General features: G+C 42.7%; 58 protein-coding genes and 1 pseudogene (2 of these 59 cut by a window edge). 26 read left to right on the plus strand and 33 right to left on the minus strand.

Annotation, left to right across the window (positions count from 1 at the left end; all coding sequences use genetic code 11):
- Together FAM09_RS15095 and FAM09_RS15100 are read left to right on the plus strand one after the other, a co-directional pair.
- Window positions 1-683, plus strand: partial view of an Ntn hydrolase family protein gene (locus FAM09_RS15095; RefSeq protein WP_136577966.1) — the 3' portion only. 460 nt of this gene lie to the left of the window's left edge; only the last 683 of its 1,143 coding nucleotides appear in the window; the start codon falls outside the window, past its left edge; its stop codon occupies window positions 681-683.
- 73 nt (window positions 684-756) lie between these two features.
- A pseudogene (locus tag FAM09_RS15100) lies at window positions 757-828 on the plus strand (NAD(+)--rifampin ADP-ribosyltransferase); the annotation flags it as partial.
- Here FAM09_RS15100 and FAM09_RS15105 read toward each other — a convergent pair.
- A complete protein-coding gene (locus FAM09_RS15105) occupies window positions 817-1,008 on the minus strand; it encodes a hypothetical protein (protein ID WP_136577967.1) in 192 nt (63 codons plus the stop codon). The pseudogene FAM09_RS15100 and the gene FAM09_RS15105 overlap by 12 nt on opposite strands.
- Window positions 1,009-1,245: 237 nt before the next feature.
- Here FAM09_RS15105 and FAM09_RS15110 point away from each other — a divergent pair, with 237 nt between their 5' ends.
- On the plus strand, window positions 1,246-1,962 hold the full coding sequence (locus FAM09_RS15110; protein WP_136577968.1) for a YqjF family protein: 717 nt from the start codon (window positions 1,246-1,248) through the stop codon (window positions 1,960-1,962).
- Here the strand turns inward: FAM09_RS15110 and FAM09_RS15115 are convergent.
- Entirely contained in the window at window positions 1,955-2,467 is a 513-nt protein-coding gene (locus tag FAM09_RS15115; protein WP_136577969.1) for a hypothetical protein, read from the minus strand. The genes FAM09_RS15110 and FAM09_RS15115 overlap by 8 nt on opposite strands.
- 56 nt (window positions 2,468-2,523) lie before the next feature.
- Here FAM09_RS15115 and FAM09_RS15120 point away from each other — a divergent pair, with 56 nt between their 5' ends.
- Window positions 2,524-3,429: an SAM hydrolase/SAM-dependent halogenase family protein gene (locus FAM09_RS15120; protein WP_136577970.1), complete on the plus strand. Its 906-nt coding sequence runs from the start codon at window positions 2,524-2,526 to the stop codon at window positions 3,427-3,429.
- Between the two features lie 213 nt (window positions 3,430-3,642).
- Here FAM09_RS15120 and FAM09_RS15125 read toward each other — a convergent pair whose 3' ends face one another.
- The gene (locus tag FAM09_RS15125; protein WP_136577971.1) at window positions 3,643-4,890 is read right to left on the minus strand and encodes a serine hydrolase domain-containing protein; all 1,248 of its coding nucleotides are present in this window, start codon (window positions 4,888-4,890) and stop codon (window positions 3,643-3,645) included.
- Between the two features lie 151 nt (window positions 4,891-5,041).
- On the opposite strand from FAM09_RS15125, the gene glk reads away from it, so the two are divergent.
- Window positions 5,042-6,082, plus strand: a complete 1,041-nt coding sequence (glk, locus tag FAM09_RS15130; RefSeq protein WP_136577972.1) for a glucokinase — start codon at window positions 5,042-5,044, stop codon at window positions 6,080-6,082.
- Window positions 6,083-6,220: 138 nt separating this feature from the next.
- Here glk and FAM09_RS15135 read toward each other — a convergent pair whose 3' ends face one another.
- On the minus strand, window positions 6,221-6,427 hold the full coding sequence (locus tag FAM09_RS15135; RefSeq protein WP_136577973.1) for a hypothetical protein: 207 nt from the start codon (window positions 6,425-6,427) through the stop codon (window positions 6,221-6,223).
- 365 nt (window positions 6,428-6,792) lie between these two features.
- Here FAM09_RS15135 and FAM09_RS15140 point away from each other — a divergent pair, with 365 nt between their 5' ends.
- Both FAM09_RS15140 and FAM09_RS15145 read left to right on the plus strand, forming a co-directional pair.
- Entirely contained in the window at window positions 6,793-8,622 is a 1,830-nt protein-coding gene (locus tag FAM09_RS15140; protein ID WP_136577974.1) for an ABC transporter ATP-binding protein, read from the plus strand.
- A gap of 246 nt (window positions 8,623-8,868) precedes the next feature.
- On the plus strand, window positions 8,869-11,400 hold the full coding sequence (locus FAM09_RS15145) for an outer membrane beta-barrel protein (RefSeq protein WP_136577975.1): 2,532 nt from the start codon (window positions 8,869-8,871) through the stop codon (window positions 11,398-11,400).
- An 85-nt stretch (window positions 11,401-11,485) separates the two neighbouring features.
- Here the strand turns inward: FAM09_RS15145 and FAM09_RS15150 are convergent, their stop codons facing one another.
- Window positions 11,486-12,763 (minus strand): retropepsin-like aspartic protease, encoded by a 1,278-nt coding sequence (locus FAM09_RS15150; protein ID WP_166437166.1) that lies wholly within the window; start codon window positions 12,761-12,763, stop codon window positions 11,486-11,488.
- Window positions 12,764-12,887: 124 nt separating this feature from the next.
- On the opposite strand from FAM09_RS15150, the gene FAM09_RS15155 reads away from it, so the two are divergent.
- Window positions 12,888-13,469, plus strand: a complete 582-nt coding sequence (locus tag FAM09_RS15155) for a nitroreductase family protein (RefSeq protein ID WP_136577977.1) — start codon at window positions 12,888-12,890, stop codon at window positions 13,467-13,469.
- 305 nt (window positions 13,470-13,774) lie between these two features.
- Here FAM09_RS15155 and FAM09_RS15160 read toward each other — a convergent pair whose 3' ends face one another.
- The 9 genes from FAM09_RS15160 to gyrA form a co-directional block, all read right to left on the minus strand.
- Window positions 13,775-13,978 (minus strand): hypothetical protein, encoded by a 204-nt coding sequence (locus FAM09_RS15160; protein ID WP_136577978.1) that lies wholly within the window; start codon window positions 13,976-13,978, stop codon window positions 13,775-13,777.
- Between the two features lie 65 nt (window positions 13,979-14,043).
- Entirely contained in the window at window positions 14,044-14,625 is a 582-nt protein-coding gene (locus FAM09_RS15165) for a DUF2911 domain-containing protein (RefSeq protein ID WP_136577979.1), read from the minus strand.
- A gap of 41 nt (window positions 14,626-14,666) precedes the next feature.
- Window positions 14,667-15,452 carry a hypothetical protein gene (locus FAM09_RS15170; protein ID WP_136577980.1) on the minus strand — a complete coding sequence of 262 codons (786 nt, stop codon included), beginning with the start codon at window positions 15,450-15,452 and terminating at the stop codon, window positions 14,667-14,669.
- A 150-nt stretch (window positions 15,453-15,602) separates the two neighbouring features.
- Window positions 15,603-15,971 carry a heavy-metal-associated domain-containing protein gene (locus FAM09_RS15175; protein WP_136577981.1) on the minus strand — a complete coding sequence of 123 codons (369 nt, stop codon included), beginning with the start codon at window positions 15,969-15,971 and terminating at the stop codon, window positions 15,603-15,605.
- A 22-nt stretch (window positions 15,972-15,993) separates the two neighbouring features.
- A complete protein-coding gene (locus FAM09_RS15180; protein ID WP_208025575.1) occupies window positions 15,994-17,082 on the minus strand; it encodes a YncE family protein in 1,089 nt (362 codons plus the stop codon).
- 135 nt (window positions 17,083-17,217) lie between these two features.
- Window positions 17,218-17,610, minus strand: coding sequence for an HYC_CC_PP family protein (locus FAM09_RS15185; RefSeq protein WP_136577982.1), 393 nt, complete (start codon window positions 17,608-17,610; stop codon window positions 17,218-17,220).
- 893 nt (window positions 17,611-18,503) lie between these two features.
- Window positions 18,504-18,713, minus strand: coding sequence for a hypothetical protein (locus FAM09_RS15190; RefSeq protein WP_136577983.1), 210 nt, complete (start codon window positions 18,711-18,713; stop codon window positions 18,504-18,506).
- A 355-nt stretch (window positions 18,714-19,068) separates the two neighbouring features.
- On the minus strand, window positions 19,069-20,448 hold the full coding sequence (locus FAM09_RS15195; RefSeq protein ID WP_136577984.1) for a hypothetical protein: 1,380 nt from the start codon (window positions 20,446-20,448) through the stop codon (window positions 19,069-19,071).
- A 76-nt stretch (window positions 20,449-20,524) separates the two neighbouring features.
- On the minus strand, window positions 20,525-23,164 hold the full coding sequence (gyrA, locus tag FAM09_RS15200) for a DNA gyrase subunit A (protein WP_136577985.1): 2,640 nt from the start codon (window positions 23,162-23,164) through the stop codon (window positions 20,525-20,527).
- A 124-nt stretch (window positions 23,165-23,288) separates the two neighbouring features.
- Here gyrA and FAM09_RS15205 point away from each other — a divergent pair, with 124 nt between their 5' ends.
- From FAM09_RS15205 to FAM09_RS15220, 4 genes are all read left to right on the plus strand, one after another.
- Window positions 23,289-23,588: a hypothetical protein gene (locus tag FAM09_RS15205; protein WP_136577986.1), complete on the plus strand. Its 300-nt coding sequence runs from the start codon at window positions 23,289-23,291 to the stop codon at window positions 23,586-23,588.
- A gap of 346 nt (window positions 23,589-23,934) precedes the next feature.
- Entirely contained in the window at window positions 23,935-25,503 is a 1,569-nt protein-coding gene (locus FAM09_RS15210) for a DUF4339 domain-containing protein (RefSeq protein WP_136577987.1), read from the plus strand.
- Between the two features lie 160 nt (window positions 25,504-25,663).
- The gene (locus FAM09_RS15215) at window positions 25,664-25,972 is read left to right on the plus strand and encodes a carboxypeptidase regulatory-like domain-containing protein (protein WP_136577988.1); all 309 of its coding nucleotides are present in this window, start codon (window positions 25,664-25,666) and stop codon (window positions 25,970-25,972) included.
- 232 nt (window positions 25,973-26,204) lie between these two features.
- The gene (locus FAM09_RS15220; RefSeq protein WP_136577989.1) at window positions 26,205-27,713 is read left to right on the plus strand and encodes a saccharopine dehydrogenase C-terminal domain-containing protein; all 1,509 of its coding nucleotides are present in this window, start codon (window positions 26,205-26,207) and stop codon (window positions 27,711-27,713) included.
- A gap of 25 nt (window positions 27,714-27,738) precedes the next feature.
- Here FAM09_RS15220 and FAM09_RS15225 read toward each other — a convergent pair whose 3' ends face one another.
- From FAM09_RS15225 to FAM09_RS15235, 3 genes are all read right to left on the minus strand, one after another.
- Complete coding sequence (locus FAM09_RS15225; protein WP_136577990.1) at window positions 27,739-28,422, minus strand: SIR2 family NAD-dependent protein deacylase; 684 nt, start codon at window positions 28,420-28,422, stop codon at window positions 27,739-27,741.
- A gap of 149 nt (window positions 28,423-28,571) precedes the next feature.
- Window positions 28,572-30,236: a vWA domain-containing protein gene (locus FAM09_RS15230; RefSeq protein WP_136577991.1), complete on the minus strand. Its 1,665-nt coding sequence runs from the start codon at window positions 30,234-30,236 to the stop codon at window positions 28,572-28,574.
- Between the two features lie 426 nt (window positions 30,237-30,662).
- On the minus strand, window positions 30,663-31,073 hold the full coding sequence (locus FAM09_RS15235; protein WP_136577992.1) for an EVE domain-containing protein: 411 nt from the start codon (window positions 31,071-31,073) through the stop codon (window positions 30,663-30,665).
- A 272-nt stretch (window positions 31,074-31,345) separates the two neighbouring features.
- On the opposite strand from FAM09_RS15235, the gene FAM09_RS15240 reads away from it, so the two are divergent.
- The 5 genes from FAM09_RS15240 (at window position 31,346) to FAM09_RS15260 (ending at window position 37,027) form a co-directional block, all read left to right on the plus strand.
- Complete coding sequence (locus FAM09_RS15240) at window positions 31,346-31,903, plus strand: fasciclin domain-containing protein (RefSeq protein WP_136577993.1); 558 nt, start codon at window positions 31,346-31,348, stop codon at window positions 31,901-31,903.
- A gap of 191 nt (window positions 31,904-32,094) precedes the next feature.
- Entirely contained in the window at window positions 32,095-32,751 is a 657-nt protein-coding gene (locus tag FAM09_RS15245) for a DUF4331 family protein (protein ID WP_136577994.1), read from the plus strand.
- A 129-nt stretch (window positions 32,752-32,880) separates the two neighbouring features.
- The gene (locus FAM09_RS15250; RefSeq protein WP_136577995.1) at window positions 32,881-33,408 is read left to right on the plus strand and encodes a DUF4331 family protein; all 528 of its coding nucleotides are present in this window, start codon (window positions 32,881-32,883) and stop codon (window positions 33,406-33,408) included.
- A 67-nt stretch (window positions 33,409-33,475) separates the two neighbouring features.
- The gene (locus FAM09_RS15255; protein ID WP_136577996.1) at window positions 33,476-34,774 is read left to right on the plus strand and encodes a tetratricopeptide repeat protein; all 1,299 of its coding nucleotides are present in this window, start codon (window positions 33,476-33,478) and stop codon (window positions 34,772-34,774) included.
- 6 nt (window positions 34,775-34,780) lie between these two features.
- The gene (locus FAM09_RS15260) at window positions 34,781-37,027 is read left to right on the plus strand and encodes a TonB-dependent receptor (RefSeq protein ID WP_136577997.1); all 2,247 of its coding nucleotides are present in this window, start codon (window positions 34,781-34,783) and stop codon (window positions 37,025-37,027) included.
- A gap of 232 nt (window positions 37,028-37,259) precedes the next feature.
- Here the strand turns inward: FAM09_RS15260 and FAM09_RS15265 are convergent, their stop codons facing one another.
- The 5 genes from FAM09_RS15265 to FAM09_RS15285 are packed head-to-tail and all read right to left on the minus strand — an operon-like array spanning window position 37,260 to window position 40,269.
- The gene (locus FAM09_RS15265) at window positions 37,260-37,688 is read right to left on the minus strand and encodes a hypothetical protein (RefSeq protein ID WP_136577998.1); all 429 of its coding nucleotides are present in this window, start codon (window positions 37,686-37,688) and stop codon (window positions 37,260-37,262) included.
- Between the two features lie 30 nt (window positions 37,689-37,718).
- The gene (locus tag FAM09_RS15270; RefSeq protein ID WP_136577999.1) at window positions 37,719-38,156 is read right to left on the minus strand and encodes a hypothetical protein; all 438 of its coding nucleotides are present in this window, start codon (window positions 38,154-38,156) and stop codon (window positions 37,719-37,721) included.
- 39 nt (window positions 38,157-38,195) lie between these two features.
- Window positions 38,196-39,110 (minus strand): ATP-grasp domain-containing protein, encoded by a 915-nt coding sequence (locus FAM09_RS15275; RefSeq protein WP_136578460.1) that lies wholly within the window; start codon window positions 39,108-39,110, stop codon window positions 38,196-38,198.
- A gap of 5 nt (window positions 39,111-39,115) precedes the next feature.
- Entirely contained in the window at window positions 39,116-39,502 is a 387-nt protein-coding gene (locus FAM09_RS15280) for a hypothetical protein (RefSeq protein ID WP_136578000.1), read from the minus strand.
- A 20-nt stretch (window positions 39,503-39,522) separates the two neighbouring features.
- Entirely contained in the window at window positions 39,523-40,269 is a 747-nt protein-coding gene (locus tag FAM09_RS15285; protein WP_136578001.1) for a hypothetical protein, read from the minus strand.
- Window positions 40,270-40,380: 111 nt separating this feature from the next.
- Between FAM09_RS15285 and FAM09_RS15290 the strand changes: the two genes are divergently transcribed.
- Window positions 40,381-41,190, plus strand: coding sequence for a tetratricopeptide repeat protein (locus tag FAM09_RS15290; protein ID WP_136578002.1), 810 nt, complete (start codon window positions 40,381-40,383; stop codon window positions 41,188-41,190).
- Window positions 41,191-41,201: 11 nt separating this feature from the next.
- On the opposite strand, the gene FAM09_RS15295 is transcribed toward FAM09_RS15290, so the two are convergent.
- The 6 genes from FAM09_RS15295 to pdhA form a co-directional block, all read right to left on the minus strand.
- Entirely contained in the window at window positions 41,202-41,879 is a 678-nt protein-coding gene (locus FAM09_RS15295; protein ID WP_136578003.1) for a hypothetical protein, read from the minus strand.
- A gap of 137 nt (window positions 41,880-42,016) precedes the next feature.
- On the minus strand, window positions 42,017-42,451 hold the full coding sequence (locus tag FAM09_RS15300; RefSeq protein ID WP_136578004.1) for an FKBP-type peptidyl-prolyl cis-trans isomerase: 435 nt from the start codon (window positions 42,449-42,451) through the stop codon (window positions 42,017-42,019).
- A gap of 124 nt (window positions 42,452-42,575) precedes the next feature.
- Complete coding sequence (locus tag FAM09_RS15305) at window positions 42,576-43,295, minus strand: (Fe-S)-binding protein (protein WP_136578005.1); 720 nt, start codon at window positions 43,293-43,295, stop codon at window positions 42,576-42,578.
- A 66-nt stretch (window positions 43,296-43,361) separates the two neighbouring features.
- On the minus strand, window positions 43,362-43,868 hold the full coding sequence (ribH, locus tag FAM09_RS15310; RefSeq protein WP_136578006.1) for a 6,7-dimethyl-8-ribityllumazine synthase: 507 nt from the start codon (window positions 43,866-43,868) through the stop codon (window positions 43,362-43,364).
- A 95-nt stretch (window positions 43,869-43,963) separates the two neighbouring features.
- Window positions 43,964-44,659 (minus strand): tetratricopeptide repeat protein, encoded by a 696-nt coding sequence (locus tag FAM09_RS15315; RefSeq protein ID WP_136578007.1) that lies wholly within the window; start codon window positions 44,657-44,659, stop codon window positions 43,964-43,966.
- Between the two features lie 53 nt (window positions 44,660-44,712).
- Window positions 44,713-45,708, minus strand: coding sequence for a pyruvate dehydrogenase (acetyl-transferring) E1 component subunit alpha (gene pdhA / locus FAM09_RS15320; RefSeq protein WP_136578008.1), 996 nt, complete (start codon window positions 45,706-45,708; stop codon window positions 44,713-44,715).
- A gap of 921 nt (window positions 45,709-46,629) precedes the next feature.
- Here pdhA and recF point away from each other — a divergent pair.
- From recF to FAM09_RS15355, 7 genes are all read left to right on the plus strand, one after another.
- Complete coding sequence (gene recF, locus FAM09_RS15325; protein WP_136578009.1) at window positions 46,630-47,712, plus strand: DNA replication/repair protein RecF; 1,083 nt, start codon at window positions 46,630-46,632, stop codon at window positions 47,710-47,712.
- A 177-nt stretch (window positions 47,713-47,889) separates the two neighbouring features.
- Entirely contained in the window at window positions 47,890-48,171 is a 282-nt protein-coding gene (locus FAM09_RS15330) for a DUF721 domain-containing protein (RefSeq protein ID WP_136578010.1), read from the plus strand.
- Between the two features lie 182 nt (window positions 48,172-48,353).
- A complete protein-coding gene (locus FAM09_RS15335; protein ID WP_136578011.1) occupies window positions 48,354-48,584 on the plus strand; it encodes an HTH domain-containing protein in 231 nt (76 codons plus the stop codon).
- Window positions 48,585-48,676: 92 nt separating this feature from the next.
- Window positions 48,677-48,904 carry an HTH domain-containing protein gene (locus tag FAM09_RS15340; RefSeq protein ID WP_136578012.1) on the plus strand — a complete coding sequence of 76 codons (228 nt, stop codon included), beginning with the start codon at window positions 48,677-48,679 and terminating at the stop codon, window positions 48,902-48,904.
- A 91-nt stretch (window positions 48,905-48,995) separates the two neighbouring features.
- A complete protein-coding gene (locus FAM09_RS15345; protein WP_136578013.1) occupies window positions 48,996-49,565 on the plus strand; it encodes a hypothetical protein in 570 nt (189 codons plus the stop codon).
- A gap of 194 nt (window positions 49,566-49,759) precedes the next feature.
- Window positions 49,760-50,764: a bestrophin family protein gene (locus FAM09_RS15350; RefSeq protein WP_136578014.1), complete on the plus strand. Its 1,005-nt coding sequence runs from the start codon at window positions 49,760-49,762 to the stop codon at window positions 50,762-50,764.
- Window positions 50,765-50,776: 12 nt separating this feature from the next.
- A complete protein-coding gene (locus FAM09_RS15355) occupies window positions 50,777-51,418 on the plus strand; it encodes a carbonic anhydrase (RefSeq protein ID WP_136578015.1) in 642 nt (213 codons plus the stop codon).
- 94 nt (window positions 51,419-51,512) lie between these two features.
- Here the strand turns inward: FAM09_RS15355 and FAM09_RS15360 are convergent, their stop codons facing one another.
- From FAM09_RS15360 to FAM09_RS15370, 3 genes are all read right to left on the minus strand, one after another.
- Entirely contained in the window at window positions 51,513-52,409 is an 897-nt protein-coding gene (locus FAM09_RS15360; RefSeq protein ID WP_136578016.1) for an SMP-30/gluconolactonase/LRE family protein, read from the minus strand.
- A gap of 128 nt (window positions 52,410-52,537) precedes the next feature.
- Window positions 52,538-53,587, minus strand: a complete 1,050-nt coding sequence (locus tag FAM09_RS15365) for an ABC transporter permease (RefSeq protein ID WP_136578017.1) — start codon at window positions 53,585-53,587, stop codon at window positions 52,538-52,540.
- Window positions 53,588-53,712: 125 nt separating this feature from the next.
- Window positions 53,713-54,855 carry a BT_3928 family protein gene (locus FAM09_RS15370; protein ID WP_136578018.1) on the minus strand — a complete coding sequence of 381 codons (1,143 nt, stop codon included), beginning with the start codon at window positions 54,853-54,855 and terminating at the stop codon, window positions 53,713-53,715.
- A 206-nt stretch (window positions 54,856-55,061) separates the two neighbouring features.
- Here FAM09_RS15370 and folP point away from each other — a divergent pair, with 206 nt between their 5' ends.
- A complete protein-coding gene (gene folP / locus FAM09_RS15375; protein WP_136578019.1) occupies window positions 55,062-55,883 on the plus strand; it encodes a dihydropteroate synthase in 822 nt (273 codons plus the stop codon).
- A 230-nt stretch (window positions 55,884-56,113) separates the two neighbouring features.
- Here the strand turns inward: folP and FAM09_RS15380 are convergent, their stop codons facing one another.
- Window positions 56,114-57,079, minus strand: a complete 966-nt coding sequence (locus FAM09_RS15380) for an FKBP-type peptidyl-prolyl cis-trans isomerase (RefSeq protein ID WP_166437167.1) — start codon at window positions 57,077-57,079, stop codon at window positions 56,114-56,116.
- 119 nt (window positions 57,080-57,198) lie between these two features.
- Window positions 57,199-57,671: the 3' portion of a DHH family phosphoesterase gene (locus FAM09_RS15385; RefSeq protein WP_136578021.1), read on the minus strand. The gene runs 535 nt beyond the window's last position; the window shows 473 of its 1,008 coding nt (coding positions 536-1,008); its start codon lies beyond the right edge, outside the window; it ends in the stop codon at window positions 57,199-57,201.

Raw genomic sequence — 57,671 nt, forward strand, 5'->3', positions numbered from 1 at the left:
AAATGCACGTTGCCGACAGATTTGGAAGATTTGCCATAATTAGTGCATCGGGAATTAAATCGGTACGAAATGGTGCATTCCTCATCTCAACAAACTTTGACATATGCGGGAAGGAAGACAGCACATCATGTAGAAGATATCCTATAGTAACTTCTATTTTAAAAAACCAAGACGCGGGGTTTAATACCATGATGGAAATCTGTAAGAAGACAAGTGGAGAGAGTACGATGTATTCCAATATTCAAAATCTTACAACTGGAGAAGTTTGGTTTTTTTCCAAACACGATCCAGAAGTTATGGTTAAAACCAATATTTGTGATCTTCTTTCCAAAGGACCTAAATCGTATACATTTAGCGACTTAAAAGCACTCATCGAAAAGCGAACAGCATTTCAACCTCTTCACCCAACTAAGATAGAATTAGCTGACGTCTTGAAGTCTAGGTACATTGGAACATATATGAATGATTATACAGGTAAATTGGTCGTTGAAATTCATCAGGATGGAATCAAAATTACATCAGTAGATGGCAATTCAAATATTCTTTTGCCACAATCAGAGAACACATTTTATTTTCCAAATGAAGACGTGAGAGTAGAATTTACTAAAGACAAAAAGACCAACAAATTGACAATGAGTTTTTACGAAAATGGATTTTGGATTTTTGACGCTAGGAAGACTTAGTAAGGAAATTGGTTGGATAAGTGGCAGCAGCCAACAGGAAGTTTTCTGCTATACCGGCTAACGACCAGAAATTGAAGATGACCCTGACCTGACTGGCAAAAAATTCCCAGGTAATCCGACAAAATCATATCGTTCAACAAAGCCGTTCTCCCCCCGGCGGCAGCGTGATCTTATCGCCGGTAAAAGTTTTTACCGGTTTGCCGGCCGCATCAACAATGGTTACTTCGTATTGAATAGTTTGCGTTTTATCATCATCGTTTTTTACTTCCGATACTGCATGAATGGTTGCCGAACGTCCGGTAATGTCAAAACCAAAAGCAGTCACCCCATTTTCGAGTAAGCCAAGGTGTTTTCCATTTAAATAAAAGTCACCGGCCTGGCGGATGCCTTCAAATTCTAAAAATATCTTTTATGCTTTTGCTGACCGCCACGTGGAAACTGTACTGCAGAGTCCTGAATGGCTGACAATTGGAATGGCATACCTTTGCTATTAACAGCGTGCAGCGTGGGCCCTGAGGCTGTATTCCATTATCAAATTATCACATTAGATTTTCATCTGTCCATGAAACAAAAGAAATTCCTGACCGCTCAATGGCTGCGTCTCATCATGGCCAACTACCTGGTTGAGCCGGAAGTGCTGAAACCGTTCTTGCCCGCCAAAACGGAATTGGATTCCTGGAATAACAAGACGTATGTGAGCCTGGTTGGTTTCCTGTTTCATGATACCTGTGTTCGGAACGTTCGCTTTCCTTTTCACACCACCTTCCCGGAAGTGAACCTGCGTTTTTATGTGCGATATAAAGAAAATGATGAATACAAACGAGGGGTGGTGTTCATTAAGGAGATCGTGCCCCGGCCTGCCATCACCTTCATTGCCAACTACCTGTTTAATGAGCGGTATGTTACCCTGCCCATGAAAAGCTTTGTGAATATAACTCCGCAGCAACAGCATATCGGCTATCACTGGAAATTTAAAAATCACTGGAATAAGTTGGAGGTGCACACGGGGTTGAAAAAATATCCTATTCAGCCAGGCAGTGAAGAGGAGTTTATAACGGAGCATTTCTGGGGATATTCGGCCATCAGCAAAACGATGACGGGAGAATACCAGGTAGAGCATCCGGGTTGGGATGTGTTCCCGGTGGAGCAATACAAGGTGGATTGCGATTTTGAAAAATTGTATGGACCTGCTTTCTCGGCATTGAATGGCCAAACCCCGGTATCTGTATTTCTGGCAGAAGGCTCGGCGATCAGTGTATATAGTAAACGGGCTATTTGAACTTCTTCAATATCTTCCTCGCCCTGCTTTTAAAGGCGGCAGTTTCGTACGGCCACCGTTCTTCAATGATCAGTTTTAATTCAGGCTTTATATCGGGATATTCGTTCGCCAGGTTTTCCAAAATGGTCAGGGAAAATGCTTTTATGGCCGGGGCGGTATCATTATCGGCAACGAATTCAAAGCAGTCGTTCATTACCTGGCCGTGAAAGCGTTTGGGAATGGTTACAAATTGTAACAGTCGAACCACATTTCTTACCACCGCAATATGGGCGTCCTTTTTCTTTAACAGCGGCAAGATCTGTTTAAACCAGGGGTTGATCAGCTCCGGGTGGTGCTCCACACAAATGCTCAATGGCCAGCCTGCCCGCTGGGTTACCCGGTACTCGCCTTTCAAAAACAATTGCATAAGCTCGGCAAACCGTTCTTTATCGTTGCCAACATACCGCACTATTTTCCCGCACTGTGTTTTAGAATGCTCCTTTTGAATCGTTTTTAATAAATCCATATAAATTTGAAAATAAGCCAATTTAAAAACCTGACACATAGAATCCTGCTGAAAAAATGAAAAAGACCTACGTATTAAGCACGCTGATCATTTGTATGGTTACTGCCTGTAACCATAAAAAGGGCATTGTTGTTTTTCAAACCGATTTCGGGTTGAAGGATGGAGCGGTGAGCGCCATGAAAGGGGTGGCCACAGGGGTAGATGCCGATCTGAAGTTGTACGACCTCTCCCATGAAATACCGGCCTATAATATTTGGGAGGCAGCCTACCGGTTGCAGCAGACGGCTGAATACTGGCCGGCCGGGACTGTATTTGTTTCGGTGGTTGACCCCGGAGTAGGCACCAGCCGTAAATCGGTGGTGCTGAAGACCAAAACAGGCCATTATTTTGTTACCCCGGACAATGGAACGCTGACATTGGTTTCTCAATCGCTTGGAATTGAAGCAGTACGTGAAATAGATGAGGAATTAAATAGAAGGAAAAACTCACAAGCCTCCTATACTTTTCACGGAAGGGATGTATATGCCTACACCGGGGCAAGGCTGGCGGCAGGCGTGATCTCTTTTGAAAAGGTTGGTAAGGAATTGCCGGCTGCAGTAGTGATGATCCCGTACCAAAAAGCTGTGTATCAAGGTGATTCGATCAAGGGTAACATACCCATTCTTGACATTCAATATGGCAACGTATGGACTAACATTAATGATTCGATTTTCAAAGTGTTACACGTGGAACCTAAAGAAAAAGTGGAAGTTAAAATCAAAAAGAATGACAGCCTGGTGTTCTACCAGGATATTGAATTTGTGCATACGTTCGGCGATGTGCCGGAGGGGAGAACATTGGCTTATATGAATAGCCTGATGAACTTTTCCCTGGCCATAAACATGGGTAATATGGCCAATAGTTTTCATATTAACAGCGGACCAGAGTGGAATATTGTAGTTAGAAGGAAAAAACCAAATTAATTTTTACACAATCGGTTGGAAAAAGTGGAAAACCAAGGAGTTAGGAGTAGAAAGAAATTTGGAATTTAAAGAAAGGGCGGGTTGTTTTTGGTTGCTTTATTAATTTATTGATTTTTAGTGTTTTATTATTTTTACTTCGTTTTTAAATATAGATAGGCGTCATTGCAACTTTTGCCATTATGTAGGGTTTGCTAATTGCCAATTGCTCATTGCCTATTGGTTCTTCTTCGCTTTCAACACCCTTTCAATCAACCCATCCATTGCATTGCCCTCAATCCAGCGGGCAACGATGATGAGGTCATTTTCAGCATCGACATAAATTATGTTAGAACCGGCGCCTATATGAGCAAAAGCTGTCGCCGGTGCGCTGGGGTAGAATTTCTTATCGGTGTTTAAATAATAGTTCATGAAGCCATAAGTCGGCTGAACCGAAGTTGGCGTTTTGGCCATTTTCAGCCAAGCCTCAGAAAGAAGCTGTTTATCCTTCCATTTTCCATTGCGTAAAGTGAGGTAGCCAAACCGGGCCTGGTCGTAAGCGTTGATGAACAACCCGCCGCCCCAATGCGAACCACCGCTGACCGATTGCACCAACTGGCCATCCATGATCACCCACGAATTTTCGTAACCCGTCCAGCGCCAGGTGCGCGAGGCGCCGATGGGGTCCATGATCCTTTCCTTCAGCACCACGGGCAACGGCTGCCGCCAGATATTCAGCAATGCCAGGGCCAGCACATTCACCCGGGTATCGTTGTATTTGTATACGGTTCCGGGTACATTTCTTTTTCGTGTCAGCCATTCACTCGGGTTTTGCTGCGGGCGATCGGCCCAGTCGGGTTTGCCCCATAAAGTACCCTCCCAGTCGCTGGTTTGCCGCAGTAAATGGTCCCAGCCAATAGTGCGGTTGTGTTCGGTGCCAAACAGGTCAATAACATCTTTATGTTCCAGGGCGTCTGACCGGTTATCGGCCAGCCGGTTCGGTTCATACGGAAGAATGGGCGCCATATAAGGGTACACTTTATCGGCTACCTGGGCAATCAATCCGGCGTCATAGGCAAGTCCCGCTACAGACGACAGAAAACTTTTGGCCACACTGAAAGTCTGATCTACCCGACCTGGTTCACCCCATTCGGCTACGATGTATCCATTTTTAATGATCAGGCCGGTGGCTGGTCCGCGTTCTTTCAGCGGCCCAACGGGATAACCAAACGGTTCCCGCCCAAAGCCACTTTGGTAATGCGCTTTTTTCAGATCGCGCGGTTCTTTCGATTCATGCGCCTGTGCATACACAACGGCTTCCTGCAATAAAACAGAATCCAATGCCACCGAACTGGCGCTGCGGTGTTCCCAGTTGCCTGGTGGCGGATAATAAATTACAGGCTTTTTTTGTTGAGCGAACAGCCCTGATACAGTGATTGCAAGTATTGGCGTGAAGAGCAATCGCAAATAGAAAAAATATTTCATAGTATAATAGTTCTGGTGCTATATTAGGTATTAAGTTTTATGCCTGCCTGCGGTAGGCAGGTTCTAAATTAGTTTGTAAGTTCGCTAGTTTTGCAACTTACCCGTGAATAAAAGACCGGAAATAATTAAGCATAAATAAGAACCAATTACCATGACAATAAGAAATCTGCATATTCCACGGCGCTCAGGCATTAAAGATAAAGGTGTTACCGTATTAGCGGGCGATATTGGCGGTACGAAAACCAATTTGGCATTTTATGAGGCTACTGAAACCGGATTGAACATGTTGCATATTGGTAAATATCCTTCGGCTGAATATGCATCTTCCGAAGCTATTATGCAACAATTCTTATCAGACAATAAATGCCCGGCGCCCGACAGGATCTGCCTCGGGGTTGCCGGTCCCGTGTTGGATGGCAAAGTAAACCTCACCAACCTGAGCTGGGATATAGATATTACAGAAGTGAAAAGCGCCATGGGCGTAGATGCGGTATTTTTGTTAAACGACCTCGAATCCATGGCTTATGGGCTCGCAGGTTTAACAGAACAGGACCTCATAACATTGCATACCGGTGATGAAAAAAGTACCGGTAATATGGCCATCATTGCACCGGGTACAGGTTTGGGCGAAGCCGGTATATATTGGAACGGTACGAACCATTTTCCTTTTCCAACAGAAGGAGGGCACGCTGATTTTTCGCCAAGGACCGACCTGGATTATGCTTTGTTGAAATTTTTGCAAAATGAATATGGTGTTGTTAGCTGGGAAAAAGTAGTTGCCGGCCCTGCCATTGTAGATATTTACCGTTTTTTGCGCGATGTAAAGAAGATGGAAGAGCCGGCCTGGTTAAAAGACGCGTTGGAGGCTGCAAGCCAGGATTCAGCAGTTATCAGTGGCGCTGCCATAGAACAAAAGGCGGCTATATGTGTTGAAACAATGTTGCTTTTTGTGCGGTACCTGGCGCGTGAAGCATCGAACCTGGTATTGAAAATGAAAGCTACCGGCGGTTTGTTCCTGGGTGGGGGTATTCCACCTAAAATTGCACCCTTGTTATTGCAAAAGGAATTTATGGAGCATTACATGGATTGCGATCGCATGCAACATTTGTTGGAGAATGTACCGATAAGAATTATAAAGAATGATAAAACGGGGTTGATTGGCGCGGGTTATTATGGCGCGTACTTAATGTGATGGTGCTTGCTTTCAATTACAGGTGCACAATAATAAATGCACAAGCGCGAAGCGATGCAGAAGAATATCAAAAAATCAGGAAAATAAATGTAGAAAACGAAAGTGTCCCGGCAAAGCCGGGACACTTTCGTCTATTAATTACTGTTGTGTGGCAGAAGGTGAATTCAATTGCATGTTCACTGTATCTGGTTTCTTTTTGGTTGTATCTTTCTTTTTCTTAGGAGTTGTATCCTGCTCAATGTAATTGCCATTATACTCCTCTGCTCTAACCGGATGGTTTGAAATTACCATAGTTGCTGCGAAAATGCAAAGACCAATGCCTGCCGCTAAAAAGCTTCTTTTCATAACTTTGAGTTTTTAATATGTAAAAAATGTAAATAACTACGTCATGGGGGCGGGTAGGCTACAAACTCAGGTTTAGCAATCGTCTCGTAGTTTAGAATAGTTAGGTATTCATTAACTATTAAGAATCATGCCAAAAAAATATACTGAGTTCAGGAATAGAAAGAATAAGCTATCTGTTATACCTTAGTTAACTACAACATCTGCTTTAAGAAAGCTGTATTATTTATTGATAATCCTAAAGATATATTCCGGCAAAACAATATCTGACCCGTACATTCGTCTATCTGAAAAATACCTTAATACCGCTAAAGAAGCATTTTAGGTATAAGCAACATTGATTTTTAATAAAATGTTAATCGCTTTATATGGCGCGAGGCAACAGGCAGGATAACGGTGTTCGTAAACCGGATATGCCAAAAGCAAAACTTACGAAAGAAAATCTGAAAGAAGCGCTGCTCATTTTCAGTTATCTGAAACCGTATCGCTATACTTTTATAACCGGATTACTTTTCATCGCTCTTTCCAGCGGTACTACTATGGCATTTCCTTATTTTTTGAAAAGACTCATCGATAGTGCGCATTCGCTCAGCCTGGGTAAAGAGGCTGTTTCACCAGGTACCATTGCATTATGGATGTTGGGTATTTTAACCTTACAAATGATCTTTTCGTTTATGCGTGTATACCTGTTTACATATGTTGGGGAATATGCATTGGCGGATATGCGAAAAGAGGTTTACCGGAAGATGATCATGATGCCCATGGATTTTTTTGCGCAGCGCAGGGTAGGGGAATTATCGAGCAGGATCAGTGCCGATCTTTCTCAAATACAGGAAGCAGTAACAGGTATGCTGGCAGAAATTTTGCGTGGAATTCTAACGCTTATCATTGGCATGGGATTGATATTATATTTATCCCGATCGCTCACGGCCGTTATGTTATCGGTTGTACCCATTATAGTAGTGGCTGGTGTGGTGTTTGGAAAAAGAATTCGTAAGCTATCCCGCAATACGCAGGACCAGTTGGCTGATTCGAATACTATTGTGCAGGAAACCTTGCAAGGCGTGAGCAATGTAAAATCGTTTACCAATGAATGGTATGAGATCGGCAGATATACTCGCAGTTTACAACAGGTGGTGAAACTGGCGGTGAGCAATGGCCGCTTTCGCGGTCTGTTTGTTTCATTTATTCTGATGAGCATTTTCGGAACTATTATTCTCGTGGTGTGGTATGGCACTACCCTGGTGCAAGCGGGTACGTTGTCATTTGGCGATCTTACTGCCTTTGTTGTGTACACCGCATTTGTGGGCGGTAGCATGGCCGGCTTTGCCGACTTGTACAGCCAGTTGCAAAAAACATTGGGCGCTACCCAGCGCGTTCGGGAAATATTACGCGATACCACAGAACCAGTGACTGTTACAGATGAACCGGTGGAAGAAAAAAACAAATTACTAGGTGCGGTTACCTTCGACCGGGTTTCATTCAGTTATCCTTCGCGCAAAGAAGTGCATATTTTAAAAGAGATAACTCTTACCGCCGCTCCCGGTGAACAAATTGCCATAGTGGGCCCAAGCGGCGCCGGTAAATCAACCATTGCCGCATTGCTGTTGCAATTCTATCAGCCCGGGAATGGACAGATATTATTTGATGGCAAACCGGCCAATAGCATTCCCCTTTCTCAACTTCGCAAACAAATGGCCCTGGTGCCGCAGGATGTTTTCTTGTTTGGCGGAACCATTCGGGAAAATATTTCTTATGGTAAACCCGGCGCCACTCAACCCGACATTGAAGAAGCAGCCCGCAAGGCCAATGCTCATGATTTTATCATGAGCTTTCCCGAAGGTTATGATACGGTGGTAGGGGAGCGGGGGATTAAATTATCGGGTGGGCAACGTCAACGAATTGCTATTGCGCGGGCTATATTAAAAGACCCGGTTATCCTGGTACTGGACGAAGCAACCAGTTCGCTCGATTCTGCTTCTGAATCACTGGTGCAGGAAGCGTTGGATAACCTGATGAAAAACCGAACTTCTTTTGTAATTGCGCATCGATTGTCAACCATTCGCAATGCCGATAAGATCATTGTTCTCGACAAAGGCCATGTTATAGAAAGCGGCACGCACCAGGAATTACTGGCATTGAACGATGGATTGTATAAGAGTTTAAATAAACTGCAGTTGGAGTGGGCGTCTGAATAATTATTTGATTGCTTGATGGCTGGGGATTACCTTGCTGAAGCTCGCCCATTAAACTTTACTGCCCGATAATCGGAGTTCATAACCATCAAACAATAAAACCATCAATCCATCCTTATTAAATTGATATTAAAATTCATTCGCAGCAAACGCATAGACGTTATTTCCCGTCTAATAGCCCGGTCCGGTTATTGAATTAATTATAATTAATAAGATACCGGTGTATAAAAAACAATTACAAACTGCGTAATGAAACCTGTATTAGCACTGTTATTAGCAAAAATTATTACATTATCCGTATGTGCCCAAATAGAAAACTCACCCAGGAACAAGCCCGCTGCAGCAGGCACTGGCAAACTGATTGGAAGAATCGTGGATGCCAAAACCAATAAAGGCATTGAAGCTGCATCTGTACAATTATTTCAAAAAAACAGCGATATACTGGCCGGTGGTATGTTAACCAAACCCAACGGCGATTTCGACATCATCAATCTGTCTATTACCGATACTTTCAAGCTGGAAGCAACTGCTATAGGATATGCTAAACAAGAAGTGATCATCACATTCGATAAATCTGGCAAGGGGAGTGGGTTCACTGTTGAAAAAGACCTGGGAAATATCAAACTGAACGCCGAATCGCATTACCTGAATTCTGTGACGGTTGTAGGTCAAAAGCCTGCTTTGCAAATGGGCATCGACCGGAAGACTTTTGATGTAGAAAAGAATTTAGCTTCTGCCGGTGGTACCGGCATTGATGTAATGCGCAATATACCTTCCGTTACTGTTGATGTAGATGGCAATGTACTGTTGCGCAATAATGCGCCCCAGATCTTTGTTGATGGCCGTCCTACTATACTCACTTTAGATCAAATACCCGCAGATAACATTGAACGCGTAGAACTCATCACCAATCCTTCCGCCAAATTTGATGCAGCCAGCACCGGCGGCATCATTAATGTTGTGCTCAAGAAAAATAAAAAGATCGGATTGAACGGCCTTGTTTCTGCAGGCGCCGGTTCACCAAATATTTACAATGGCAACCTGGCGCTTAATTTACGTCAGGGTAAGTTTAATTTTTTTGTAAACGGAAATTATAATCAATCAGGCGGCCGACCCAAGACGGAAACTTATCGCCAGAATAAAGACAATGGTATTGTGACGGATTATTTCAACCAGTTTGCTTTTACCGATCGCAATCGTCGTTTTGCTGGTGTTCGGTTTGGAATGGATTTCTTTTTAGACAATCGCAACACATTTACCCTTACGCAAAACTTTGGTGGCGGACGGTTTACCAATAATGAAGAACAGCACCAGGAGTACCTGAACTTGCATCAACAACCTGATCATTATGGTTATCGTACCTCCGATAGCAGATCGACCAATGGACGTACCAGTACGCAGTTTGTGTTTAAACATAATTTTGTAGAAAGCGGTAAGTCGATAAGTGCAGATATTAATTACAATTATGGCCGTAACAGCGATAATACGAATATTCTAAACACGTATTCGTTCCCTGATGGCAGTATGTATGCTCCCGAAAGCCGGGTTCGAAACAATGGATCGGGCAAGAACAACCAGATCACCGTACAGGTAGACTATGTAGATCCGCAGGGAGAAGATAATAAACTGGAGACAGGTGTTCGATCGTACATAAATGACTTTACCAGTTTTTTCAATGCTTTTTTTGTAAACAATTCAAGCGAGATCAAATTACCATTAAGTAATAATTATCAGTATCGCGAAATGGTGAATGCGGCTTATGTTACTTACACTGGCAAATTGTTGGGGATAGGCTACCAGGCCGGGTTACGTGCTGAACATTCAAAGTTTGATGGCGAACTGGTAGATAGCGCCAAAAAATTTGGCTATCAGTTTCCGGGCAATATCGGAAGTTTGTTTGATGCGTTGTTTCCCAGTTTATACCTGAGCAAGAACATTGGGGAAGGACAGGAAATTCAACTGAATTACAGCCGTCGTATCAGACGGCCCGATTTCTGGCAAATGAACCCGTTTGTAGATATCAATGATCCATTGAACATCAGGCAGGGAAACCCGGCGCTGCGACCAGAATTCACCAATTCATTCGAGTTCAATTACAATAAAATCTATAACTCGGGAAGCTTTTTAGGCGTAATTTATTTCCGCAATACACAGGGAGATATCACCAGGTACAGCGACACTATTACAGCCGCTCAATACCAGCAATTGAATAACGCAGCCATTGATCCAAGCGCCATTTTAAATACGTTTGTGAATGCCAGATACCAAAACAGGCTGGGCGCCGAGTTGACCTTGCAGCAAAAGGTGGGACAGCACCTGGATATTACGCCCACAGTAGATATGCAATATAAAAAGGTAGAATCGAAGGTCAATAATACCGATCTGAGCAATGAAGGTTTTAACTGGGAAGCCAAGCTGATCATCAATTACCGGTTTGCATCAAAAGCAGCATTCTGGAATAAATGGAGTTTCCAGGTTACCGGCGGTTACGAATCACCGGAAGTAATACCACAGGGGGAGCGGAAAGAAATGTATGCAGTTGATTTTGGATTACGCAAAGAATTCTTCAAAAACAAAGCCACCTTTACATTTAACATAAACGACGTATTCAACTCCAGGAGACGGGGAATCATAAACGATACGGAAAATTTTTACCAGGATGCATACCGTCGTTGGGATGTGCGTAGCTTCCGGGCCACGTTGGCTTATAAATTTGGTAAGACCGACTTCCAGTTATTTAAACGGAGTAGCGGTCATGAGGACCATGAGGAAAGAGATTAGGGTCAATTTCTGATTTTGGGATTTTGAGATTTCTGGATTTTTCTAAATCTCAAAATCCAGAAATCTCAAAATCAGCAATCGATCTTTAGGGGGAAGTTGGTATAAAATCAACATACATATACTTAAAATTAATCACCATTTCTTTGAACTGGTTCATGATATCCTGTCCAAAATTGCCGTAGTACAATTTGTCTTTGGGGGTTGAACTGGAAGTTTTCACCGCTACGTCTTTCAGCAAGGCAGGCTGCCCGGCCACTGTAATAGCAATTTGCGACAACCGGAACGCTTTTGTTTTAGTTATGCCACCGGCGCCGCCGATCTGCATATCGAACGGTTTGCCGGCAGAATCAATCAGCTTTTTATAATCCTGATAAAAAGGCTCGTTTAAAAAAGTAAACTGGGCGCCCGTATCAAATGTAAATGCCAGGGTATCGGCATTGTAAGCGATGGAGATTACCGGCAACAATTCATCAACCCCAAAATTGCGGAGTTTGCGATCCGTAGGGAACTGGGGCACTGTTAAAGTTTTTTTATTGATGCGAATTTCCTGCAATTGTTCAATGATAGGAAAGCCGATGATGCCTTTAATGGTATACAAGCCGCGGGCAAAAGAAAGGGCGGTGTCTGGAAATACCATGAACACCGCATTCCTTACAATAATATTACCCATTTTGAATTCATTGGCAATGCCCAGGTTGGCATACACCTCCAAACCGGTAATAGCTCTTACTTTAAATCGTACATTCATCATGCGCAGGTTGCTTTTACGAGCGTATGATTCCGTTATAACAGATAAGTTGGCGCCGGTATCAAAAACAAAATCAAAAGTGCTGTCGGCAAAACTCACCGGAATATTGATAAGGCCGGCAAGGTCGCGGCGATAGGAGATGTTTGTTTCGCTGGTAACAGAGGTTGTTTGAGGCGGCACATTTTCTAATCCTTTCCAGATAATATCAGAATTGCGGGCATCATCCCGTTCCTCGGCGGATAGAACATGTCGGTACTTGCGTAATAAAAACTGGGTGGTGAGATGAGCTTCGCGATACTGGTACAGCTTTACATGATTATCTATTTTTTTCATCAGCAAATTACTGAGCTCATTATGGGAAAACTCTTTTTTGTAATTATCAAGCAGCAGGGCGATTTCCTGGTTAGACGTTGTGAGATCATGAAAAAAGTTATGTAAGAAAGCCTGGTAATATAATTTACGATGCGTAGGCAGATTGCTGTAGGTGTTGCTTTTCAATTCGCGCTGCAGCTCAAAAAAATGACGGTGAATTAACAAACTGTCAAGCTTTCGGGTGTCTGCTGCGAACAATGAAATGCCGGTAAAAAAACAAATAAAAATTAAAAATATCCGCATAATTTCAAAGTTAGGGTGAAGGATCCGAAACCCAAGCTGTTTACTTGGAACGAGGGCCGAAAATAGCAAAAAGGGCAGAACAACTTTTATCGGTATATTAGTCTTAACATATCTTTGCTCCGCTATGAATAAAAGCGAATTGATCAATGAACTGATACGTACACGCAGGAGTGTGTTTACCCAACAATTTGAGCCGGGAAAGACCATTCCAGATGCGATCATCTGGCAGGCCCTTGAAAACGCCAACTGGGCGCCCAGTCATAAATTAACTGAGCCCTGGCAGTTTACGGTATTTACAGGAAATGGATTACAAAAATTGGCTGAACAACAGGCTGAGATCTATAAAAAGTTTGCCGGCGCCAAATTCAAACAGAATAAATACGAACAGATGCTGGTAACGCCGCAGCAATGTTCGCATGTTATTGCCATCGGTTGTAAACGGCATAAAGATCAGTTGCCTGAAATGGAAGAAGTGGCGGCGGTAGCGTGCGCGGTGCAGAACATTTATCTTACAATTTCATCATACGACAATATTGGCGGTTACTGGAGCACAGGCGGTATTACTTTTATCGAGGAAGCCAAAGCGTTGTTTGGTTTAGGGCATGATGATATGCTGATGGGATTCTTTTACCTGGGTTATGTAAAGGTTCCATCTGTTTCGGGTAAACGAAATTCGATTCAGGAAAAAGTAACGTGGGTTAATTAGGATTGGGATACCTGGATAGGGGAGATGAACCGGGATCAATGCCCGTTGAATTTTCAACCTTTTTAATATAAAATTTTTGCGATCTGAAACCCGCAAAAAATTTAATTAAAATTCTTGAATCGTTTGCTGCTGCGATAGCTAAGCCAAATGAAAATTACCGGAATAAACAGGATCAAAATCAGGGCGATTATACCAAGCATACTTTTGAATTTTACAAGGACTCGGATCCATCATTGAACGATTAAAGTATTTAGTTTAGTATAAGTATTTTCTCCTAACCGGCTAAATGTTTCTTCAAATCCGGTTTAATTGATCTGGATCATGTAGTTGAGGTTTACCCTTGTAATAAGTGCCGCCCTGCTGTACACTTTAAACACATCGTCTTTTTCGTTGCCGTTTAGCGTAAATGTATTTGGAATAAATGCCTGATCGTCAAGTGTTTGACCTTTTACAAGTTGAGAAAAAAACGGTGGGCAATCCCATCTTGTACCAAGCGCCTGTACTGTCATTCCTACTATGACTGATCATGATTTTCCAGTTGTCATTTATTTTCTAATACAGAGGTTTTCCACCATTATTTTTTAATCGTCACAGGAAACTCAATTCTTATTTTTTCCCATGCCATTGCAATTTTTCCATCTTTATCGTTGCTTCCTTCGATAAAGTATTGAAGCCTTTCGGTGAGGGAGTGTTTTTGAGGTTTTACTTTTATTCTAACCACATCTTCTTTTTTATCATACTCCGATGCCAGGTGTTGTTGCCACTTTTCATTAATGATAACTGTCCATTCCTTTTTTCCCGGAATAGTGAACAGGGCATACTTCCCGGCAGGAATTTCTTTACCACCAATTATGAATGGCCTTGCAATTTCAACGGTGGTAGCATCATGTGCTCCGGTTACCCATACTTCATCATAGGGAACCAAACCTCCCCAAATAACACGTTTTCTTACCGCTGGTGAGTGATAACTGATCTTTACGGAATCCTTCCCAATGACACCTGCCGCCATAGATTTAATACTTTTTTTACTGGTATCTTTTACCAGGTTGGGGTTATAGCAAACTTCTCCGGATTGGGCTTCACCGCTTATTGAAAAAAACAGAAATGAAACAAATATCATGGCAAATTGAAATAAAGTCAGTCGGCTGTTATTCATTATTGATGTCGTTTATAATTACTCAATGGTTTTTTTATTTCTCAGCTAAATCTACTTTTTGAAAGGGGGTTCTTTTTGAAACCTTTGAAGCTAATGGCATATAACGCAAAGCCTGAAAACACGGTTATCAGGCCGAATATGGAAAATATGCGAAGCAAGAGGTTTCCTATATTATCTCTCGAATTATAATCCATGGTATGCAACATCCAAAGAAAATCAAATATTCTCCATTTATTGTTACGGAATTTTTGAACCGTACCCAGTTCACTGGCTACATATACTGTGCTGCCGGATGGATGTTCAAACGTAATGGCATAAGCTGGTAAAGGACTTTCCCTATATTCATGATGGCCATTTGTTGCAGTGAGGTACTCAACTGATTTTACTTTTGGTTCTCCATTGAAACGTTTGCTGGCTACTTCAATGGCCTGCTCTTTTGTAAGTGCCGGCTTTAATTGTCCGGTTACTGCATCGGCCAGCCAGGTGGCCATTTTCATGGAATGTTGATGCCCACCGCCTTGTTGTTTGGAAGTTATCCCACGCAGCTGGTAATAAGGTTTTCCGAGTATTTCGATAAGCTGAATTGAAACAAAGGAATCTACCGGGTGAGCTTTTTTTATACTGTCTATTACAGTTGATGGTGATGCCAGTAAAGACCCAACCGGCAGAAAGGGCGGTTTTCGTTTTTCAAAATCTCCATGTACTTCATCCATATTACTCCAACTGAAATACAATCCCCCGATAGTCCATAATAAAAACTGGATACCTAAAATAACACCCAGGTACCGGTGTGCTTTACGAATGTAAAAGTGTTTGCTCTTTGCCATTGGCTACATTTAATGATGACCGCTGTTCCAGCGATTGTTCCTTTCTTCTTTCCATATGAAAGCATTTATTACAATGTACCATTTTTTTCTTTTCACTCACAGGAGGACAGATGCAGCTTTCATGCTGCACCTGTCACTACTTTATAATTCTTATTTGTGATGTTGATGATGAGAAGACGACTCACCTCCGCTGCGGTCATACCTGCAACAGCCAGGTAACTTATTATATGTTTGATCTGCTGCCTTTTCTTTTTCTGTGTCATGTCCTGCCGCGGCAATTTTCTTTTGAATAGCATCAGTCGTTAATCTGGAAGAATCATAACTTACTGTCATGATCTTTGTTTCCACATTCCAGTTTGCTTTCACAACACCCTCCACAGCAGCAGCTTTTTCAATCCTTTTCTTACACATATTACAATTGCCATATACTTTGAAGCTATCTGTTTTAGTTTGTGCAAGCGCATTGGTTGTACCAAATATGGAAATCATAATGATAACAAGAAATAATACTTTTTTCATTTTAATAGTTTAAATATTGAGTTTATTGTTTTATTACAATGCCATTAGGTTTTTTGCCTACTGAAATATCTTTAATTTTAGAATGATCGGTCACATTGATGACAGATACGCTGGCTGCCAGTTGGTTGGTAACATATGCTGTATTACCATCGCCTGTAAATGCTACTGCATGAGCACCTGCGCCAGTGTTAAAGGATCCGCTATGTGACCACTGGTTACCCACGGTATTCCATGTCCAGTAGTGCACTTTACCGTTATCGGGGTCTGTAACCCATAATTCTTTTTTAACCTGGTTGTGAGCAGCGCTGCCAGGCATAAAACCAAGGGGAATGGTCTGCACTACTGTATTGGTTGCTACATCTACAACGCTGATGCTTTCACCTTCTTCATTATCCACATACATTTTTCCATCATATCCTACCCATGCACCCACCGGATCAGCGTCAACAGCAATAGTAGTAATCACCGTTTTGGTTGCAGGATCAATTACTGAAACGGTATTATCGCCACCATTAGCTACATATGCTTTGGAGCCATCTGCAGAAAATGTTACTTCTGCCGGTTCCATACCTACGGCAATAGTTTTTTTCAATGTGAACGTTTTCGCATCGTAAACCAGCACCTTACCATTCATTCCCATTTGGGAGGTCCAGATTTCATTGCCATCAGGCGAGTAAACGGCATTGTGGTTCATGGCAGGAACTTCTAATTCTTTAAGAACTGTGCCTTTAACGCCATCTACGACCAATACTTTTCCTTTCATACCTGCCATGCCACCCGAATGGCCTTCGCTCAAATCCATGCCGGGTACGCCAATAGCCAGGTGATGCATATCCCCAGCAGTATGATGGTATACATGGTGCGGCCACATAGGCATACCGGCACCAGACGACATTAATTCAATGGTATCGGTAACGGTATTGCTGTTAAGATTAATAACCGATAAAGTATTAGTCTCCCCATTAACTATGTAAGCGGCAGGATAGTTAATGTTTTTTTCTTCCATTTTCATACCGTCCATTTTGTGTTTCCTGCAGGCAGGAACAGTTAAAACAATTGCAATACCCATGGCGCAAATAGCACCAAGCGCCAGACGATGACTCAATTTCATATCTGCGAGAAGTTTTAATTATTGAAAAGATGTACCTGAATCAGTAGCAAAAAGGAGAGGGGGTGATATAACAGCGCTACTGTTTTAAAACAGCGTATTAAGAATAACGCCCTCCACCTGCGGGTGGGCAGGGTATCAGATGCGGAAAGTACAATGGAGAATATGTATCGGAATACTTCGGGGTGGCCCGTGACTTACAGGAAGTTCCTGCGCAACAGACGGAATATAAACCTGCGGAAATTCAAAATAAGAAACCGGGAGTGTAGCAACGAACTGAGTGAACTGGAAAATGTTTTCAATAGCTTTCTGGTGGGCTTTTTCCAGTTTTACTAATTTATGCTCATCCTTACAGCATTTTTTTTCACATGCTGTCTTTTTTTTCATCCCACAATTACCACATTTGTCTGCCTCAGAGTGCCAGAGCTTCATTTCAACCAGCTTACCCATGCAATAATGCAGGTGTATGGTAGCACCGGTTGAAGTGCCCAGGTAAAACAAAGCTAATATGGTAACAATGAGCCTTTTCATGTTCCTGACAAAAATAGTAGTATTTTTTTTGCCCTTGTTATATAATTTTCCCGGTTTGTTATATTTTATTTGTAAAATGTGACGGAAGAATGCCCGAATAAATGCTGGTGCTTTTTTCTACTTCAAAAGCCGCGATAACATTACCGGCGCCATTTTGAAACCATCAAACATCAATCAGTTTAAACGTGTTAAGCGTTTCTTTTTCTAAACTGATAAAAAGAGCATTTTGCCTGGAATGTGACATTGATTAAATGCGATAAGTAAACGCTAACAGGCTATCGATTTAGAACGCGACTGGAACGCTTATCCCGTCGCTTTTTGTTCCCGGAAAACTTTAAGCATTCTTTCTTTGGGATAATGTTTTGTCAGCTACACCATATTTTTTTCCTGCTAATTTCTTGGGACCATAGTATTAATAGCGAGTTTAAACTATAATTAATATTATGTTAAATAGATGTTTTGAGTAAATCAACCCACTTCCAACCAATACAATTCCCTGCAATTCAATTCCATTGGTTGGTTTAAACCGTTCCCAGGATTTCATCACCTCCTGGCGACGCCCAGCGAAACTGGATCTCGCCAGTAATTAAGCGATCGCTCGCTCAGGGATCCTTCAAAGCAAAGAGAATCGAAAATTGGCGAATCAAAATCCGGAAAAGCAATAGGATTCATTGAAACTGGTCAACAATTAGTGCAAGTTTCCCGTGCAGCTGTAAAACAAAAAGAATCGAATTATCGGCTATTTTGGGTGAAGCAAATGAATTAAAATCAAAAGGCCGCCGTTTATTGCAAACCACGGCCTCAGTTATTTAAACGGCTTGCCAGCCCATCAGGCCAGATAAATGCCTGCCGAAAATTGTCCTCCTCACACTCCCACTTCAAACCGCCGTCAATCATTTCTTCCCGGCGCTCAACCTGTAAAATCCGGCGCCATGGTTATTAATATTCACAGAAAATTTATCGGTAAACGCTCCTAATGATTTTCCGGTCCACGTATCCATGTGCTTTATCATTGCCAACATACCAGCGAATGTCTGCCACCACATAGTTACATCCTGATGATATGTAGTAAATAAACCAATCGTTAAAAATAATGGCTTCATGTAAGAGCTAATTTTTTTTAGCTAAGGGTGAATATGATTTAACATGTAATAAAATATGCATTTGCTATTCATTCTCAACTTATAGGCATATAAAAAAACGCAGCTTGGAAAAGCTGCGTCAAATTGATTGAAAAATTAAACCCTTAAACCCATGCGCACGATTGTTCAGCGCATCCGTAAAGGTAATGGCCAACTGCCATTTGATAAACATCATTTAATTAAAAGGCTATTAAAATACACAGTAATCAACTGTCAAATACACGAATGAAGCTGATAGCGGATATACGGTCATTATATAAGAAGAAAGGCCCCCGATGAATCGGGGGCCCTCCTATTCAAATTTCGTTTATACGTATTAGTGTTTTCTGTCGATGTTGTTATATTTATCAGTATACTTTGTTACTGTATCCTGTAATTTTTTAATATCTGCATCGATCGCTTTTACTCCTGCTGCATCTTTTTTAGCTTCTGCCTGGCGTTTCTTTTGCTCCAGCGCATTTACTTTTTCTTCATTGATGATAATGAGCAGGTCTAACGCATTTTTCAGGTTGTCCTTATCTTCCATTTTCAATTTGCCCTGGCTATCGAGCAGCTCATCAACCTTGGTCAAATAAGGCAATGCCAGATCGAACTTTTTTGCGGTTTCTGCACGCAGTTCGTCTTTTTTCTTCAGTTGATCAGGTGTTAATTTAACACCATCTTTCGGACGAATATCCTTGTTCTCATTATTGATTTCAACACCCTGATTGTAATAGATCTGTCCTAATACCATGTTGGCATTTGCATAATCAGGTTTTTTCTCCAACGTTTTCGTCATCACTTCAACCGCTTTTGCGATCAGCTCTTTTGAGTTGGCCGGGCGTTTTTTGGCATCCGGATCGTAACCTGTTTGATATAATTCTACGCCATAGTTGAACAGGAACAGATAGTTATCAGGATTTTCCTTGATAACCGCCTCGTATTTTTTAAACAGGTCTTCTTTGTTACCTTTTTCACGCGCCATATCAAGTTCAAAGCCGGTCCAGAAAGGATCGCTGGGGTATACTTCCTTTCCCAATGCAGAGAATTTAGCAGCGTTGGCGATATCATCTTTTCTACGATAATAATCAGCCAGCCATTTATAAATTTCTACAAAACCTTCCCCTTTTGCTTTGTTCTCGGCAATTTTTCCATAATAAACAGCCGCATCATCGGGCTTCTGTGCTTTTTCAGCCGATATACCAGCATATAAAGTGGTGGTAGTATCTAACTTAATAGGAATAATTCCTTTGGCAGACATAAGGTCGAATACTGCCAGTGAATTTTTGAAATTTACGAATGCATCATTGTAATTGCTGGCATTGTAAAAAGTTGCCGCATCTTTTGAGTACCCTGTATACAGCTCAATCAGTGGCGCATTGTTATCCAGGGTTAACTGAATATTTCTTTTAGCTGCATCTTTCTCTTTAGCCTCCAGCTCCAAATACTGCTTCATTGATTCAAATGCAGTGGAACGCGCATCTGGTACTGTAGATTTCAGTGAAGAGTCAGCGGCAATAGCGCCATATATTTTTGCCTTTGTATACCAGGCTTCTGAACTGGTTTTGTTCTTTTCAACGGCCAGTACATTATCGATCTCCGTTTTTGCTTCGGGGAGTTTTTTCCTGGTCAGCAGGTCTTTAGCCTTTTCGAGTTTCTGGGCCTGTGATAAGAACCCAACTGCAGCGAGCAATGCTGTCAGAAACAATTTTTTCATCTGAAAATATTATTTGTTTTTAAGTCAGATGGTCGATTCATCTGTGTGTTTTATATACGTGCGTGAATGCTCCCAATTATTCATTATCCGGGTTTTCTTCCGCTCCGGGTTCATCCCCTTCACCGGATGCTTCAGCACTTTCATCAGATGCAAACTCATTACCATTGGTTGCCTCAACTGCTGTATTTGTATCTGCCTGTGCTTCTGCTTCGTCATTTTCTCCGTTCACTTCGTCTTCGTTATCATCGAGTTTGGTAATAGCGGCAATTTCATCACCGTCATCCAGGCGAATTAATTTAACACCTTGTGTATTGCGGCCCAGTTCGCTGATGCCATCTGCCGGCATCCGTATGGTCATGCCGCTTCTGCAGGTGATCATCAGGTCTTCTTTTGCCGCCACATCCAGCATACCTACCAGCGAGCCGGTCTTATCGGTAACGTTGAGGGTCTTCACCCCTTTTCCACCCCGGTTCGTGATGGGATATTCTTCTAATTGTGTTCTTTTTCCGAATCCTTTTTCGCTCACAACCAACACACTACGCGAGTTGTCTTCCTTGCTGACACATATCATGCCAATAACTGCATCATTTTCATCGTCTACGTCAATTCCCGATACCCCAATAGCGCCACGGCCGGTTGCCCGTACTTTTTCTTCGGGGAAACGAATGGCGCGACCGCTTTTCACGGCCATCATGATCTCGCTATTGCCGGTGGTTAACCTGGCAACCAGCAGTTCATCTCCTTCCACGATCGTAATGGCATTCACCCCGGTCTTGCGTGGATTGCTGAAATCTTCCAGTGCTGTTTTCTTAATAATACCTTTTTTGGTGCACAGCACAATGTTGTGACCTTTTACAAAGGTTTCATCTTCGAGGTCTTTTATGTCGATGATCGCTCTGATCTTATCGTCGGGTGGTAATTGTATCAGGTTCTGAATGGCCCGGCCTTTGGCTGTTTTATCGGCTTCGGGTATTTCATAAACGTTCAGCCAGTAGCAGCGTCCTTTTTCGGTAAAGAACAGCATGGTGTGGTGAGAAGAGGCAACAAACAGATGCTCTATAAAATCCTCTTCACGGGCCTTGCCGCCTTTGGCGCCACGACCACCGCGGCGCTGGGCGCGGAATTCGGTGGCGGAAGTACGTTTGATATAACCCAGGTGCGAGATGGTGATCACCACATCTTCTTCCTTGATCAGGTCTTTAATGCGTACTTCATTATCGAGGTAAGTGATCTCTGTTTTGCGGGCATCACCGAACTTGTCCTTTACTTCGGTCAATTCGGTTTTAATGATATCGTACCGCATGCCTTCATTATTTAACACTTCACGCAGATGGCCGATCAGTTGCATCAACCCATCATATTCTTCCCTGATCTTTTCGCGTTCCATGCCGGTTAACCGTTGCAGGCGTAATTCGAGGATGGCCCTTGCCTGGATCTCATCGAGGCCCCAGCCGGCATTGATAAGGCCTTCGCGGGCAATTTCAGGTGTGGCCGATGCACGGATCAAAGCGATCACTTCATCGAGGTGATCGAGTGCAATGAGATAACCTTGTAAGATATGGGCTTTCTTCTCTGCTTCACGCAATTCAAACTGCGTACGGCGAACCACTACTTCATGACGGAACTCCACAAACTCACTGATCATATCTTTTACGTTCAGTGTTTTTGGGCGACCCTTTGACAGGGCTACGTTGTTTATGCCATATGAAGTTTGAAGTTCGGTGAATTTATACAGTTGGTTGATCACCACGTTGGCAATAGCATCTCGTTTAAGATCTATTACTATACGGGTACCTTCCTTCGCGTTCGATTCGTTGTTAACATGCGCAATGCCTTCGATCACTTTCTCATTCACAAGTTGTCCGATCTTATCGCACAACGCATCGCGGTTTACCTGGTAAGGCACTTCGGTTACGATAATGGTTTCGCGACCGCTGGGTTTGGTATCAACCTGCAGTTTACCACGCAGCACTACCCTGCCCCGGCCAAAATGCATACCGGCACGTACGCCTTCCATACCGTAGATGATACCGCCGGTAGGGAAATCGGGCGCTTTGATATGCACCATCATTTCGTCGATGGTGATCTCGCGGTTATCGATATAGGCAATACATCCATCTATTACTTCACTCAGGTTATGCGGCATCATGTTGGTAGCCATACCAACTGCAATACCGCTTGACCCATTTACCAACAGGTTGGGAACACGCGCCGGCAGAATGGACGGTTCTTTTTCAGAATCGTCGAAGTTGGGCTGAAAGTCGACAGTATCCTTATCGATATCCATCAACATGTATTCAGCCAGCCGGTCGAGCCTGGCTTCTGTATAACGCATGGCGGCCGGACCATCGCCATCCTGGTTACCATAGTTACCCTGGCCATCTACAAGGGTATACCGCATGCTCCATTCCTGTGCCATACGCACCATGGCGTCGTACACCGATGAATCACCATGCGGGTGATATTTACCCAACACCTCTCCTACAACACGAGCCGATTTTTTATACGCTCTGTTATAGTTTAATCCCAGTTCATTCATGGCGTACAAAATGCGCCGGTGAACCGGTTTCAACCCATCGCGTACATCGGGCAAGGCACGGCTTACGATTACTGACATTGAGTAATCGATATAGGCCGTTTTCATTTGCTCTTCGATATTTACAGGGATAATACGATTCTGATCGTTTGTTTCCTGTGGTGTGAAGTTTTCTTCCATACTTGTATTGCAGATATGATTTACATCCGTTTAATGCTCCTTTGGATGGGGGGCAAAAATACCCTATTTAAGCGTGAAAACCCGGTAATTGTGAGGGTTTTTTAGGCCTAAATTTTATACACAAATGTTAAGAAAAAGGCACAAGAAGGAAGGCACAAGGCACAAGAAGGAAGGTACAAGGCACAAGAAGGAAGGCACAAGGTACAAGAAGGAAGGCACAAGGTGCAAGAAGGAAGGCACAAGGCACAAGAAGAAAGGCACAAGGCACAAGAAGAAAGGCACAAGGCACAAGAAGGAAGGTACAAGGCACAAGAAGGAAGGTACAAGGCACAAGAAGAAAGACATAAGGCACAAGGTTAGAAATTCAGGTTGCGTGAATTTTATCGGGGACTCCGAATTTCAGGTCTTGAGCCTTGAACCTTGAACCTTGAACAGGTATACCAGCTTTCATTATGCGTTTCCATACCTTAAAAACAATTCTTATATATCCTTTAACAACTTAAGTAGCTTAAGGGTGATCGGGTATCATTAGGCTAATGGTGGAAAACTTACTTCATTTTTAACGTCTCTTTTATAACTTTTCTAATTGAGTATTTGGTACAATAAATGCCAACTGTTAACTTGCAGTTACTATAATTTTACCCTCCAGGTATCCTATTTAAGAATCCCATTTAACCATCTGAGCCCGCGACCCGCTGAATGTATTTCATTACGGAAGTAGCTAACTACAGCTACCTGCTTGCAAAATTTTACTAGCCTTTTTTATAGTTATGAATACATACCTACTATTACGCGATAACAAGCAAACAGGACCGTATACAGCGGAAGAGCTGGCGGCAAAGGGGCTGAAACCTTATGACCTGGTATGGCATGAAGGAAGAAGTGCAGCCTGGCGTTATCCCAGTGAAATTGAGGAATTGAAACCTTTTGCTCCGGTTGTGGAAGAACAGCCGTATGATCGTTTTTATAAGAAACCGGGCCTCGAAACCTCTTCGGTAACTGAGCAGGCCGCCACCCAGCAAAAGCAGGTTGCCGTTGCTGGTAATACGATGAGTGATGTACAGGAAAGCCAGCCGGTAAGCAGGCAGGCCGAGCAAGCCAATAGCAAACACATTTATGTTACTATGCCGGTGTCGAAAGCGCAGGCAGCCACTACCACGCCGGTAGCTAAAAAAGAAGAAACCAAACCGGTTGCACAACAAAGCGACAAGAACGTCAGTTCCACCAATAAAAACACTGAAAAGAAAGCCGTTTCTTCCTATATCATTTCCGAAGAGGATGATGAACAGAACAGCGGTATGCTGAAAGGGTATCAGAACAGGAAAAAAGAAGACGACGAGATCAACAATGGCTTCCTGTCGGAATACGAATCAAGAAAGGCAGCCTTTTCAAAAAATAAATCCGGCGTTTCAACAGCCGCCGTACAAAAAGCCGAAAAACCAGCTACCAGTAAAGCTGCAACCTGGTCATCAACATCCAAAAAAGACCGGTTCGATTTTAAAGCCTTGCTGGCAGGTTCGGGAAAATACCTGCAGGATAATAAAAATGTAACCCGCGGACTGGTTGCAGCAGTATTGATCCTGGGTGGGGTAGTCATCGGTTTGGTTATTAACTCGGGGAACCGGCAACCTGATACGCAGGTATTGGAAAGCCTGGTTAAAGAGATCAGGGACCAAAAGAATGAAAAGTCTGGTACAACGGGACCTGCTGGGGAAACTGTTCAACAGAACAATGAGCCGATGGCAGAGGAGCGCAATATCAACGAGGTGCCTAACAACAATTCCAATAACAATACCATTGAGCCGGCGCCACCTGCCGGCACTGCTCCTGCTAATAGTGTACAAACCAATCAGGCAGTGATGCGCCAGGGCATTATTAAAAAAGACAATAATGTAGTTCCGCCGCCAAATCAAAATAAATCCATTGCGTTACCGGCTTCCAATACAACTACCCAACCGGTAGAAGCCACGCCGGCCGTTATGGAAACCAAGGAAAAGCCTATTAACCAGGAAGTACTGGAAAAGGCCCGTAAAAATATTTATGAGCAGGTGCGTATAGAAGCAAGCGCCTTTAAGGTGGGCATCCTGGGTGGCATCTCCGACCTGGATATAACTTTGCTGAACAGCAGTTTATATACGCTCGACCAGGTATCGGTGGAGATAAAATATTTTGGGCCTGAAAAGAAACTCGTTAAAACACAAACACTCATCTTCAATAATGTTCCTCCCGGTAAGAGACGAACGCTGGAAGCACCGCGTACCAGTCGGGGCATAAGCATCGATTATACGATTACAAGCATCAATTCAAAATCGCTGGGAATGGCGCAGGCTGGTTTCTAAGGAAGATTCTACAATTGCAATTCGTTTTCCACATTTATTGCGTCTGGCATAGTTTTTAGACCTATATAACTATCTGGCACAGTTTTTTTAAAAGTAAGGTTCTTTCAGATAATTGATTTCAGATAGTTGATTCAAACGAGGAGTTAAAACCTTTGCTATTATGGACAAAACTGTTGCCACCTTAATTGGAATTATAGGTGTTGTTATCGGCCTTCATGCCACAAGAGCGATGCAGGAAACTAACATAACGGGTAAAGTATTTTCAGCGCGGGATTCAGTTTGGGTGTATGCAGTAAGTGGCAAAGATTCTTTAAAAACAATGGTGAACAATGGCAAGTTCCGTTTTACGGTAAAGCCGGGTTCATGGAAAGTGATGGTAACAGAGAACAAGTTGTTTAATGATGATGGTAAGTTGGTAGAAGTGGTAGAAGGAAGTACACTTGATATGGGAACGATCATTCTAAATTAAAAATATTAAATAAGGGACGGTTCAAAACCAAAGAGCTCCCCGATTTATCGGGGGGCTTTTTTTATTGTTACCGGTTGCCAGCTCTTGAATTTCGATCTCTCTACAAATAGTCGGGGACTCCGAATTTTTTGCCCGGTAACCGGAACCTGGTAACCGGTAACCATTGCAGCAATGTCTTTAGCTTGCAGATTGAAACTGTATTCTCAGTAACTTACACTCATATTACTTTTTCATGAAGTACATTTTAGTGTTTGGGGCGGGGAAGTCGTCAACCTTATTGATCGACTACCTTGTAAAAGAAGCTGCAGCCAACAACTGGTATATCACTGTTGCTGACATCACGCCTGCTCCAACGCTGTTTCCATCGGGCAACGTTATACATTCTGTGGTTTTACAACCAGATAATGAAACTGACCGCCATCAATTAATTGCTGCCGCTGATATTGTAATTTCCCTGTTGCCCCCTACCCTGCACCTTTTAATTGCAACCGATTGCCTGCAGTATAAAAAGAATTTACTCTCTCCTTCATACATTGATGAATCAATAGCTGCTTTGCATGCATCCATTAAACAACAAGGTTTATTATTCCTTTGTGAAATGGGATTCATTCCCGGCATTGACCATATGAACGCCATGCACCAAATTCATCGCATTAAAGCCAATGGCGGAACCATTACTTCGTTCAAATCGCATGGCGGCGGATTGATATCGCCCGAAAGCGATGATAATCCCTGGCATTTTAAAATGACCTGGAACCCGCACAATGTAGTGCTGGCCGGTAAGGATGGCGCGGTGTTTAAGGAGAACGGCGCCATTTGCCAGTTGCCATACGATCAGCTTTTCGATCCCAACCGGGTTATTCTTATTCCCGACCTCGGCTTTCTGGCCTGGTATCCCAACCACGATTCACTGCATTATATGCCGCTGTACGGATTGCATGAAGTGCCCACGTTTATCCGCAGCACCCTGCGTTATCCCGAGTTTTGTTTTGGCTGGAAAAATGTGGTAGAACTAAAATTGACGGATGCCACCAGGCAATACCATACTGATGGACTAACGTTGCAACAGTTCTTCCAGGAACATTTTGCCGCGCATGGTTTTGGCGAATGGATAGAAAAGCAATTGACGGCACGGTTTGCACAAACCAAACAATTGCTTGAAAAGCTGCAGCAATTGCTGGAAGTCGAACAGGAAGCCAATGAAGATGAAAGAAAAGCCTTGCAGGAATTTATGATGGTCGACAATAAAGGAGAATTAATGGATGTGAACCTGGATTCCATTAAAACCCAGGCGGCCGCTACGGTAGCCGGACAAATGCACGAAGCCAACCTGTCGATGAAACAGCTTTTCTTTTTAGGCCTTGATGATGACCAAACCCTGATAAACAAAGGCGAATGCAGTGCGGCGGAGATCTTACAATTTGCCATGGAACAAAAACTGTTATTGCAACCGGCCGACAAAGACATGGTGGTGCTGCAACAGGAGATCGGGTACGAACTGGAAGGGCAGCAACACATTGCCAGCAGCAGCCTGGTGATTAAAGGCGAAGACTATGTGCACACCGCTATGGCAAAAGCAGTGGGATTGCCATTGGGCATTGCGGCCAAACAAATTCTGCTGGGAAACATCCGCGAAACCGGTTTGCACATTCCCGTTATGTCATCTGTTTATGAACCGGTTTTACTGGAACTGGGAAAGAACAACTTCCACTTTGAAGAAAACGATACCACCATACCATAGGCAGGGGAAAGTTGCCCGTGCTGTTTTAGCTTTTTAATAAAGAAATTAACTCCTGTACCCCAAGCGTAGCCGGTTTTTCGATATTGGTTACATTGTTAACTCCGGCATAGGGAATTTGCTTGTCGATAACATATTTGGGTATTTCTATTGGCGCATAATTAACCAGGCCGGCAGCAGGATATACTACCAGGGAAGTGCCTACCACCACGAAAATATCGGCGCTGAGCACAACGGGGATGGCTTTTTCGATCATGGGCACTTCTTCCTCAAACCAAACAATATGCGGGCGCAATTGCGCGCCATCAGGGGCTTTATCGCCCAGGTTTATGTCGCCGCGAATATCGTATACGAGCGAGTAGTTCCGTTCACTGCGCATCTTTAAGATCTCACCATGCAAATGCAAGATCTTTTTAGAACCGGCGCGTTCGTGCAGGTCGTCGATATTCTGGGTGATGATCGTTACATCAAAATCATCCTGCAGTTTCGCTAACCCGATATGGGCCGCATTGGGTTGTGCGTCGAGCACATTTTTGCGCCGCTGGTTATAAAACTCCAGCACCAGGGCCGGATTCTTTTTCCAGGCGCCTGGGGTAGCCACTTCCCGTACATCGTACCCTTCCCATAAACCATCACTGTCGCGAAATGTTTTTAGTCCGCTTTCGGCGCTTATCCCGGCGCCGGTCAATACTACGATCTTCTTCTTGCTCATAAGCCAAATATAGGAAAAAGCGAGTGGTTAGTAGCGAGTGGCTAGCAGGGTTTTAATTCGGGGACCAGCTAGCAGCATCAAGCTACTTGATAAAAAAAGTGAGCCCTTCACGAAGAAGGACCCACGTAAATGAACCCCTATTTAGAATACTACTTTTTTGCTACCAATGAACCTGCCGCCTGAACGAGATTGATAAATTCCTGGCGATATCCATTTGCATCAGTTCCTTTTGCGCCTTTCGCCAGGGATACTACCTGAGCGAAAGAAGCGTTTTGTTTAAATTCAGAATTACGTAACAACATGCCGAAGGAAGCCACGGCAGCGGAGAACCGAAAGTTCTCTGAGGTACTGGCCAGGGCGAGATGTGTATCGGTCACCGGATGTGTGATCAATTTGCTGGTATCGCCTTCAGGTTTTTTATAGCGTAATTTGATGGTCATTAATTCATCTCCACCGCTGGCAGTGGCGGCGGCTTTTGCGGGCTGGTATTTAAGTGGATCAACAGTGCCAATGAATTCGCTTTTTACACCCACCGGGATCACTTCATATAAGGCCGTTACGGTATGGCCGGAACCCAGTTCGCCGGCATCTTTTTTATCATCATTAAAATCTTCGGCCGCTAATACCCGGTTTTCATACCCAATGAGGCGGTAGGCCTGCACTTTTGCCGGATTAAATTCAATCTGGATCTTTACATCCTTGGCAATGGTGAACAGGGTGCTGGCAAATTCCGATACCAATACTTTTCTTGCTTCATTGATATTGTCGATATACGAATGGTTGCCGTTTCCTTTATCGGCCAGTTGCTGCATTTTATTATCCTTGTAATTACCCATGCCATAACCCAATACACTCAGGAAAATGCCGCTTTTTCTTTCTTTTTCAATTAAAGAAACCAGTTCATCATCACTGCTGACACCTACATTAAAATCACCGTCGGTTGCCAGGATGATGCGGTTATTACCACCTTTGATAAAATTTTCCCGGGCAACTTTATAAGCAAGTTGAATGCCTTCGCCACCGGCGGTAGAACCACCTGCCTGCAATTGATCGATGGCTTCTTTAATGGCTGTGGTATTAGTACCGCTGGTAGAAGGCAACACTAATCCTGCGTTACCTGCATACACAACGATCGCTACTTTATCATCGGGACGTAGTTGATCGGCCAATAATTTCATAGACGATTTAACCAGGGGCAGTTTGTTGGGTTCTTCCATAGAACCGGAAACATCTATCAGAAATACGATGTTGGCGTTAGGCAGATTTTTTACCGGAATTTCTTTACCCTGCAAACCGATATGGACCAGGCGGTGTTGCGGGCTCCAGGGACATTCAGACAGTTCGGTATTAACGGAGAAGGGATCGTCGTTCTGTGGTTGCGGATACGTATAATCGAAATAATTGATCATTTCTTCAATGCGCACGGCGCCGGCCGGAGGAATGCTGCCATTATTAATATAGCGGCGGATGTTACTATAAGCCGCTTCATCTACATCTATTGAAAAAGTAGATAAGGGATTTTGCGTGGCCGCCAGGAATTTATTTTCAATGATATGATCGTAGTCTTCGGTGTTGAAGGATTTTTCTTCATCCGCTTTTCTTGCATCTTCGTCTTTATCAGCGACAGGCGGAGTGAATTGGGTAGTGCCTACAGCCGATGGTTGCAAGCTTTCCTGGAGGACAGGTACGGGAGTTAATACCATATCAGCGGTTACTTCGGTATCTGCAGTTTTTGATGATTGACTGGTATGATTGTTACAGGCAATAAAGAGCCACAGCAGCAATGCTGCCACCAGTTTGCATAAAAATTTCATGACTATGTGTTTATAATTTGAAAATGTACCAATTTGAAAATTTGAAATGGCAATAGCCCAATGTCAAATTTTTCAGTCAGGAGTATTGGTAAGATGCGGGGAGAGAGAAATTACATAAAGAAAGTTCTGAGTTCTTGGTTTTTTGTACTTAGTACTTAGTTCTTAGTTCTGAGTTCTGAGTTTTTGGGTTTTGAAATTTGTTTTTGGCTTCTGAAGTTTGGTTTGGGAGTTTGTGATTTGGAATTTGTACTGGCATGGCAATAAGTTTAGGTATAGATGTAATGATTAATTACTCTATGCCTGAAAAGGTAACCTCAATGAATTGTTAAAGAAAGCTAGTAGTGAGTAGTAAGTAGCTAGTAGGGGCTCCTGCTCGCCACTCGCTACCTACCACTAGCCTGTATTATTTTTCGATCGAGTTACTTTTTATTTACCACCGGCTAATTCCATGATCGCATTCCATTCTTCATCGGTAACGGGTTGAACCGATAGCTGGCTAATGCGAACCAGCGCCATGCTGGCAAGCCGTTTGTCTTTCTTTATGGCGCTTAAGGAGACGGGGTGCGCTAATTTTTTATATGGCTTCAGATCAACCGCCACCCAGCGGTCATCATCAGTGGAAGGGTCCTGGTAAGCTTCTTTTACTATTTTGGCAATACCTACGATCTCCAAACCTTCGTTGCTGTGATAATATAATACCTCCTCGCCTTTTTTCATTGCCTTCAGGTGGTTGCGGGCGGCATAATTGCGAACGCCATCCCAAAAGGTCTGTTTGTCTTTTTCAAATTGTTCCCAGGAATAAACAGAAGGTTCTGATTTCACCAGCCAGTATGCCATGAACGTTTTATTAGGCGGGCAAGGTAATAAAAATGTTGCAGGCGGCAAACGGAAAACAGTTACAAGTTACAGGGTTCAGGGTAAAGATCAGTAAGTTCTCAATAACATTGCAACCTGCAACCTGGAACAGCCCACCGTCTTACAATTATTTTTTCAATTGATAAATCTGAACTCATCCAACCCACGTATTTAAAAGAGATCCTTACCGGTACATGATCAATAAACACTGAAAATACATTATTTACCTAATCACTTTTATTAAAACCATTGTTATGAAATCGGTTAAAAGTTTTGCTATGCTGGTTGCCGCCGCTTTATTAATGAATGTGTCGTTTGCACAGGAGAAAACGGTTGATGTGGGTGGCGCCCCCATGTATCCTTCTAAAAATATTGTACAAAATGCAGTGAATTCAAAAGATCATACCACGCTGGTAGCGGCTGTAAAAGCGGCCGGTTTGGTTGAAACATTGCAAACACCTGGTCCGTTTACCGTATTCGCGCCTACCAATGAGGCATTTGACATGTTGCCCAAAGGAACTGTAGAAACCCTGCTGAAACCAGAGAACAAACCTACCCTCACTACCATCCTTACCTATCACGTAGTAGCCGGCAAACTCGATGCAAAAGAGTTATCGCGCTTAATAAAAGCAGGAAAAGGTAAAGCTGAATTGAAAACAGTTGCCGGTGGTACGCTGTGGGCCTCTATGAAGGGTGATAATATTATGCTGACAGATGAAAAAGGTGGTATGGCTACAGTTACCATCAAGAACGTTTATCAAAGCAATGGAATTATTCATGTAATTGATCATGTGGTGTTACCCAGGAGCTAAGGCTCATTGCGAAGGCTGGCTTTTGCCGGCCTTCTGTTTTTGCATATAATAAGTGTGTGCCACGCCGCCCGGCGTGGCATTTTGTTTTAAGAAAACTTTTAAAAAATCATAAATATTAAATCTAACGGTTCCCTTCTACCGTAGATATAATAAATCACTTACCACTTTTATCATCACTAAAAAATGTAAACATGAAAAAGAAAAAAATGCTGCTGGCTGGCTTGGCTATAGCAGGCATTACGGTAGGCGGCCTCGTATATGCAGCCGACCATATCGACTCTCCCGCTGTTACTAATCAAACAACAGACATTACCGATGTGTATGTATTCAGAGGACAGGATGTAAACAACCTGGTATTTGTTGCCAATACCCAGGGATTGCTGGCTCCTTCTGCCACTGGCGCTGCTCAATTCGATGCCAACACCCTTATTGAGTTCAATATTGACAATAACAATGATAATGTTGAAGACCTCGTGATCCAGGGTATTTACAACAATGGCAAGATGAAAGTATACGGGCCTGTTAAACCATCGGAAACTGGTAACCGCAGTAAACTGGAAGGTTCCCTAATGGCTGAAGTTGCCGTTACACCGTATGGTTCTGCTGCTAACATTGGTACCGGCGGTGGCCTGAAAGTATTTGCCGGCCCGCGCGACGATCCTTTCTTCTTCGATTTAAATCAATTTAAAAAGATCATTGCCGGAACTGCTACCGGTTTCAACAACCCGGGTTCTGATGCATTTGCAGGCACCAACGTGTTAAGCCTTGTAGTGGAAGTGCCGAAATCGATGCTGAATGCATCTAATGGAAAGCTGAATGTTTGGCTGGAAACGAAGAAGAAGGCCTAGTTTGTTAGTTATTTAGTTCTTGAGTTCTTGAGTTCTCTTCCATTCTTCCAACTTAATAACTTACAAACTCAATAACTTATTAACCCATGTTATATCACATAACTCTCAAGATTCTAAAAAGTAATTTTTATGAAAATATATTCAATTAAAACATTGCTGATCGCAGTAGGGGTGTTTGCATTCGTTGGTTGTGATAAGGACGACGACAAAAACAATACACCTGTGTATTATCAAACCCAGGACCAGATGGCGCGTCCTGCAATCAATACGGTATTTGTTTCCGCATCTGATAAAGATGTTTTTAACACAACAACGCCTTCAGCCATGAATGGTTTGTTCGGCAGTAAATTCAAATCAAGATTAATGGCGTTGAATCCTGGCTATACCACCAACCTGCTGGGTTTAAATGCCGATCAGTTCACCGGCGTACTGGTAACAGATGTACTGAACGCATCCACTACAGCGCCTACTTCATTTTACGATGGAACTAACGTACTTACCGGCCGCGCGCTGGCAGATGACGTTATTGACGTTGAACTGACATTGATCTTTGGCGGTCCAACCGGTACTTCTAACCCGGGCCTGACCAGCGATAAGGTAAATGCCAATGACAAAGCTTTTCTAACGGCATTCCCTTATTTGGCGAATCCGCATTGATACCAGAAGCGTGCCACGGTTCCAAACCGTGACACGCTTCCTACTTCTTGCTTCAAAAACACACCACATGAAAAAGCTATTTCCTTTTCTATTTATTGTTCTATTTACATTCACTGGTTGTGAACAATCGCCTGTCACCAATCCCAAAGACTATGCTGCATACTTGCAGTCACCCCCCAATACGCAATTGCAGCAGATAGATACAGAACTGTTTTTCTGGAAGAACAAATTGACGAAGACGCCGGGCGATATGGTTGCTGAATCAAAGATCGCCGGATTGCTTACCAGACGTTTTGGATATTCAGGCGATATAACAGAGGTTCATATGGCCGACAGTCTGTATCGTACCGTAAATTATTTAAACCACACTAGCAGCTCAGGTACTTTTCGTTCGCTGGCTGCCAATTGTATTACGCAACATCGCTTTTTGCAAGCTCAATTATATATTGATTCCGCCCTTGCCTTAGGCGATGATAAATACATTTCTGTGCTTATGGAATTTGATGTAGCCATGGAGCTGGGCAACAGGTACCGGGCGCGCAAAGCATTGAATAGCCTGGCCGATAAAAACAGTTTTGATTACCTGATACGTGAAGCAAAATATAAGGACCAGGTGGAAGGGGACCTGGATGCAGCTATTCTTTTAATGGAGAAAGCCTGGGACAAAATAAAAGACAACCCCACTCCTGCCCTTTATCTGTGGATCAAATCGAACCTGGGTGATTTTTACGGCCATGCCAACCGCTATCGCGAATCGTATGAATGCTACCTGGAGGTACTGGCAAAAGACCCGCATTATTACCATGCCCTGAAAGGAATTGCCTGGCTGGCCTTTTCGCACGATAAAGATGTGGCGAATGCCCGGAAAATTGTGGCGTATTTACAGCAACGGCATCCCATTCCTGATTATCAATTATTACTTTCGCAAATGGCCGGGTTGGAGCAGGATAGTATTAGATATAAACAACATATAGATGCATTCATGGCCACTACGCAAAATGAATTGTATGGCGGCATGTATAATAAATATCTGTTTTCTATTGAAGCGGATGAACGCAACAACGCCGGCCGCAGTTTGCAGATCGCACAAGCGGAAGTAGCGCATCGGCCAACGCCCGAAGCATTCAGTTGGCTGGCCTGGGCGTATTGTAAGAATGGAGATGTGCAAAAGGCCATGGAAACAGCCCGGTTACATGTGGCCAATAAATGTTTTGAACCAGATGCCTTGTTCTACCTGGGTAAAATATACCAGGCCGGTGGTGAAAAAAAGATGGCCCGGAAATATTTAAAAGCCGCGCAGGAAAGTTCGTTTGAATTAGGACCGGTTGTTAGCCATGAGATCAAAGAATCATTAAAAGCCCTGTAACCCACAATGAAAAAGATTTTCACAACTGCTTTTATTTGCTGCTTAGCCCTGGTGGCCTGGAGTCAGAACACGATACAGGGACGGGTTGTAGACAAGAACAGTAAAGAACCATTGGAGTTGGCATATGTACGCTGGAGCAATAATACGCAAGGCGTGGTGACCAATAAGCAAGGGTATTTCACATTAAATAAAACCGCAACAGATCAAAGCGATGCGGCGCTGGTCATTTCCTTTATAGGTTTTGTTACCAAAGAAATAAAAACTGATGACCGTACGGCTATTGTGGTTGAAATGGAAAAAGGCCCGGTGAATTTGCAGGAAGTCGTGATCACCCCACAATCAACGGCAGCATCTTTTCATACCATCAGTAAAATTGATCTGAACCTGCAACCCGTTCGTTCGGCGCAGGATATTTTAAGAACAGTGCCCGGATTGTTCATTGGTCAGCACCAGGGCGGTGGTAAAGCGGAGCAAATATTTTTACGTGGATTTGATATTGACCACGGTACCGACATCAACGTAACTGTAGACGGGTTACCTGTGAATATGGTTTCACATGCGCATGGACAAGGCTATGCCGATCTGCATTTTCTTATTCCCGAATTAACCGGCAGCGTAGATTATGGCAAAGGCCCTTATTACACGCAATACGGCAACCTGGGCACAGCGGGTTATGTAAGCATGAATACGGTCAACAGTCTCGATAAAAGCACGGTAAAATTAGAAGGCGGACAGTTTAATACGATGCGCGGACTGGCGATGATCGACTTGTTGAGCGACCGCCAAAAACAAAAAGGCACCAATGCCTATGTTGCCAGTGAATTTTTGTATTCTGATGGCCCATTTGAATCGGCGCAACACTTCAAACGCTTTAATTTATTTGGAAAACTGAATACACATATTGGCAACTCCAATAAACTCACTTTGATCGCATCTACCCTGAGCAGCGATTGGGATGCATCTGGCCAAATACCAGAGCGTGCGGTGAAAAGCGGATTGATCGGCCGGTTTGGGTATATTGATAATACCGAAGGCGGTTATACCACCCGCACCAATGTCAGCGCCCAACTCACCAGTTATGTTTCACCCAATGCTACCTGGGAAAACCAGGCCTATTATAGCAATTACAATTTTAACCTGCATTCCAATTTCACGTTCTTCTTAAACGATCCCGTTAATGGCGATCAGATCCGTCAGCGGGAAGCGAGGAATATATTTGGCTATCATTCCAAATTCTCTCACGAAACGAATCTCGGCAATTGGAACTTACAATCTGTATATGGGACCGGGTTCCGGCTCGATCAAACAAGGAATACCGAACTATCGCATACGATTGACCGCAACACGGTACTGGAATATAAACAACTGGGCAACATTCGTGAGACGAACGCATTCGCTTATGCCGATGAAAGCATAGAAAAGGACCGGTGGCGTTTCAATATAGGCGCCCGTATTGACTATCTTAATTTTCATTACTACGATAAACTGACAACCGATCAATTGCCTGACCAACAAAAAGTAATTGTAAGTCCCAAGCTGAATATTCAATACACGCTCAATACAAAAACGCAGTTATACCTGAAAACAGGTAAAGGATTTCATTCCAATGATGCACGCGTAGTGGTATTCAACCGTGGTTATGATATTCTACCCGCAGCATATGGCGCTGACCTTGGTGTACTGTTAAAGCCCACGCGCAACCTGTTGGTGAATGTAGCCGCCTGGTATTTGTACCTGAAGCAGGAATTTGTGTATGTAGGCGATGAAGGCGTGGTGGAACCCAGTGGAAAGACAAGACGTATTGGAATTGATCTTTCGGCGCGTTATCAATTCAATACCTGGTTATTTGCCGATGCCAATGTGAACCTGGCCAAACCGCGCAGTGTAGAGGATCCCAAAGGCGAAAATTATATTCCCCTGGCGCCGAATTTTACCAGCACCGGCGGTTTGAACTGGCAATTGAAGAATGGATTGAATGGCAGCTTGCGTTACCGGTTTATGGGCGACCGACCCGCTAATGAAGATAACTCAGTTGTTGCTAAAGGTTATACCGTGACTGATCTGTCAGTGAATTATACCAAAAAGAAATATGAGATTGGACTGGCCATTGAAAACCTGTTCAATGTTAAATGGAATGAAACGCAGTTCGATACCGGGTCGCGGCTGAAAGATGAGCCCGATCCCGTTTCTGAAATTCATTTTACTCCGGGCACGCCGTTTTTTGCACGGATGAAGCTGGCGGTGTTCTTTTAGCGAATACGCTGAATTCGGCGGAATGCCAGAGCCTTCAAAGTCCTGGTATTTTGGTTCAAATAAGGACCTCGGTATTTAATACGTTTCTTAATTTCATCTTCATTAATGCAAACAGGATAAGTGTGTGCGGTTGGCAACTCTAATGCTCAAACTGGTTTTAGTGGTGGGTAAATTATATCGCATTGGTTTTAAGTGTGTCTTTAAAATGGCATAAAACGTTTGCGGATTAAATTTAGTGGCAAATTAGTCTTGGTTTTCGGTATAATGTCGTTTTCTCTTTAATTATTCCCGTTGAGTAATGGTTTTCTATAGTTAAGCTATCCCTTATTTGCCCCATTTTACCCTGGCCCCAAATTTCAAGTCCACCATAGCGTTCAGATCCAAATGGTTTGTATGTTGTTACATAATGATTTCCTTTTTCAAATCCTTCAATTGGAACTGTGTCTTTATAGTTGATAATTAATTTCCCATAAAACCACATTCCTTTAGTGGAATCAACTTCAAGATAGATTTTTTGCATGCTGTTTTGCCCCTGATAGGAAATGTTTTTAAAGTCAATATACATTTCATACCGATATGATTCAATAACAGTTCTTCTTATGCTGTCACATGAGGTCAGTACAATGGTAAAGATCAATATCGTTTTTATGGTAGTCTTCATAATTTGGAATTCCGTCAGTCAATTTGAATATTATTTGATATTTTGTCCTTCGAGTCTATGCCAACCTTCGATTCTTTTTAATTCTACACCAATAGCATTTGTGTTAACCTCTGGAAACAAAGAGCTAATAATGTGTTTTGCCATTTCGATGATCTTTGGTTTGTTATTGCCAAAATCCTTAGAATACATTAAATTTCTTCTATTTTTAATAACATCAAAACCATCAAAACAATTTGTTCTGGTTATTTTATCAACCATGAATTTTCCCTGCCTGGTGTTATGGTTAAATGTAAAGAGGATAGAAAGTGATAAGGGTTTTGAACTTTTTAAATTCAACTTGAATGAGTCAAGTATATAAAAAAGCCCTTTGTGTTCAGGTATAGAGAAAAGAATATGTTGAATGCTTTTCTCGTCACTCTCACATAAGTACTCGTTTATTAGTTGTTCTAACTTATTTGCTAATTCCATAAAGTTTGTGCTTGATGTTTCAGTGAGTCCCCATAAATGTTAGCAACAGCAAATTTTTAATTGTTTGTAAAATTCATTTATATCTGTTTTGTCAGGAAGTCCTGCCACTTGCCCGTCTCCAAGTTCAATTATAATTAGTGCTCCATTTTTTTGTCTTGCAATGTCCATACTAAAAAATTTACTTTCAACTCGGGTGGCAATTTGTTCAAATTCTGTAATGTCAGGCTTAGTAAGATTATATTCTCCTTCTTCCCAATAATTGTAGATGCCCACCAATTTTTTATTGCAAAAGAATAAACGATATTCTTCTGTCAAGGGCATTCCACTTTTTGAGTGTATTGTTAAATAGTTTAATTCTACAAATTCTCTTACAACAATTCCCTCGTTTAAATATTTGTCCCGAAGTTTTATGAGGTTATCAATCTTCTGTTTCAGGTTGTCAATGTTTGAAGCATTTTCTACATAACAGGCAGTTTCCCAATCATGTTTTTCTGATTTAACATAATCCTTCAGAATTACAGATTTTTGCCCAAATACTTTTGAATTTTCAATTAGTAGGTCAATAGCGTTTTCATTGTCAAACTTTTGAAATACAGTTTTGGGTGTTACATTTTCAATAAATTTTAAACTGTCTGGTAAGTAATGACAATTTTGATATTCCGCAATGTTGTTAATGAGTTTATAGTTTTTCGATAATAGGTCGTTGTATAGTATAGAATACTGCTTTGGTGTCAGCATCCAACCTCTATAGATTACTGTTGATAATTTATCAACTGGCTTTATTCGTTTTGTAGCAATTGAAAACTTGTCGATACTTGTCAAGTCATCAAAGTTAACCAGAAGTGTCTCGAAGCCGTTTTCTTTTGCAGAAATGAATTGGTCTTCAAAGTCTTCGTCAACTTTGTTTGCTTGAACTGGACTTTCACAAAATAATATATAAAGTTGTTCTGTCATCTTTGTCAATACTCTGTCGTTATAATTTTACCATTCGAGTTCTCCCAAATTTGAGTCAAAGTATATTTTGTCAAATCTTGTTTGGGATAATCCCCTAAGTAACACCAAATTTCCAGGTGGTTTATTAAACCGTTCCTGAAAAATAATGTGGCATCCGCCTCAATTGGAAACTCAGTCGTTTGAATTTTTACTCCATTTAAAATCAAGTCAGGATTAAGGACTTTATAATTAATTATTTTGTTAGAATACGAGAATCTAACAAAAAGTCCACCTCCTGTATATTCGAAGTCGTCTTCAGTAATAAAAGGTAATTGTTGTTTAGCAGAAAGTCCGTCGATATCTCCGTCAAGTAAAAGTTCTAAAATATCAGATATGTATTTTGACTTTATCAAGGCCTTTTTTTGTGTATTGTTTATTTCTTTACAGGCAGCTTCTCGTCAACTAGAAACTCACTATCTGCAAGCTCTTTCCATTGAATGTTAGTTGCTTCATATATAATTGAAAATGGCTGTTCTTTACTATCCAGTTCCATTCGCAATGGTATCGCATTGGTATATCTGGCTATAAAACCCTGGCCCATTGCCTTAAAATTGTCAAAGTATGAATTGACGTACTTTAAACTATCTGTTGGATAGTATATTGTCCTGAACAATTTGGAGTTCGGTTCTCTTTCATTTGTTACTGTAAAAATGGCTGAACTACAAGGGATATTTAAAATTGTCAATTGCTTAGATTTTTTAACCGAAATAACGCTGTCAGGGATTTTACTCATGTCCTTATAGAATAGCGTGTCGCTCGTATGGAATTTGTCAATAATAAATGAATTGTAAATTGCAGGGTTATATATTTCGTACTCAAGTTTTACATTTTGGGGTACCCATTTAAACTTGCCTGCTTTAAAATAAAACTGTCTCTCTTTTCCGAATATTTTGTACAATTCATCTAGGTCAAGATGCTTGTTCTTAGGAACGATTGTTGTTTTATACGTTATTACACCCTCGAATTCTTTATTCGAAGACTGAGAGTAGATGCTATTTGAAAGTATGGCGGCTGTGGCTTTATCTAATGATTGTTTTTCAGCGGTCGAATCATTTACTTTTTGCCCAATAACATGAATTGAAAAGATCGTAATGATAATAAGTTGAAGTATTGCTTTCATATTTTTACAAATGTTACGAGATCGTAATATAATCAAACTCTTGATTTCTGGCAATGCCAGATGTATCGGAATTTGTATTTTTTACGTTAATGGGTAGGTAAATCCGTTAGCATGAAAAATATTAAAAAATATTTATTATCTTCTTTTGTAATTTGTTCGTTTTCCAGTTTGTGTTATAGTCAGAATTATTATGAGGAGGCAAACAAAGCATTTTCATCTTTTGAATTTAATAAGGCAGTTGAATTGTTTAGTAAATCAATTGAAAACAAAGAAGAACTGGCGAAATCCTATTTGTTCCGGGGAGCGGCAAAGATTTTTTTACGTCAGACAGATGAAGCCTTAAAAGACCTGGATCAGTCAAAACAGCTTGATCCTTCGAATGTCATATTGGATTATTATTATGGTAAGCTGTATTACCTAAAAAGAGATGCTAAACTGGCCATAGAATATTTTAATAAGGTTATTTCAAAAGCTCCGGATGCTGCTGCCTACAGTGAAAGGGCTGAAGCTAAATTTCAGCTGAAGGATTTTAAGGGTTGCATTACAGACCAAGATGCCGCCATTATAATGGATTCTACCCGTGAATATTCGTATGCGCTCAGAGGCTTTGCCAAAGTGAAACTAAAAAAGTACGAAGAAGCGGTAATTGATCTAAACACTTCCCTTCGACTGAAACCTAATAAAAATGCGTATACCTGGAGAGGCATCGTATGGTCGTTCACCAATAAGCATGAAAATGCTATTGATGATTATTCAAAGGCGCTCGCGTTCGATCCAAAGAACGCCGAGGTATATTGTTATCGCGGTATTGCTTATAGCTATGCAGGTAAAAAGGCAGAAGCCTGTGCTGATCTGAAAAAAAGCTATGAGTTAGGTTTTGCCGATGCTGAAGTGTTCATTAAGAATACGAAATGTGACTGATTACATGAAAGTTACCATTTAAACCAGTTCTCATTGACTATTACAAAGGACTTTGCCAGGAAAAAAGTAAGAACAACTGCAGTAACAATGATCGAGAGATAAAAAATGTTTTTGCCGTGTTTTCTGGTGGCTTCATCATAAACAAAGTATCTGCTGCCATTAGGCAGGGTTTTGGTAGACTTCCAGAAAACCAGGCCAACTATGATTCCCAAAAAACAGCCGATCACGCTTAAAGGATAACCGAGATAGATCCAGCCATGCTTTTCTGGCTGGGCCAATACCTGTATTCTTTTATTCTTTAAATAAGCCAGGTCTTCATTTGAATAGTTGATCCCTCTTGATCCCAATAACTGACGGGCGATAACATAATCCTGCCGGCCCCATTCATCCGGCTTTCTGAGAATATCCACCAGTTCTTTATCGGTGAAAGAGAACAGGTAATAATCCGGATCTACATCTTCCAGGTTGATCTGTATTTTATCGAGCAGCAGCTGATTTACATTTTCAAACTGGTTACGGGCTATTTTTAATTCATAATTATAATTATTCATTTCACCCGCAATCAACGGATCAACCCCTTTACCGATCTGCAAAAATTCATATGGGATCTTATGCTCTTTCAGAATATCGAGTACAGGGGCTGCTTGTTCGGCGTTAAAGAACTTCTCAAAGGCGGCGTACTGACTCATGGAAAATGGGTTTGCGTTTATTATTAGTTGACTTACTGAAATACCGTGCCTCAATACTACAAAAATCCTCCCTAAACAACAATGCCACGATCCTTTCAGAACCGCGGCATTGACATATAGAATAAATTTCTACTGCTTTATTTCACTCCCAACAACTCCACCTCAAATATCAGGGTGCTATTAGGGCCGATCTGCGCGCTTACCTGTTGTTCGCCATAAGCTAAATGCGCTGGCAGGAAGAAGCGATATTTGCTACCGGTAGCCATTAGTTGCAATCCTTCCGTCCAGCCTTTGATAACCTGGTTCAACCCAAAGGTTGCCGGCTGGCCGCGGCGTACCGAACTATCGAATACGGTGCCGTCAATGAGCGTACCATGATAATGACAGGTAACTTTGCTGGTAGCTGTTGGTTTTGCACCAGTGCCTTCAGTAATAACTTCATACTGCAACCCGCTGGGCAGAGCCACAACGCCGGGTTTTTGTTTATTCGCTTCCAGAAAGTCGTTGCCAGCCTTCAGGTTAGCTTCCGCTTTCTCTTTTCTTTGTTGAAATAGTTTGTCTGCGATACCCATAAAAAGTCATTTAATTAATTAATACAGCTATGTTCTCTTATTCAGCGGCTGCAAGCTACACGCTGCAAGCTGCAAGCAAATACAAAGCATTCTCTCCTTTGCCAATTGTCTATTGCCTATTGAATCACCATCCACTCGCTAACACATCTGCAATATGCATGGTTTGTAATCCCATTTCTTTTTTGCGAATATGCCCATCGATGTGCATCAGGCACGACAGGTCGGTGGATATAATGCATTCAGCCCCGGTGTTCTTTGCATTGATGCTTTTCTGATCGGCCATGCCAATGGAAATGGGATCGAACTTCACCGCAAAGGTACCGCCAAATCCGCAACAGGTTTCCACATCGTTCATCTCTACCAGTTCAAGCCCTTTTACGTTGGATAATAATTTACGTGGTTCCTGTTTGATCTTACATTCACGTAAGCCGGCGCAGGAATCGTGGTAGGTTGCTTTGGTATACAAGCTGGCGCCCACGTTTTCCACCTTCAACACATTTACCATGAAATCGGTGAATTCGTAGGTCCTTTCCTTCAGCTTCTTTACCGCATTCAACTGCGATGTATTTTCAAAAAGCTTTGCGTAATAATTTCTTACAAAACCCACGCAGGAGGCGCTGGGCGCTACTATATAATCAGGAGAGCTGAAATCTTTCATGAATTTGGAACATACTTCACGGGCGTCATCCCAAAATCCGGCATTAAAAGCGGGCTGTCCGCAACAGGTTTGGTTGGTATTATAACTTACGGTACAACCTGCTTTTTCCAGCACTTTAACCATATTAAAGGCTGTTTGCGGATACAATTGGTCTACAAAGCAGGGAATAAATAATTGAACATTCATGGCGAATCCCCTTTTGAAGTTGGCTTACAGGGTGAGCTTCCCTACAGGAAAGACCCTCTCTGTATATCAATAATGGTTTTTAAACGAATGCGTTATTGAGATCATCTTCAGGGCGGTGATCGCGGCTTCTTCTCCCTTATGGCCGTGTTTACCGCCAATGCGTTCCTGCGCCTGCTGATCGGTATCTACGGTTAAGATGCCAAAAATGGTAGGCACCGGTAAGGATAAGTTCAATTGTGTAATGCCGTCTGTTACGCCACGGCAAACATATTCAAAATGTGGTGTATCGCCGCGCAGCACGCAGCCGAGAGCAATGAACGCGTGCGGACGGTCGTCTTTGTATTTATTTGCGTCCCAAAAGCTTTTAATACCGAAAGGAATTTCAAAAGCGCCGGGAACGGTGATCACCTTTACGTTTTTCACGCCTTCACGTTCAAAAACTGTTAAACAGCCTTTTTCCAATTCATCTACAATGGCGGCATTCCATTCGGTGCGTACTATAACAACACAGGCATTCGTGTTTAGAATGCCTGCATCTATCTGTAATAATTTACTATTGCTTACTTCAGCCATATTATTCGGTTTCCGGTTCCCGGTTTCCAGTTCCCAGTTCTTTCCGATTATGTCGAGACCAGTTTTCAAATTCCGGCAACTGGTACCTGGTAACCTTAATTCAAGTCGCCCAGTTTACCTAAATATTTATCAACCTCAAATGCACGTTGACTTTGAGGATATTTATCCTTGATCGTGTGCAGCAGCTCGATAGCTTCTTTGTTCTTGCCCAGTTGCTGGTTCAGCATTGCTGCGCGGAACAGGTACTCGGGCGAATTCACATCATCTTTCTCAGACAAAGTTCCGGCCTTTTTATAATAATCGATCGCTTCTTCTTTCTTGCCCAGTTCAGCATAGGCGTCGCCCAGTAAACCGGTGGCGCGTAATTTAACTGCTTCCTGGTCGGTAGAGAAATCTTTCAGGAATTTGATGGCATTGTTATAATCGCCCAGTTGTATGTAGCTGGCGCCAGCGTAAAACGTAGCCAGGTTACCGGCTTTGGTTCCGCTGAATTTTGAACTGGCTTTTACAAAACCAATGTTAACACCATCGCCATTCAGCGCCAGATTAAATGAATCCTGTCTGAAATAGTCTTCTGCTTTCCAGATGGCTTCAGCCGCCTTGGCTTCTGCGGGCGCTTTAAAGAATGTTTTATATGCGAAGTAACCGCCAATAACCACTACCAAACCAACGACTACGGAAGTAATAACTTTATTGTTCTTACCCCAGAAATCGCGGGCGGAATCCACCACTCTTTCTTCGGTTGATTTTTCTACTGGTTGTTCAGGCACTTGTTTTACGTCAGTGGCCATGAATTATCTTGTTTTAGTTGGACAATGTTGTTTGCTTAGGGAAAAGAGTTTATTTAATCTACGATGAACGGATAGTCGGGTGTCATTACAATATCCTTCAACACTTCGTCTTCCGTTGGGATGGGCGACTCTTCTGCAAATTTTACAGCGGCCGCTACACTATCGTTCACGCGTTTATTGATCTGTTCAATTTCGTCTTTGGTTGCGTATTTATTCTTTTGAATAGTGTTGAGCACCAGTTGAATGGGATCGCGTTGTTTGTATTCTTCCACCTCTTCTTTGGTACGGTATTTCTGCGGGTCAGAAATAGAGTGCCCTTTATAGCGGTAGGTTTTAATTTCCAGTAAAGTTGGTCCACCGCCTTCACGGGCTCTTTTTACTGCGCGGGCCATGGCTTCGTGTACCGCTTCTGCGCTCATGCCGTCTACAGAATCGGCAGGCATTTCATATGCATCGGCCAGTTTAAAAATATCGTGTACGTTGCTGGTACGGGTTACCGATGTACCCATGGCGTAATTGTTATTCTCACAAATAAAGATGGCTGGTAATTTCCAGGTCATGGCCATATTGAACACTTCGTGCAAAATACCCTGACGGGCAGCGCCATCGCCAAAGAAGGTCAATGAAACGTTGTCGGTACCTTTATATTTTTCAGCAAAAGCTAATCCGGCTCCGGTTCCAATCTGGGCTCCTACTATACCGTGGCCACCAAAGAAATATTCTTTTTTACCAAAAAAGTGCATGCTACCACCTTTACCCTTGGCGCAACCTGTTGCTTTACCATACAGTTCGGCCATACAGCTTTCGGGACTCATGCCTTTTGCCAGTGCCAGACCGTGGTCGCGGTAAGCGGTTACAAAAGGATCTTCCTGGCGGGTAGCGGTCATAACGCCGGCGGCAATTGCTTCCTGCCCTACGTAGGCGTGGAAAAAGCCGCGGATCTTACCTTCCATTTTATATTTTTCTTCGGCTGCCAGTTCAAATTGACGGATTAATAGCATTAACTCGTACCAATACAAATACGTTTCTTTGGAGAATTTCGAAGCCACTTTATAAAAATTTGAGGTTTTAACCCCGCCGAAGCCTCCCGACTCATCGGGGCAAGCCTGGCAAAGGCGGGTGCAAAGATAAGGGTAAGAAGGGAAATACGAAATGGTGAAATGAGATTTTAAGCCCTATAGACGGTTTGATAGCCAGTTAATTGGATGAAAAAATGGGCAAAATGTGTATTTAGGGCCCTGTTTTCGGCAAAAATGGCAGATTGCCGGTTGCCAGTTACCGGATACCAGTTACCGGTTTCGGGCTTAAGTGCACACTTTCTGAAAGGGATTCAGGATACTTTACAGGAAAGGAGGAATTCTTCCAGGAACTCCGCAATCCTTTGGGGAAATCAAAAAACCTTACGGGAACCCCGCAATCCTTCCGGGAAATCTAAAATCCTTACGGGAAATCCGCAATCCTACCAGGAAATCAAAAAACCTTCCGGGAACTCCGCAATCCTTCCGGGAAATCAGAAAAGTTGTAAGGAATTCGCTATTCCTTACAATAAAGGTCGATGGCAACCCAACATAGATCATAAACAACGTAACAAACCATCAAAACAGCTCAACATTGGCCATAAAAACACGCAACAGTATGCCAAAACAGCTCACAACAGGCCTTTCTATTCAACATAGGTCATAAAATCAGTAACAATCTATCAATGCAGCTCAACGTAGACCACAGATCACGTAACAATCTATCAAAACAATTTAACACAGACCATAAATCACATAACTATATGCCATAACAATTCAACAATGGGCCCTGCAGAACAATAGTAAGCCGAAAATTGAAATGAGTAAGGGGAAATTCAACATATAGTGTGGTATATTGCGCCTTAATTAGTTAGTAAGTTCGAAAGTTATTTAGTTCATAAGTTGATCTGGGAACCGAAAACTAACAACTAAATACCTAAAGAACTAAATAACTTGTTATCTCTAACAAACATATCACTTACCCAATTCAAGAACTACCAACAAAAGCAATTTCCGTTTACAGAACGGATCGTAGGTATTTGCGGCTCGAACGGTGTGGGAAAAACCAACCTGCTGGATGCCATTTATTATTGCTGCTTCACCAAAAGCTATTTTACCCGTAGCGACAGCCAGAATATTTTACACGGCGCTGCCGGGTTCAGGATAGAAGGCCATTTTACCCTGCAGGGCGATCCATTGAAAGTGGTTTGTGTGCTGCGCGAAACCGGTAGAAAGGAATTTTCTGTGAATGAAGAGCCTTACGAAAAACTGGCTACCCATATCGGAAAATTGCCCTGCGTAATTATAGCGCCCGATGATGTGCAAATTATTACCGGTGGAAGCGAAGAACGCCGCCGCCTGCTCGATGCGCTGCTCTGTCAATTAGACGCCTCTTACCTGCAACATTTGATGGATTATAATAAAGTATTGCAGCAACGCAATGGCTTTTTAAAATCAATGGCCGAGAAAAGGATCACCGATTTTAAATTACTCGATGTTTACGACGAGCAACTCACCCGCTACGGCGATTATGTATACCGTAAAAGAAAGGAATTCCTGCTCGGTTTTCTGCCTCTGGTCAAGCAGTTTTATACCCAGATAGCCGGTCATACCGAACCGCTGGAATTACATTATGAAAGCCAGTTACATGACGCTTCTTTTCCGCAACTATTGCAGCGGCTTCGCCAGAAAGATGTGATGGTGCAGCGTACCAGCGGGGGTATTCATCGCGACGACATTAATACCCAGTTGAACAACCAGCCGTTTAAAACCCTGGCTTCGCAGGGACAGCGAAAAAGTCTGCTGTTTGCCATGAAACTGGCCGAATTTGAAACCCTGAAACAGGCCAAACAATTCCCACCCCTGCTCCTGCTCGATGATGTGTTTGAAAAACTCGATGCCGACCGTATGCACAACCTGCTCGATTATGTTTGTGTAAAAAACGCCGGCCAGGTTTTTATTACTGATACCCACCAGGATAGGATAAAATTCCATTTTAATAATTTAGGAATACCGTTTCAATTAATCAGTTTGTAGTTTGTAGTTTGTGGTTTGTGGTTTGTGGTTTTTTAGATCGGGCTGAACTATTAATTTAAACTCGGTAATTTAAGAAGTGTTCTTACCTTCGAGTATCAGTGTGTTGCCTGTCAATAATTAATCCCCGATATAGGGTTCAACGACAAACAACAAACTACAAACAAGAAACAATATACAATGGGTGAATATTCATTAGGAGATGCTTTAAAATACTTTCTCAACCACAGCCGGTTGAAAGGTTCCATACAGGCATTGCAAATTGAAGATGTGTGGGAGCAGATCATGGGCAAAACCATTGCCAAATACACCGACAAGATCCAGATCCAAGGTAAAACGCTTTATATCACTACCAGTATGGCCCCGCTTAAACAGGAACTCCTCTATCAGAAAGAGAACATCATCAAACGCGTGAACGAAACGCTTGGTGAAAATGTCATTACAACCGTAGTTATACAGTAAGTAAATTCCAAAAGACAAATCTCAAGAACCAAAAATAAGAATCAGCCACCGGCTATCGGTCCCGGCTAATGGGGAGCAATGAACACTGGTTAGCCTGATTATTAATCCAATTTTCATTTGTGTTTTAATTGATTAGCTTTAATTTTATCTCCTAGTTAATCAACCACAAAAAACCTTATCGTATGCTTCCCTCATTCGTTACCCGTTTAGAACGGATAAATCACCTCATTCAAATAAGAGCGACGGGCAATCCCAGGGTATTATCACATCGGCTGAACATTTCCGAACGGTCACTTTACCAGTACCTTTCCCTGCTAAAGGAAATGGGCGTTTCCATTGATTACGACCGGCACCGGGAAACATATTTCTACCCCCAGGGCGAACCTTTTTCCCTGCGGTTCCAGAAAAAATAATACTTACAGGCTAGAAATTAAAACCAGCACTGGTTCAGGCAATGTAAGCCTGCCCGTGTTAAAGGCCAGGGGTTACCATAAACGGTTTACCCATGAAAATATATTTTTATCGCATCAGCGCCATTGACCAATGTATTCAATCAGAATGTACCGGTGATGCGCAAAGGCTGGCAACCCACCTGGGTATTGCCAGAAGTACGCTATTTAAATATTTGAACGATATGAAAGAGCTGGGCGCGCCTATTGACTATTGCAGGAGGCGTAAAACCTTTTATTATAAATACAAAGGTTTTTTTATGCTTCATTTCAGGCAACGTTGAAGAGTCTGTTTATACTGCAGTGCCCTCTTTTAATTTTACGTACACCGGAAACCGGTATACAATCTTATCTTATAACCAAAAAATCTTTATTATGAAATGTAACTCATTTGTCAGGTTCTGTGCCGCTGCCTTATTATTGTGCGTGTTGCAGGTGAATGCCATGTATGCAAACAATGGCGGTACACAAGCTGCAGCACCTGCCCCGAAAAAATCTGGTTGGAATGTAAGCCTGCAATCGCTGAAAAAATTTGATGAAGTGCAAACCATCATGGCAAAGCTCCAAAGCCAATCGAAAGTAAAGGGCAGCACCGCTGTAACAAATTCAAGCCTCACCAATTACAGGCCCAACGGCGACGTGGTTGATATGGCCTGGCTGGAAGTAACGTTTACCGATGGCACGCCTACTGCTTATTTAAATGCGTTCGGTAGTAAAATAGTGGTGTCATACGGTCAAACAGATGCCTTTACGTTACCTGATCTTCATAATGTTGCCAGTATTACATTACGCCATTTCGGTTCTTACTTTTGGGGCAATGAATATGCTACCATACAAGCCTCCAGTGGTGGCCCTACGTACATGAACGATAGTCCTCAGGGCGACAGACTTGATTGGAGTATCAATGCCAGCCTTACCGGTGGCCTTACAATAATTATCTATTAATATCGCAATAAACTAACTGCTACAGAAGGCTGTTTCACAATGCGAGACAGCCTTTTTTGCATTCAGCCAATAGTTACCAATTAAAAATTTGCTTCGTAAATATTTTAGTGCAAATTTGCCGTGAGTGAATATGTGCTTCATAAGAATAATTGTTTGCGCCGCATTTATTTTTTAACCATGCTAATTGACTGAATATGCATTCGGGAAGACACTATACCATAAAGGAATTTATATACTGGACGCGCAGGAAAATTTACATACTTATAATCCTGGCCGTTTTACCAACGGTTTTATATGTAACAACCGGCTGCACGTGGATCGCTCTTCCCTGGCCTCCTATTGTGCTGGTTGGTACGGCTGCAGCGTTGGTTGCCGGTTTTCGCAATAATGCTACGTATGGCCGTTCCTGGGAAGCCCGGCAAATATGGGGAAGAATAATAAATTCAAGCCGCGCTTTTGGCATTGCGGTGATCGATTTTATTCGTCATCCGCAGGAAAATACATTAAAAGAGGTGCATCAGCGAATAATATACCGCCATCTTGCGTGGATCACAGCCCTGCGTCATCAACTCAGGGAAAAAAGGCAATGGGAAAATGCCCGGATCAACCCGGAGTATATCGAATACCAGAAATTGTATCCCGTGCCTGAATGGGAAACTTCGATGGTGGAAGACCTGAAAGAATTTTTGATGGAAGAAGAATGGCAATCGATCAAAGGCAAAAAGAATATTGCCACGCAGGTAATGGCCCTGCAGTCAACTGATCTCAGAAAGCTTGCTGAACAGGGTATGATCACCGAACTGAAATACCTGGAATTGCAGCAACTGCTTAAAGAACTGTATGATCACCAGGGCGGCAGTGAGCGCATCAAGAACTTTCCCTACCCGCGCCAGTATTCCAGCCTCAGCCGGATCTTTTTTGCCATCTTTAGCATTTTGCTACCGTTGGGAATGCTCAATGAATTTTCCAAACTGGGAGGTTATTTTATCTGGCTTAATATTCCTTTCAGCATTTTGGTAAGCTGGATCTTTATCACGTTGGATTTAATTGGGGAAAGTACCGAAAATCCGTTTGAGGGCGCTGCCAACGACGTTCCTATCAGTACCATCAGCCGCACGATTGAGATAGATCTGAAAGAAATGCTGGGGGTAGAAAAGATACCGCCGGCCCGTGTAGCTAACAATTTTATTCAAATGTAAACCTTTCCATATATGCTTTCCTACGACCAGATTTTTGAGAACAACCGCACCTGGGTTAGTCAGCAAACGGAAAAAGATGCCAATTTCCTCAACAAACTGGCCCAGGATCAGCAACCTGAATACCTGTACATCGGCTGCAGCGACAGTCGCGTAACCGCCGAAGAAATTATGGGCGCCGGTCCCGGCCAGGTGTTTGTACATCGTAACATTGCCAACCTGGTAAATAGTACAGACCTCAACGTTATGTCGGTTTTGAATTATGCCGTTCGTCACTTACACGTTAAACACATCATTGTGTGCGGGCATTACAACTGCGGCGGGGTGAAAGCAGCCATGCAACCTATTGACATGGGTATATTGAATCCATGGCTCCGTAATATAAGAGATGTTTATCGCCTGCATGAAACAGAACTGGACAGCATTGCTGATCCTGCGCTTCGCTACAACCGGCTGGTAGAATTGAACGTAATAGAACAGGCCACCAACCTTATTAAAACAGCCGCCGTGCAGCTTTCTTATAAAGAAAAAGGATTTCCTGTTGTGCACGGCTGGGTGTTTGACCTGCACAATGGCTTGTTAAAAGACCTGCATATTGATTTTGAGGGAATACTGGAGAGAATGCAAAAGATCTATAACCTTACCGGTAATAGCTGATCGAATTATTATTGCCAATTGGCTATTGCTATTGTAAATTGGCAATAGCCAATTGGTTCTTCTCGTTGCCCTTATACCTTGTTGCCTCTTTGCCTTATTTTCCTTGAATATCCGTCCGAAACTTCTCAATACACTTTCTATCCTGTAAGGTAACAAAACAGGTTCTTTCGTCTTTGCCGCCGAAAGTAATATTGCTTACATCTTTACCTTTCAGTTCCACCTCCTGTATCTGACGGCCGCCGTCGTTGAAAATGGCAACCGTTCCTTTACCATGTCGCGTAATGTATAAGTTGCCCTTGCTGTCGCATTTCATGCCATCCATGCCATAATCGGTAAAGGTGGCAAAGGTGCGTTCGCTTTTAATATTGCCTTTATCGTCGAGTTCAAATGCCCATACCTTACGTTGAATGCTTTCATTCACATACAATGTTTTTTCATCGGGACTCAGGCAAATGCCATTGGTTGTGCCCATGTTCTCTTTCAGCAATACGGCTTTGCGGTCTTTTCCTATTTTCCAGATCTGGCCGGTTTGTTTTTGCCAGTTGGGGTCTGATGCATATACAATGCCTTTTTTGCTGATGCAAAGGTCATTGGGTTGGTTAAACCGGTCGTCGTGGCAATAAACGCTTGTCGCTTTGGTATCAGGATCAACTTCCAGCACGTTATGCTCCACAAAATCAGCTACCAGCATATGCCCATCCGCGTTAAAGCGAATGCTGTTGCCCACGCTTTTGCCAGGCAGAGTAACAAACAATTCCACTTTCCCGTCGGGTTGAACCAGTCCAATAGTGCCGTCCTTTTGAAAATTCACAACAAACAACCTTCCCTCTTTGTCAACTGCCGGTCCTTCACAATTATTGGTAAATAAATTTTCCGCGGTATGATCGTACGCGCGGAACAAGGATTTACTGAATTCCTTTTGCGGGTTATGTTTTCTATGGCAAGCTGTTACAAGTACAATAGCGGCTGTGGTTATAAAAAGTTTATGCATAAATATTTTGTTCTGAATTCTAAATAAAATCAGCTGCAAGCTACAAGCTTCACGCTGCAAGCAATACAATTTGAGTTCAGCATTTCGCTTGAAGCTTATAGCTGGTCTTCCATTAGCAAATTAGCACATTATTCTAACCGTACTCTGGGGTCTACCACCGCATACAACACATCGGCCAGTACATTTACCAGTATAAAAAAGCAGGACGTGATCAATACCGATCCCATCACTACCGGGAAATCGAGTTTTTCCAACGCATCTACCGTTACTTTACCTATCCCCTTCCAGCCAAAAATGTATTCCACAAAGAAGGCGCCGGCCAGCAGTTCGGCAAACCACCCCGTAATAGCGGTGATCACCGGGTTAAGCGCATTGCGCAAAGCATGCTTCCATACCACCACGCTTTTTGATAATCCTTTTGCATATGCTGTACGAATATAATCCTGGTTCAGCACATCGAGCATGGCACTGCGTGTTAACTGCGTAATAATTGCGAGCGGACGAATACCCAACGTAAGTGCAGGCAACCACAGGTTTTGTAATGACCAATACGGCTGACCGGTAATTTCATCCATATCGCGCCAACTGCCGGTCATATGTAAACCGGTGTACTGGCTCCAGACAAAACCAAACAGGTAGGCAATTACAATGCCCATAAAGAATGAAGGCGCCGAAATACCCAGCACGCTGGTAAAAATGGCGGAGGTATCCATCCAGGTGTCTTTCTTCACCGCGGCCAATACGCCCAGCGGAATGCCAATAACAATGGCAATGCACATGGCGGCAATGGCCAGCAGCAGGGTACCGGGCAAAGCTTCCATCAATACTTCGCCTACATTTTTCTTGGTTTGATAAGAACGCCGCAGGTATGGCACTTTAATAGCCAGGTTAATACCGCTGCCTATAAAGAATCCTTTCAATTGCTTTTTCTCTATTTCGCTGTCGGTATGTATGGCCAGTGGCGACAGATCGTTCACGAACAGCACGAACTGTTTCCATTTCGGTTGATCGAGATACAGCTCGCGGCGGATGTTTTCTTGTGTAGCGGCATCAGCCCGCTGCCCCATTACGAGCCGCGAGGGATCGGCAAAACCCTGAAACAATAAAAATACCAGCACAATAACGCCGAGCATTACAAGCAGGCCGTATAAAATTCGTCTTATGAAATATTTTATCAATTGTGCTAGTTTTTTCAGTTAGCTAGTGGCTAGTAGTAAGTGGCTAGTAGGAGTTCCATTCAGAACTCGCTATCCTATTCTGCCTTTCCCCACTCACTACTCGCCACTCACTACTCGCTTTCAAGCTACTCGCCATTCGAGCTATTTCCAGGTAAATTATTTATAACCAACAACGCATTTTCAAGATCCGCATAACTCCATTTATTTACAATAGTTCCTTTTTTAATTAAAAACAAAGTCGGGTTGGTACGGGCGGCTGTTTTAATGGCGGTGGCGTCACAACGCAACGGGGTAAACGCATAAAACACATCGGGTGGATTGTTGCGCAGGGTTTCAATAGGGATATTGGTAACAAGGTATCCTTTTATGTGTTTTTGTTCAGCGCCCCGCATAACCACATTCAGATCGTTGGTCCATTTACCGGTTGTATAGCCGTTTTTCAAAAACAGGTATAACTGGTATTGGTCTTCATTCAGCAACGCCTGCGTGGTATCGTTGCCAAAAAATGTTTGCAGTGCAAAATCTTTAATGGCCGGCGAGGCATTGCCTTTGCGCACCACTTTATCGTACCGCTTTACAAATTTATAGGTTGCCTCATCATAATCGGCCGGAAAGTTATCGGCTGTAAATTCTACCTGTTTTCCTGCTTTTTCATATACAAAACTGATAACGGTGCTATCGGGTATAGAACCGGGCGGCGCCTGCATTTTTTCAGGAATATTATTGCCGATCTTATACGGCAAACAATCCTTTACAGGCAGGTGTAACAGTACGTACCACTGAAAAGCAAAGGAGAAAACGGTGGTAAAGAAAAGGGCTACAAGACTGTACATCGTATTTAAAGAAGGGGTGATCTTGTTTCGTTGCCAGAAAATAAAGCCGATCATTACCAGCAGGATCAGGTCTTTCATAAAAGACTGGTCGGCGGTTAAGGGAATGCAATCGCCAAAGCAACCGCATTCACGTATTTTTCCGCTGAACAGCGCATAACCCGTCAAAAAGGTAAAAAACACGATCAGCAGCAACAGCAGCCAACTGAACAAACGCATTTGCCAGCCTACCAGCACGGCCACGCCGGCAATGATCTCAAACGCGATCATGGCTACCGAAAAGGTCAGTGTATAATTATCGAGAAAGCTCCAGCCCCACACTTCAAAAAATTCCTGCATTTTATAGCTCAGTCCAAGGGGGTCATTGGCTTTTACCAATCCGGAGAAAATAAACAGAACGCCTACGATGATACGGGTAATGGTAAGTAAAATTCTCATATAGAATATTGTGTGGTGATGGCTAGTGGTAAATGGTAAGTGGCTAGTAGGACTTCCATTTCGAAACTCGCTATTATTTGCAGTTTTCCTGCCTGCATTTCCCCTCTCGCCACTAGCTACTTGCTACTAGCCTTTCATTAATAATCAAATGTAACAAACAAATGAGTATGTTACATTTGTGAATAAAAATAACGAACAAACCATAAATGTATACGCTGAATTGTAAAGGCCGCTTACTGGTTACGGAGAAACCGTTGGTGATGGGCATTATTAATACCACGCCCGATTCGTTTTATGAAGGAAGCCGGTTTATGGGCGAATCCGGCATTTTAAAACAGGCCGAACACATGCTGCAGGCCGGCGCCGATATCCTGGATATTGGCGGACAGAGCACCAGGCCCAACAGCACCCAGGTAACGCCCGATGAAGAACTGCAACGGGTTATTGGTGCTATTGAATCATTGCGTTTTAATTTCCCGGAAGCCGTAGTTTCTATTGACACGTATTATGCGCGCGTAGCGGCGGAGGCAGTGGCAGCCGGCGCTTCAATAGTTAATGATATCAGTGCGGGCACTATCGACCCGCTTATGCTCTCCACTACAGGCCGCCTGCAGGTTCCCTATGTATGTACACATATGAAAGGTACGCCGGCTACCATGCAACAACATGCCACCTACGACAACGTAACCCGCGAGGTGCTTGATTTCTTTATTCAAAAGATTGCCGAATGCCATGCCGCCGGCATTACCGATATGATCATCGATCCGGGCTTTGGTTTTGCCAAAACGCCTGCCCATAATTTTACCCTGTTGAAGAACCTGGCGGCATTGAAAATGCTCGATAAACCCATCCTCATCGGTCTTTCCCGCAAATCGACCATCTATAAAACCCTGGGCATAACCGCAGAGGAAGCCCTTAATGGAACTACGGTGTTAAATACCGTCGGATTACTACATGGTGCAAATATTATAAGAGTACATGATGTGAAGGAGGCGAAAGAAGCAATAGAATTAGTTTGTTGTTTGTAGTTTGTTGTTTGTTGTTTGTTGTTTGTTGTTTGTTGTTTGTTGTTTGTTGTTTGTTGTTTGTTGTTCGTTCACTGTTCGGCAGCCTTACATATTATGTAGCCTCAAAAAATGAGAAAAGGTATGCTATCAATAGATAACATACCTTTTAGTTTATTTTGCGGTGCGTTATAGTAAAGACTTCTCAAAGCGCGTCAGCAACTACAAACTATAAACAATAAACCATAAACTTCTTAATGCTTATGTCCATCACCTGCGCCATGTTGTTGAGGAGGCATTGGCATTCCGGGAGGCATAGCTTGTTTAGGCGCTGAATCACTTACATTCACCACTTCAATATCAAAAACAAGGTTTTCGTATTGTTTTCCGCCAGGACCAGGTTGTGCACCATAGGCCATGAAGAACGGAATGTACAGTGTACCTTTTCCACCCTTTTTGAAATATTTCAAACCTTCATCCCAACCAGGAATTACGGCGTGTGTGCCAACTACCACATCGAAAGGTTGTTTACCGGCTTCCATGTTGGTTTCAAACACTTTCATAGAAGGGAATGATTTACCGGTATAACGGATAGAGCAAAATTTACCCGAATCAACCTGGGCGCCATTACCTGGATCTTTTATTTCAACAAAAGTACCCTGAGGCGCTTTCTGGAACTTGATATTGTTTTTGGCGAGGTAGTCTTCCAGTTCTTTTACTTTAGGTCCTTTCAGGTCTTCCTGCTTTTTTTGTTGGCGTTGTTGGGCCTTTTGCATTTCTGCCATCTGGTCTTTTTGGGCAACGCTGTCAACGGTAAATACTTCTATTACTTTAAACGATAAAACGAGCTTATCTTTTGGTTTGATGAACTCTGGCAGCATGCCTTGTTTTTTAGCCAGGCTGTCGGCCAGGCGAATCACTACTGCGCTATCGCCTTTGTGCAGCAGGGTGAATATTTCCTGTGGATCGTATATCGGCCCTACGCTGTCGACCTTTGCATAAAAAGGCATTTGATCTTCGGAGCTGGCAAGTACGGAATCTCTTAATTTATGTACAAACGTGAGTTTTATAACATCACCCCGTTTTACTGCAGGTCCATTACCGGAAGAGACGATCTTATAAAGCAAGCCGCTTTTTGTTTTTTTGAACCCACTGTTCTTACAGGCCGTTCCCAATAACAATAAAGAGAGGGCACTTAATAAAATAGTTGTTTTTTTCATCTGAGAATATTTATTGTCTTTTGGCCAGATGGATCTTACCATGCCAAAATTTTCATAGACTGTTGTATGATAATGAAAATTTTGTCATGGACGATTCATCTGCTTATTTAAATAAAGTTTTATTGTAATTGCAACTCGTTTTTCTTCATAGCCTCAATGAAATGCTGAACGGTAACATCGAGCGAATCGCTGCTGCGGCCACCGGCAGCATTGTAATGACCACCGCCTTCAAAATAGGTGCGGGCAAAAGTATTTACATCGAAATCGCCTTTGCTGCGGAAGCTCCATTTCCGTTCCTCATCGCGGTCAATTACCAGAGCGGCCAGTTTTATGCCCTGGATGCTTAAAGGATAGTTCACCAGCCCTTCGGTATCGCCGGTTTTAATTTCATATCGCAATAAGTCTTTTTTGGGAATGGAAATAAGCGCAGTATTATATTCATAGAACAGGTCCATCCGGTGCAGCAGAATGTGCCCGATGAAGCGGAGCCTGTTCTCCAGGAAGTTATCGTAAATGTTCTCATGCACCAGGGTATGTTGTAACCCGCGATCTTTCAGGTCGGCTACCATCCGGTGAACGGAGGCGCTGGCCG

The sequence above is a fragment of the Niastella caeni genome (assembly GCF_004834005.1).
Lineage (GTDB): Bacteria > Bacteroidota > Bacteroidia > Chitinophagales > Chitinophagaceae > Niastella > Niastella caeni.

What these genes read in the sequence shown, in the direction of transcription:
- FAM09_RS15330 (WP_136578010.1), top strand. Translation starts at nt 47,890, where the DNA reads ATGGGTGAATATTCATTAGGAGATGCTTTAAAATACTTTCTCAACCAC.
- FAM09_RS15165 (WP_136577979.1), bottom strand. Translation starts at nt 14,625, where the DNA reads ATGAATAACAGCCGACTGACTTTATTTCAATTTGCCATGATATTTGTT.
- FAM09_RS15140 (WP_136577974.1), top strand. Translation starts at nt 6,793, where the DNA reads ATGGCGCGAGGCAACAGGCAGGATAACGGTGTTCGTAAACCGGATATG.
- FAM09_RS15270 (WP_136577999.1), bottom strand. Translation starts at nt 38,156, where the DNA reads ATGGAATTAGCAAATAAGTTAGAACAACTAATAAACGAGTACTTATGT.
- FAM09_RS15135 (WP_136577973.1), bottom strand. Translation starts at nt 6,427, where the DNA reads ATGAAAAGAAGCTTTTTAGCGGCAGGCATTGGTCTTTGCATTTTCGCA.
- FAM09_RS15380 (WP_166437167.1), bottom strand. Translation starts at nt 57,079, where the DNA reads ATGAAAAAAACAACTATTTTATTAAGTGCCCTCTCTTTATTGTTATTG.
- FAM09_RS15215 (WP_136577988.1), top strand. Translation starts at nt 25,664, where the DNA reads ATGGACAAAACTGTTGCCACCTTAATTGGAATTATAGGTGTTGTTATC.
- FAM09_RS15260 (WP_136577997.1), top strand. Translation starts at nt 34,781, where the DNA reads ATGAAAAAGATTTTCACAACTGCTTTTATTTGCTGCTTAGCCCTGGTG.
- FAM09_RS15275 (WP_136578460.1), bottom strand. Translation starts at nt 39,110, where the DNA reads ATGACAGAACAACTTTATATATTATTTTGTGAAAGTCCAGTTCAAGCA.
- FAM09_RS15205 (WP_136577986.1), top strand. Translation starts at nt 23,289, where the DNA reads ATGTTAAGAAAAAGGCACAAGAAGGAAGGCACAAGGCACAAGAAGGAA.
- ribH (WP_136578006.1), bottom strand. Translation starts at nt 43,868, where the DNA reads ATGGCTGAAGTAAGCAATAGTAAATTATTACAGATAGATGCAGGCATT.
- FAM09_RS15255 (WP_136577996.1), top strand. Translation starts at nt 33,476, where the DNA reads ATGAAAAAGCTATTTCCTTTTCTATTTATTGTTCTATTTACATTCACT.
- FAM09_RS15340 (WP_136578012.1), top strand. Translation starts at nt 48,677, where the DNA reads ATGAAAATATATTTTTATCGCATCAGCGCCATTGACCAATGTATTCAA.
- FAM09_RS15150 (WP_166437166.1), bottom strand. Translation starts at nt 12,763, where the DNA reads ATGCGGATATTTTTAATTTTTATTTGTTTTTTTACCGGCATTTCATTG.
- FAM09_RS15210 (WP_136577987.1), top strand. Translation starts at nt 23,935, where the DNA reads ATGAATACATACCTACTATTACGCGATAACAAGCAAACAGGACCGTAT.
- FAM09_RS15355 (WP_136578015.1), top strand. Translation starts at nt 50,777, where the DNA reads ATGCTTTCCTACGACCAGATTTTTGAGAACAACCGCACCTGGGTTAGT.
- glk (WP_136577972.1), top strand. Translation starts at nt 5,042, where the DNA reads ATGACAATAAGAAATCTGCATATTCCACGGCGCTCAGGCATTAAAGAT.
- FAM09_RS15160 (WP_136577978.1), bottom strand. Translation starts at nt 13,978, where the DNA reads ATGACAGTACAGGCGCTTGGTACAAGATGGGATTGCCCACCGTTTTTT.
- FAM09_RS15175 (WP_136577981.1), bottom strand. Translation starts at nt 15,971, where the DNA reads ATGAAAAAAGTATTATTTCTTGTTATCATTATGATTTCCATATTTGGT.
- FAM09_RS15235 (WP_136577992.1), bottom strand. Translation starts at nt 31,073, where the DNA reads ATGGCATACTGGCTGGTGAAATCAGAACCTTCTGTTTATTCCTGGGAA.
- FAM09_RS15145 (WP_136577975.1), top strand. Translation starts at nt 8,869, where the DNA reads ATGAAACCTGTATTAGCACTGTTATTAGCAAAAATTATTACATTATCC.
- FAM09_RS15115 (WP_136577969.1), bottom strand. Translation starts at nt 2,467, where the DNA reads ATGGATTTATTAAAAACGATTCAAAAGGAGCATTCTAAAACACAGTGC.
- folP (WP_136578019.1), top strand. Translation starts at nt 55,062, where the DNA reads ATGTATACGCTGAATTGTAAAGGCCGCTTACTGGTTACGGAGAAACCG.
- FAM09_RS15360 (WP_136578016.1), bottom strand. Translation starts at nt 52,409, where the DNA reads ATGCATAAACTTTTTATAACCACAGCCGCTATTGTACTTGTAACAGCT.
- FAM09_RS15125 (WP_136577971.1), bottom strand. Translation starts at nt 4,890, where the DNA reads ATGAAATATTTTTTCTATTTGCGATTGCTCTTCACGCCAATACTTGCA.
- FAM09_RS15155 (WP_136577977.1), top strand. Translation starts at nt 12,888, where the DNA reads ATGAATAAAAGCGAATTGATCAATGAACTGATACGTACACGCAGGAGT.
- FAM09_RS15305 (WP_136578005.1), bottom strand. Translation starts at nt 43,295, where the DNA reads ATGAATGTTCAATTATTTATTCCCTGCTTTGTAGACCAATTGTATCCG.
- FAM09_RS15195 (WP_136577984.1), bottom strand. Translation starts at nt 20,448, where the DNA reads ATGAAAAAATTGTTTCTGACAGCATTGCTCGCTGCAGTTGGGTTCTTA.
- FAM09_RS15110 (WP_136577968.1), top strand. Translation starts at nt 1,246, where the DNA reads ATGAAACAAAAGAAATTCCTGACCGCTCAATGGCTGCGTCTCATCATG.
- FAM09_RS15230 (WP_136577991.1), bottom strand. Translation starts at nt 30,236, where the DNA reads ATGAAATTTTTATGCAAACTGGTGGCAGCATTGCTGCTGTGGCTCTTT.
- FAM09_RS15290 (WP_136578002.1), top strand. Translation starts at nt 40,381, where the DNA reads ATGAAAAATATTAAAAAATATTTATTATCTTCTTTTGTAATTTGTTCG.
- FAM09_RS15185 (WP_136577982.1), bottom strand. Translation starts at nt 17,610, where the DNA reads ATGAAAAGGCTCATTGTTACCATATTAGCTTTGTTTTACCTGGGCACT.
- FAM09_RS15245 (WP_136577994.1), top strand. Translation starts at nt 32,095, where the DNA reads ATGAAAAAGAAAAAAATGCTGCTGGCTGGCTTGGCTATAGCAGGCATT.
- FAM09_RS15170 (WP_136577980.1), bottom strand. Translation starts at nt 15,452, where the DNA reads ATGGCAAAGAGCAAACACTTTTACATTCGTAAAGCACACCGGTACCTG.
- FAM09_RS15350 (WP_136578014.1), top strand. Translation starts at nt 49,760, where the DNA reads ATGCATTCGGGAAGACACTATACCATAAAGGAATTTATATACTGGACG.
- FAM09_RS15370 (WP_136578018.1), bottom strand. Translation starts at nt 54,855, where the DNA reads ATGAGAATTTTACTTACCATTACCCGTATCATCGTAGGCGTTCTGTTT.
- FAM09_RS15190 (WP_136577983.1), bottom strand. Translation starts at nt 18,713, where the DNA reads ATGAAGCCATTATTTTTAACGATTGGTTTATTTACTACATATCATCAG.
- gyrA (WP_136577985.1), bottom strand. Translation starts at nt 23,164, where the DNA reads ATGGAAGAAAACTTCACACCACAGGAAACAAACGATCAGAATCGTATT.
- FAM09_RS15120 (WP_136577970.1), top strand. Translation starts at nt 2,524, where the DNA reads ATGAAAAAGACCTACGTATTAAGCACGCTGATCATTTGTATGGTTACT.
- FAM09_RS15345 (WP_136578013.1), top strand. Translation starts at nt 48,996, where the DNA reads ATGAAATGTAACTCATTTGTCAGGTTCTGTGCCGCTGCCTTATTATTG.
- FAM09_RS15335 (WP_136578011.1), top strand. Translation starts at nt 48,354, where the DNA reads ATGCTTCCCTCATTCGTTACCCGTTTAGAACGGATAAATCACCTCATT.
- FAM09_RS15180 (WP_208025575.1), bottom strand. Translation starts at nt 17,082, where the DNA reads ATGAAATTGAGTCATCGTCTGGCGCTTGGTGCTATTTGCGCCATGGGT.
- FAM09_RS15295 (WP_136578003.1), bottom strand. Translation starts at nt 41,879, where the DNA reads ATGAGTCAGTACGCCGCCTTTGAGAAGTTCTTTAACGCCGAACAAGCA.
- FAM09_RS15220 (WP_136577989.1), top strand. Translation starts at nt 26,205, where the DNA reads ATGAAGTACATTTTAGTGTTTGGGGCGGGGAAGTCGTCAACCTTATTG.
- FAM09_RS15225 (WP_136577990.1), bottom strand. Translation starts at nt 28,422, where the DNA reads ATGAGCAAGAAGAAGATCGTAGTATTGACCGGCGCCGGGATAAGCGCC.
- FAM09_RS15240 (WP_136577993.1), top strand. Translation starts at nt 31,346, where the DNA reads ATGAAATCGGTTAAAAGTTTTGCTATGCTGGTTGCCGCCGCTTTATTA.
- FAM09_RS15285 (WP_136578001.1), bottom strand. Translation starts at nt 40,269, where the DNA reads ATGAAAGCAATACTTCAACTTATTATCATTACGATCTTTTCAATTCAT.
- FAM09_RS15300 (WP_136578004.1), bottom strand. Translation starts at nt 42,451, where the DNA reads ATGGGTATCGCAGACAAACTATTTCAACAAAGAAAAGAGAAAGCGGAA.
- FAM09_RS15315 (WP_136578007.1), bottom strand. Translation starts at nt 44,659, where the DNA reads ATGGCCACTGACGTAAAACAAGTGCCTGAACAACCAGTAGAAAAATCA.
- FAM09_RS15265 (WP_136577998.1), bottom strand. Translation starts at nt 37,688, where the DNA reads ATGAAGACTACCATAAAAACGATATTGATCTTTACCATTGTACTGACC.
- FAM09_RS15250 (WP_136577995.1), top strand. Translation starts at nt 32,881, where the DNA reads ATGAAAATATATTCAATTAAAACATTGCTGATCGCAGTAGGGGTGTTT.